47 protein-coding genes, 6 tRNA genes and 1 pseudogene (2 of these 54 cut by a window edge) are annotated in these 57,671 nt (G+C 62.7%); 32 read left to right on the top strand and 22 right to left on the bottom strand.

Translation table 11 applies throughout. The annotated features are described in order from the left end of the window. From mutS to GNZ12_RS29225, 3 genes are all read right to left on the bottom strand, one after another. A protein-coding gene (gene mutS / locus GNZ12_RS29235) for a DNA mismatch repair protein MutS (RefSeq protein WP_172315629.1) crosses the window boundary here: on the bottom strand, positions 1–2,533 show its 5' portion. The gene continues 155 nt to the left of window position 1, outside the view; the window shows 2,533 of its 2,688 coding nt (coding positions 1–2,533); its start codon is at positions 2,531–2,533; the stop codon falls past the left edge of the window. 146 nt (positions 2,534–2,679) lie between these two features. Beyond that, positions 2,680–3,978 (bottom strand): lysophospholipid transporter LplT, encoded by a 1,299-nt coding sequence (lplT, locus tag GNZ12_RS29230; RefSeq protein WP_172315628.1) that lies wholly within the window; start codon positions 3,976–3,978, stop codon positions 2,680–2,682. A 235-nt stretch (positions 3,979–4,213) separates the two neighbouring features. After that, positions 4,214–5,017 carry an inositol monophosphatase family protein gene (locus GNZ12_RS29225; protein WP_172315627.1) on the bottom strand — a complete coding sequence of 268 codons (804 nt, stop codon included), beginning with the start codon at positions 5,015–5,017 and terminating at the stop codon, positions 4,214–4,216. A 364-nt stretch (positions 5,018–5,381) separates the two neighbouring features. On the opposite strand from GNZ12_RS29225, the gene GNZ12_RS29220 reads away from it, so the two are divergent. Next, the gene (locus tag GNZ12_RS29220; RefSeq protein WP_172315626.1) at positions 5,382–6,218 is read left to right on the top strand and encodes an RNA methyltransferase; all 837 of its coding nucleotides are present in this window, start codon (positions 5,382–5,384) and stop codon (positions 6,216–6,218) included. 178 nt (positions 6,219–6,396) lie between these two features. Beyond that, positions 6,397–7,239 (top strand): serine O-acetyltransferase, encoded by an 843-nt coding sequence (cysE, locus tag GNZ12_RS29215; RefSeq protein WP_172315625.1) that lies wholly within the window; start codon positions 6,397–6,399, stop codon positions 7,237–7,239. Positions 7,240–7,243: 4 nt separating this feature from the next. On the opposite strand, the gene GNZ12_RS29210 is transcribed toward cysE, so the two are convergent. The 4 genes from GNZ12_RS29210 to GNZ12_RS29195 form a co-directional block, all read right to left on the bottom strand. Continuing rightward, positions 7,244–8,041, bottom strand: coding sequence for a UDP-2,3-diacylglucosamine diphosphatase (locus tag GNZ12_RS29210; RefSeq protein ID WP_172315624.1), 798 nt, complete (start codon positions 8,039–8,041; stop codon positions 7,244–7,246). A gap of 47 nt (positions 8,042–8,088) precedes the next feature. Next, positions 8,089–8,583, bottom strand: a complete 495-nt coding sequence (locus tag GNZ12_RS29205; RefSeq protein WP_054041841.1) for a peptidylprolyl isomerase — start codon at positions 8,581–8,583, stop codon at positions 8,089–8,091. A 159-nt stretch (positions 8,584–8,742) separates the two neighbouring features. Continuing rightward, positions 8,743–9,324, bottom strand: coding sequence for a peptidylprolyl isomerase (locus tag GNZ12_RS29200; protein ID WP_172315623.1), 582 nt, complete (start codon positions 9,322–9,324; stop codon positions 8,743–8,745). 49 nt (positions 9,325–9,373) lie between these two features. After that, positions 9,374–10,105, bottom strand: a complete 732-nt coding sequence (locus GNZ12_RS29195) for a tetratricopeptide repeat protein (RefSeq protein WP_172315622.1) — start codon at positions 10,103–10,105, stop codon at positions 9,374–9,376. 268 nt (positions 10,106–10,373) lie between these two features. On the opposite strand from GNZ12_RS29195, the gene cysS reads away from it, so the two are divergent. The 6 genes from cysS to GNZ12_RS29165 all read left to right on the top strand — a co-directional run bounded on the left by cysS (position 10,374) and on the right by GNZ12_RS29165 (position 17,591). Continuing rightward, positions 10,374–11,771 carry a cysteine--tRNA ligase gene (cysS, locus tag GNZ12_RS29190; protein ID WP_172315621.1) on the top strand — a complete coding sequence of 466 codons (1,398 nt, stop codon included), beginning with the start codon at positions 10,374–10,376 and terminating at the stop codon, positions 11,769–11,771. A 47-nt stretch (positions 11,772–11,818) separates the two neighbouring features. Next, on the top strand, positions 11,819–12,880 hold the full coding sequence (locus GNZ12_RS29185; protein ID WP_172315620.1) for an endonuclease III domain-containing protein: 1,062 nt from the start codon (positions 11,819–11,821) through the stop codon (positions 12,878–12,880). 234 nt (positions 12,881–13,114) lie between these two features. Beyond that, entirely contained in the window at positions 13,115–14,086 is a 972-nt protein-coding gene (locus tag GNZ12_RS29180; protein ID WP_172315619.1) for an acetyl-CoA carboxylase carboxyltransferase subunit alpha, read from the top strand. A 48-nt stretch (positions 14,087–14,134) separates the two neighbouring features. Next, on the top strand, positions 14,135–15,637 hold the full coding sequence (tilS, locus tag GNZ12_RS29175) for a tRNA lysidine(34) synthetase TilS (protein WP_172315618.1): 1,503 nt from the start codon (positions 14,135–14,137) through the stop codon (positions 15,635–15,637). Between the two features lie 389 nt (positions 15,638–16,026). Continuing rightward, entirely contained in the window at positions 16,027–17,277 is a 1,251-nt protein-coding gene (locus tag GNZ12_RS29170; RefSeq protein ID WP_172315617.1) for an aspartate kinase, read from the top strand. Positions 17,278–17,497: 220 nt separating this feature from the next. Beyond that, positions 17,498–17,591: transfer RNA gene (locus tag GNZ12_RS29165), tRNA-Ser, on the top strand. 106 nt (positions 17,592–17,697) lie between these two features. Here the strand turns inward: GNZ12_RS29165 and GNZ12_RS29160 are convergent. From GNZ12_RS29160 to GNZ12_RS29150, 3 genes are all read right to left on the bottom strand, one after another. Then, the gene (locus GNZ12_RS29160) at positions 17,698–18,885 is read right to left on the bottom strand and encodes a porin (protein WP_172315616.1); all 1,188 of its coding nucleotides are present in this window, start codon (positions 18,883–18,885) and stop codon (positions 17,698–17,700) included. 63 nt (positions 18,886–18,948) lie between these two features. Continuing rightward, positions 18,949–21,372 carry a glycoside hydrolase family 31 protein gene (locus GNZ12_RS29155; RefSeq protein WP_172315615.1) on the bottom strand — a complete coding sequence of 808 codons (2,424 nt, stop codon included), beginning with the start codon at positions 21,370–21,372 and terminating at the stop codon, positions 18,949–18,951. Positions 21,373–21,391: 19 nt separating this feature from the next. Then, positions 21,392–22,678: an MFS transporter gene (locus tag GNZ12_RS29150; RefSeq protein ID WP_172315614.1), complete on the bottom strand. Its 1,287-nt coding sequence runs from the start codon at positions 22,676–22,678 to the stop codon at positions 21,392–21,394. 835 nt (positions 22,679–23,513) lie between these two features. Between GNZ12_RS29150 and GNZ12_RS29145 the strand changes: the two genes are divergently transcribed. Continuing rightward, a complete protein-coding gene (locus GNZ12_RS29145; RefSeq protein ID WP_172315613.1) occupies positions 23,514–23,861 on the top strand; it encodes a hypothetical protein in 348 nt (115 codons plus the stop codon). Between the two features lie 129 nt (positions 23,862–23,990). Here GNZ12_RS29145 and GNZ12_RS29140 read toward each other — a convergent pair. Then, positions 23,991–24,164, bottom strand: a pseudogene (locus tag GNZ12_RS29140) (SDR family oxidoreductase); the annotation flags it as partial. 83 nt (positions 24,165–24,247) lie between these two features. On the opposite strand from GNZ12_RS29140, the gene GNZ12_RS29135 reads away from it, so the two are divergent. The 5 genes from GNZ12_RS29135 (at position 24,248) to GNZ12_RS29115 (ending at position 30,829) form a co-directional block, all read left to right on the top strand. Further along, positions 24,248–26,209, top strand: a complete 1,962-nt coding sequence (locus GNZ12_RS29135) for an extracellular solute-binding protein (protein WP_216673403.1) — start codon at positions 24,248–24,250, stop codon at positions 26,207–26,209. Between the two features lie 42 nt (positions 26,210–26,251). Further along, positions 26,252–27,289 (top strand): microcin C ABC transporter permease YejB, encoded by a 1,038-nt coding sequence (locus tag GNZ12_RS29130; protein ID WP_172315612.1) that lies wholly within the window; start codon positions 26,252–26,254, stop codon positions 27,287–27,289. Further along, positions 27,289–28,395 carry an ABC transporter permease gene (locus GNZ12_RS29125; protein ID WP_074283057.1) on the top strand — a complete coding sequence of 369 codons (1,107 nt, stop codon included), beginning with the start codon at positions 27,289–27,291 and terminating at the stop codon, positions 28,393–28,395. The genes GNZ12_RS29130 and GNZ12_RS29125 overlap by 1 nt, the downstream gene beginning before the upstream one ends. 32 nt (positions 28,396–28,427) lie before the next feature. Then, complete coding sequence (locus GNZ12_RS29120) at positions 28,428–30,026, top strand: ABC transporter ATP-binding protein (protein ID WP_172315662.1); 1,599 nt, start codon at positions 28,428–28,430, stop codon at positions 30,024–30,026. 137 nt (positions 30,027–30,163) lie between these two features. Further along, positions 30,164–30,829: a C40 family peptidase gene (locus tag GNZ12_RS29115; protein ID WP_172315611.1), complete on the top strand. Its 666-nt coding sequence runs from the start codon at positions 30,164–30,166 to the stop codon at positions 30,827–30,829. 197 nt (positions 30,830–31,026) lie between these two features. Here GNZ12_RS29115 and GNZ12_RS29110 read toward each other — a convergent pair whose 3' ends face one another. Further along, complete coding sequence (locus GNZ12_RS29110; protein WP_407947737.1) at positions 31,027–31,992, bottom strand: patatin-like phospholipase family protein; 966 nt, start codon at positions 31,990–31,992, stop codon at positions 31,027–31,029. Positions 31,993–32,394: 402 nt separating this feature from the next. Between GNZ12_RS29110 and gltX the strand changes: the two genes are divergently transcribed. The 7 genes from gltX (at position 32,395) to GNZ12_RS29075 (ending at position 35,319) form a co-directional block, all read left to right on the top strand. Beyond that, positions 32,395–33,804, top strand: a complete 1,410-nt coding sequence (gene gltX / locus GNZ12_RS29105) for a glutamate--tRNA ligase (protein ID WP_172315610.1) — start codon at positions 32,395–32,397, stop codon at positions 33,802–33,804. 122 nt (positions 33,805–33,926) lie between these two features. Beyond that, positions 33,927–34,002: transfer RNA gene (locus tag GNZ12_RS29100), tRNA-Ala, on the top strand. Between the two features lie 155 nt (positions 34,003–34,157). Continuing rightward, positions 34,158–34,233, top strand: a tRNA-Glu gene (locus tag GNZ12_RS29095). Between the two features lie 82 nt (positions 34,234–34,315). Further along, positions 34,316–34,392, top strand: a tRNA-Asp gene (locus GNZ12_RS29090). Between the two features lie 61 nt (positions 34,393–34,453). Beyond that, a tRNA-Glu gene (locus tag GNZ12_RS29085) sits at positions 34,454–34,529 on the top strand. A gap of 95 nt (positions 34,530–34,624) precedes the next feature. Next, positions 34,625–34,701: transfer RNA gene (locus tag GNZ12_RS29080), tRNA-Asp, on the top strand. 153 nt (positions 34,702–34,854) lie between these two features. Further along, entirely contained in the window at positions 34,855–35,319 is a 465-nt protein-coding gene (locus GNZ12_RS29075; protein ID WP_172315609.1) for a GNAT family N-acetyltransferase, read from the top strand. 39 nt (positions 35,320–35,358) lie between these two features. On the opposite strand, the gene GNZ12_RS29070 is transcribed toward GNZ12_RS29075, so the two are convergent. Continuing rightward, positions 35,359–36,228 (bottom strand): AraC family transcriptional regulator, encoded by an 870-nt coding sequence (locus GNZ12_RS29070; protein WP_172315608.1) that lies wholly within the window; start codon positions 36,226–36,228, stop codon positions 35,359–35,361. 275 nt (positions 36,229–36,503) lie between these two features. Here GNZ12_RS29070 and rraA point away from each other — a divergent pair, with 275 nt between their 5' ends. Beyond that, on the top strand, positions 36,504–36,998 hold the full coding sequence (rraA, locus tag GNZ12_RS29065; RefSeq protein ID WP_172315607.1) for a ribonuclease E activity regulator RraA: 495 nt from the start codon (positions 36,504–36,506) through the stop codon (positions 36,996–36,998). Between the two features lie 55 nt (positions 36,999–37,053). Beyond that, complete coding sequence (locus tag GNZ12_RS29060; RefSeq protein ID WP_172315606.1) at positions 37,054–37,455, top strand: gamma-glutamylcyclotransferase family protein; 402 nt, start codon at positions 37,054–37,056, stop codon at positions 37,453–37,455. A 257-nt stretch (positions 37,456–37,712) separates the two neighbouring features. On the opposite strand, the gene aceB is transcribed toward GNZ12_RS29060, so the two are convergent. Together aceB and GNZ12_RS29050 are read right to left on the bottom strand one after the other, a co-directional pair. Then, positions 37,713–39,323, bottom strand: a complete 1,611-nt coding sequence (gene aceB / locus GNZ12_RS29055; protein ID WP_172315605.1) for a malate synthase A — start codon at positions 39,321–39,323, stop codon at positions 37,713–37,715. A gap of 83 nt (positions 39,324–39,406) precedes the next feature. Next, positions 39,407–40,240 (bottom strand): haloacid dehalogenase type II, encoded by an 834-nt coding sequence (locus GNZ12_RS29050; protein WP_172315604.1) that lies wholly within the window; start codon positions 40,238–40,240, stop codon positions 39,407–39,409. Positions 40,241–40,418: 178 nt separating this feature from the next. Here GNZ12_RS29050 and GNZ12_RS29045 point away from each other — a divergent pair, with 178 nt between their 5' ends. Together GNZ12_RS29045 and GNZ12_RS29040 are read left to right on the top strand one after the other, a co-directional pair. After that, positions 40,419–41,321 (top strand): LysR family transcriptional regulator, encoded by a 903-nt coding sequence (locus GNZ12_RS29045; protein ID WP_172315603.1) that lies wholly within the window; start codon positions 40,419–40,421, stop codon positions 41,319–41,321. 233 nt (positions 41,322–41,554) lie between these two features. Next, a complete protein-coding gene (locus tag GNZ12_RS29040) occupies positions 41,555–41,989 on the top strand; it encodes a universal stress protein (RefSeq protein WP_063496563.1) in 435 nt (144 codons plus the stop codon). A 263-nt stretch (positions 41,990–42,252) separates the two neighbouring features. On the opposite strand, the gene aceA is transcribed toward GNZ12_RS29040, so the two are convergent. The 3 genes from aceA to GNZ12_RS29025 form a co-directional block, all read right to left on the bottom strand. Then, positions 42,253–43,557 carry an isocitrate lyase gene (aceA, locus tag GNZ12_RS29035; protein WP_172315602.1) on the bottom strand — a complete coding sequence of 435 codons (1,305 nt, stop codon included), beginning with the start codon at positions 43,555–43,557 and terminating at the stop codon, positions 42,253–42,255. A 432-nt stretch (positions 43,558–43,989) separates the two neighbouring features. Continuing rightward, positions 43,990–45,633 (bottom strand): DEAD/DEAH box helicase, encoded by a 1,644-nt coding sequence (locus GNZ12_RS29030; RefSeq protein ID WP_172315601.1) that lies wholly within the window; start codon positions 45,631–45,633, stop codon positions 43,990–43,992. A 578-nt stretch (positions 45,634–46,211) separates the two neighbouring features. Further along, the gene (locus GNZ12_RS29025) at positions 46,212–46,481 is read right to left on the bottom strand and encodes an acyl-CoA-binding protein (protein WP_172315660.1); all 270 of its coding nucleotides are present in this window, start codon (positions 46,479–46,481) and stop codon (positions 46,212–46,214) included. 163 nt (positions 46,482–46,644) lie between these two features. Between GNZ12_RS29025 and tsaB the strand changes: the two genes are divergently transcribed. From tsaB to GNZ12_RS29005, 4 genes are read left to right on the top strand one after another with little or no spacing between them, the layout of a single operon-like run. Next, complete coding sequence (tsaB, locus tag GNZ12_RS29020) at positions 46,645–47,469, top strand: tRNA (adenosine(37)-N6)-threonylcarbamoyltransferase complex dimerization subunit type 1 TsaB (RefSeq protein WP_172315600.1); 825 nt, start codon at positions 46,645–46,647, stop codon at positions 47,467–47,469. Beyond that, positions 47,466–47,960 (top strand): ribosomal protein S18-alanine N-acetyltransferase, encoded by a 495-nt coding sequence (gene rimI / locus GNZ12_RS29015; RefSeq protein ID WP_172315599.1) that lies wholly within the window; start codon positions 47,466–47,468, stop codon positions 47,958–47,960. Before tsaB ends, rimI begins: the two co-directional genes overlap by 4 nt. Further along, on the top strand, positions 47,947–49,119 hold the full coding sequence (locus GNZ12_RS29010; RefSeq protein WP_172315598.1) for a uracil-DNA glycosylase: 1,173 nt from the start codon (positions 47,947–47,949) through the stop codon (positions 49,117–49,119). The genes rimI and GNZ12_RS29010 overlap by 14 nt, the downstream gene beginning before the upstream one ends. After that, positions 49,116–50,171 (top strand): DUF1853 family protein, encoded by a 1,056-nt coding sequence (locus tag GNZ12_RS29005; RefSeq protein ID WP_172315597.1) that lies wholly within the window; start codon positions 49,116–49,118, stop codon positions 50,169–50,171. The genes GNZ12_RS29010 and GNZ12_RS29005 overlap by 4 nt, the downstream gene beginning before the upstream one ends. Here GNZ12_RS29005 and thiD read toward each other — a convergent pair. Together thiD and lplT (GNZ12_RS28995) are read right to left on the bottom strand one after the other, a co-directional pair. Beyond that, positions 50,156–50,962 (bottom strand): bifunctional hydroxymethylpyrimidine kinase/phosphomethylpyrimidine kinase, encoded by an 807-nt coding sequence (gene thiD / locus GNZ12_RS29000; RefSeq protein ID WP_172315596.1) that lies wholly within the window; start codon positions 50,960–50,962, stop codon positions 50,156–50,158. The genes GNZ12_RS29005 and thiD overlap by 16 nt on opposite strands. A 55-nt stretch (positions 50,963–51,017) precedes the next feature. Next, entirely contained in the window at positions 51,018–52,325 is a 1,308-nt protein-coding gene (gene lplT / locus GNZ12_RS28995; RefSeq protein ID WP_172315595.1) for a lysophospholipid transporter LplT, read from the bottom strand. A 219-nt stretch (positions 52,326–52,544) separates the two neighbouring features. Between lplT (GNZ12_RS28995) and alr the strand changes: the two genes are divergently transcribed. The 3 genes from alr to GNZ12_RS28980 all read left to right on the top strand — a co-directional run bounded on the left by alr (position 52,545) and on the right by GNZ12_RS28980 (position 55,563). Next, positions 52,545–53,615 (top strand): alanine racemase, encoded by a 1,071-nt coding sequence (gene alr, locus GNZ12_RS28990; RefSeq protein ID WP_172315594.1) that lies wholly within the window; start codon positions 52,545–52,547, stop codon positions 53,613–53,615. Between the two features lie 149 nt (positions 53,616–53,764). Further along, positions 53,765–55,141 (top strand): DNA repair protein RadA, encoded by a 1,377-nt coding sequence (gene radA / locus GNZ12_RS28985; RefSeq protein WP_074283079.1) that lies wholly within the window; start codon positions 53,765–53,767, stop codon positions 55,139–55,141. A 143-nt stretch (positions 55,142–55,284) separates the two neighbouring features. Further along, positions 55,285–55,563, top strand: a complete 279-nt coding sequence (locus tag GNZ12_RS28980; RefSeq protein ID WP_172315593.1) for a DUF2866 domain-containing protein — start codon at positions 55,285–55,287, stop codon at positions 55,561–55,563. 63 nt (positions 55,564–55,626) lie between these two features. On the opposite strand, the gene GNZ12_RS28975 is transcribed toward GNZ12_RS28980, so the two are convergent. Beyond that, on the bottom strand, positions 55,627–56,697 hold the full coding sequence (locus GNZ12_RS28975; RefSeq protein ID WP_216673410.1) for a CaiB/BaiF CoA transferase family protein: 1,071 nt from the start codon (positions 56,695–56,697) through the stop codon (positions 55,627–55,629). 145 nt (positions 56,698–56,842) lie between these two features. After that, positions 56,843–57,671, bottom strand: partial view of an ATP-binding cassette domain-containing protein gene (locus GNZ12_RS28970; RefSeq protein WP_172315592.1) — the 3' end only. It continues 1,106 nt past the right edge of the window; only the last 829 of its 1,935 coding nucleotides appear in the window; its start codon lies beyond the right edge, outside the window; its stop codon occupies positions 56,843–56,845.

The raw sequence follows: 57,671 nt of genomic DNA, 5'->3' as shown, positions 1-57,671 counted from the left end.
CGCGGTCGTCGTCGGCGTCTTCGACCAGCATGGGCATGGGGGCCGCGAACAGATCGAGCTGCGGTGCGGGTTGCGCCGCCGATTGCTGTTCGAGATGCGCGAGATGCTTGCGGGCTGCGCGAATCACTGCGTTCGGCACACCGGCCAGTTGCGCGACCTGCAAACCGTAGCTCTGATTCGCCGGGCCTTCACTGACCGCATGCAGGAACACGATGCCGTGCCCATGCTCGACCGCCGAGAGGTGCACATTGGCCGCATGGGGAAACTCGGCGGGCAACTGCGTCAATTCGAAGTAGTGCGTGGCGAACAGCGTATGACAACCGTTATGGGAGAGCAGATGCCGCGCGATGGCCCAGGCCAGCGCGAGGCCGTCGAAGGTCGACGTGCCGCGCCCGATCTCGTCCATCAGCACGAGACTTTGCGGTGTCGCGTCGTTCAGGATCGCCGCCGCTTCCGTCATCTCCACCATGAAGGTCGAACGGCCGCCGGCCAGATCGTCCGCTGCGCCAATTCGCGTGAAGATGCGGTCGATCGGACCGAATGCCGCGCGCCGTGCCGGCACATAGCTGCCGACATACGCCAGCAACGCGATCAGCGCGGTCTGCCGCATGAAGGTCGACTTACCGCCCATGTTCGGGCCAGTAATCAGCAGCAGTTTGCGCTCGGGCGTGAGCGTGCAATCGTTAGCGATGAATTGCTCGACCTGCGCCTCGACGACCGGATGCCGGCCCTGTTCGATTTCGATGCCGGTATCGGGCGAAAACGTCGGCGCGACCCAATCGAGTGCGCGGGCGCGTTCGGCGAAGGCCGCCAGCAGATCGAGTTCGGCGAGCGCCGCGGCGACCCGCTGGCAGTCCGGGATAAAAGGCAGCAGCGCTTGCAGCAGCGCGTCGTAAAGCGAGCGCTCGCGGGCCAGCGCGCGTTCCTGTGCGGACAGCGCCTTGTCTTCGAACGTTTTCAGTTCCGGCGTGATGTAACGCTCGGCGTTTTTCAGCGTCTGACGGCGGCGGTAATCGTCCGGTACCTTGTCAGTCTGGCCGCGCGTGACTTCGATATAGAAGCCGTGCACCTTGTTGTACTCGACGCGCAGATTGCCGATGCCGGTGCGTGCCCGTTCGCGCGTTTCGAGGTCGATCAGAAACTGCCCGCAGTTCTCCGAAATATCTCGCAACTCATCGAGTTCCGCGTCGTAGCCGCGCGCGATCACGCCGCCGTCGCGCACCATCGCGGATGGCTCCTGTGCGACCGCGCGCTTGAGCAGTTCGACGCACGCTTGCGGCGGTTCGAGCGACGCGTCGATACGCGCCAGCGAATCCGCATTGGACGAAACGGCTGCGAGTTGCGCGCGCAACTCGGGCAAGGCGATGAACGTATCGCGCAGGCTCGACAGATCGCGAGGCCGCGCCGACAGCAGCGCGAGACGCCCGGTAATCCGCTCGATGTCGGAGATCTGCCGCAACGCGCCGCGCAGCGTGTCAACGCTTGCTGCCGGCGGCGCGTCGAGCAATGCGCCGATGGCCTGCTGACGTGCTTGTGCCACAGCGGCTTCGCGCGGGGGATGATGCAGCCAGTGACGTAACAGACGGCTGCCCATCGTCGTGCAACAGGTGTCGAGCAGCGAGCACAGCGTGGGCGATTCGGTGCCGCGCAGCGTTTCCGTGAGTTCAAGATTGCGGCGCGTAGCGGGGTCGAGCCCGATATATTCGGACTCGTACTCGACCTTCAGGCTGCGCACGTGACGCAATTGCTGGCCTTGCGTGGCCGCCGCATACAGCAGCAGTGCACCCGCCGCGCCGCATGCCGCCGTCAGCGAATGCGCGCCGAAGCCGTCGAGGCCGGCCACTTCCAGTTGATCGCACAGACGCTGCGTGCCCGAGGCGATATCGAAGTGCCAGACCGGTACGCGGGTGAGGGCGCCCGCGTTGACGGGCGGCGTCCAGCTCGCGGACTCGGCGGAAGTATCGGCTACCAGAATTTCTGCGGGACGAATCCGTTCGAGCGCGGCGGCTACCTGGTCGGGCGCAACTTCGGCGAGGCGCAATGCGCCGCTCGCCAGATTCAGCCACGCGAGCCCGACGCCCGTTGCGACGCCGCGGCGGTTATGCGCGACGCACAGCGCCATCAGATAGACGTCGCTCTTGTCGGACAGAAGTGCCGCGTCCGTCAGCGTGCCCGGCGTGACCACGCGCACGACTTTGCGCTCGACGGGTCCTTTCGATGTAGCCGGATCGCCGATCTGTTCGCAAATCGCGACGGATTCGCCGAGCTTCACCAGCTTGGCCAGATACTGTTCCACCGCGTGATGCGGCACACCCGCCATCTTGATCGGATTGCCGGCCGATGCGCCGCGCTGCGTCAATGTTAAATCGAGCAGACGGGCGGCCTTTTCCGCATCTTCGAAAAAGAGCTCGTAAAAGTCGCCCATCCGGTAGAACACCAGCGTGCCCGGATGATCCGCCTTGATGCGAAGGTACTGCTGCATCATGGGCGTGTGTTGTGCGACGTCATTGGCCGCTGCGGTTTGAATACCCATCCTCGGTGTCTTCTTGCGTTAGCTGTTCAGGGCGTGAGTTTAACCTGCCGGCGCGGCGAGCGGACCCTGGCCGAACGGCCAATCCGCAAAGCATTTCAGAGCGCAATGCAAATTCTCGTGCCAGCCGGGCGACGCTCGCCATGCCGTCATTCTTCCACCAATGCCCGCATATCCACCGTGCGCTCATTCACAGCACTGCGCCGTTTGGCGAGCCACATCATGAATGTGATGAAACTGCCGAACACGACGATGATCCATTGCGCCGGCATCTTTGCGGTGAGCAGTATCGCGTAGGCGCCAAGCATCAGCAGAACGGCCAGATTCTGGTTGAAATTCTGCACGGCGATTGAATGCCCCGCGGAGAGGAGCGTCGCGCCGCGATGCTGGAGTATCGCGTTCATCGGCACGATAAAAAAGCCGGACAGCGCGCCGAGCAGGATCATCAGCGGATAGGCGAGCAGGATATAGATCGGCAGGACATACGAGCCGATACGAATGCCGGCGCCCGCTGGAAACAAGTCCTTGTTGTAGAACGCCACGGCGATCGCCACCGCGCCGGTGAGGATGCCGATCGGCAGTACGCGCAGCGACTTGCGCAACGGAATCAGCGCGGCCGCGGCAGCCGCGCCGACGGCGATGCCGAGACCCGTGACGCCTTGCATCACGGCGGCCTTCGACAGCGACAAGCCAAGGTTCACGTTCGCCCATTTGAGCACCAGCAATTGCAGCGTGACCGCACCGCCCCACATCAGCGTCGTGACCCACAGCGCGATCTGCGCGAGCTTGTCGGCCCACAGCACGTTGAAGCAGTGATAGAAGTCGCCGACCAGTTTTTTCGGCTCAGTCAAACGATTCGGATAACGCGCGCCGGTGTCGGGAATGAAGATGTTGATCCCCGCCGCGACGGCATAGGTGACCATCACCGCGAACATGGCCAGATCGGCGGAGGAGCGGATCAGCGGCAAATGCGCATGCGCGACGAATTTGTCGGCGAGGGTGCTGATCAGCGCGCCGCCGACCATCGTGCCGACAATGGTCGACAGGACGGTGGCCGATTCGAGCCAGGCGTTCGCCTTGACGAGTTTTTCCGCGGGCAGGAGTTCGGTGAGAATGCCGTACTTGGCCGGCGAATACGCGGCCGCGCCAAAGCCGACCACGCCGTACGCGATCATCGGATGAACACCGGCGATCATCATCAGGCAGCCGCTCGCCTTGAGCGCATTGGAGACGAACATGACGTGCCGCTTTTGCATCGCGTCGGCGAACGCGCCGACGAAGGGGGCGAGCAACACGTAGGAGAGGGTGAAGAACATCTGCAGCAGCGGCGTGACCCAGGCGGCCGAACGGATCACCGATAGCACGGCGATGGCGGCGATCAGCAGTGCATTGTCCGCGAGCGACGAAATGAACTGCGCCGCGATGATTGTGTAGAAGCCTTTTTTCATGAAGCGGATCGGAAGCTGCGCGCAACTCTGGCGCGAAGCAGGGCGCTGCGAAGAACGCGCGAAACGCAACCGACGATCGAGCGTGCCGGCGCGGCCTCCCGCTTTGTAGCACGAACGCCTGCGGGTTGCAGGCGCGCCAACGAAAAAGCGGCCGAAGCCGCTTTACGTGATGCTGATGCCGGCGCAGAGCCGGCCGGATAACGGGCTCAGGCTCCAGGCCGGGGATCTGAGATCCTTAAGCCGATTGCTGGCGCGTGCGGCTATAGCGCGACAGGATCGGGATCATCTGCGCATAGACCTTCGGATTGCCCGCGACGATTTCGCCGACGTGCAGGAAGTCCGAGTCGCCCGTGTAATTGCCGACCAGACCACCGGCTTCCGTGATCAGCAGGCTGCCAGCGGCGACGTCCCACGGATTCAGACCTTGCTCGAAGAAGCCGTCCATGCGGCCGGCAGCGACGTTGGCCAGATCGAGCGCGGCGGCGCCCGGACGGCGCAGGCCGGCGCAGGCTTCAGTCATTTCAGCGAACTGGCGGCCGTACGCTTCGAGGCCGTCCTTTTCGCGGAACGGGAAGCCCGTGCCGATCAGGCCGTCGGCCAGGCGGTCGCGCTTGGCGACGCGGATGCGGCGGTCGTTCAGGAACGCGCCGCGGCCGCGCGAGGCGGTGAACAGGTCATTGCGGGTCGGATCATAGACCACCGACTGCGTCACGATACCCTTGTGGGCGAGCGCGATCGACACGCAGTAATACGGGAAGCCGTGGATGAAATTGGTGGTGCCGTCGAGCGGATCGATGATCCATTGGAATTCGGACTCGTTGTCCGACTTGCCCGATTCTTCGGCGAGGATGGCGTGATCGGGGTAGGCGGTCTTGAGCGTATCGATGATCGCCGCTTCAGACGCTTTATCGACCTCCGTGACGAAATCGTTGTGCTGTTTCTTGCTGACCTGGAGGAGATCGAGGTCGAGCGACGCGCGATTGATGAGCTGAGCTGCACGGCGCGCGGCCTTGACAGCGATATTGAGCATGGGATGCATGAGACTGGATCCTTGTGCCGGGGCAGCACGGCTGCTGACCGGTAAATGAGCGCGGGATGAGCGCTGATTGAGCACCATCAAGGGGCGCGGAAACAACACGGAACGCACGTCCGATAAGCGACCGGGTGCGCATTCCGCCGACGGAGACGAATTGAATAAGAACGAGGCGCTGGACTTTTCGTAGGCGAAAACCGGGCGCGAATATCGGTATTTTACCTGAGTCCCGGCGCCACGGCAGCGATTGCTGCCCGCCACGCGGCAAGACGGCCGATTGGCGGGCATTTTGTGCGGCCGTTACGCGCAATTCGGAGCCGACGCGGGGTTGGCGCTACCATACGCATTCTTTACCTTGCAGAATTCCATCGTGGACCACACGCACCATTCTTCCGATCCCGCCGTGGCGGACCTGCGCGGCGGTTTTACGTCGACGCGCTTCGTGCTCGTCGAGCCCAGCCATCCCGGCAACGTCGGTGCCGCGGCGCGCGCGCTGAAAACTATGGGTTTCTCGCGCCTCGTGCTGGTGTCGCCACGCGTGCCGCACGTGCAAAGCGATCCGGAAGCCATCGCCATGGCGAGCGGCGCTGACGACGTGCTGGCATCCGCACACGTCGTGTCGACGCTTGCCGATGCGTTGAGCGGCGTGCATTGGTCGATCGCGCTGACCGCGCGGCTGCGTGAATACGGGCCGCCGCAATGGACGCCGCGTGCCGCGGCCGGTGCCGCGCGTGAGCAGGCGGTGCGTGGCGAGATCGCGTTGGTGTTCGGCAACGAGCGCACAGGTTTGTCGAATGAGGACGTCGAGCGTTGTAGCGCGCTCGCGCATATTCCGGCCAATCCGGCCTACAGTTCGCTTAATCTTGCGCAGGCCGTGCAGGTGTTGGCGTATGAATTGCGCACGGCCTATTTGTCTGATGGCGAGGCAACGCCCGCGATGCCTGCCGCGGCTCAGGTGTCCGCGGGGCAGGGCGAGCCGGTCGGCGCGCGGGCGGCGAGCGACGAGATCGAAAGCATGTACACGCATCTGGAAAGTGCGCTGGTCGCGCTCGAGTTTCTCGATCCGGCCAATCCCAAGAAGCTGATGTCGCGCTTGCGGCGCCTGTTCGCGCGTTCCGGTCTGGAGCGCGAAGAAGTGAATATCGTGCGCGGCATCGCCAAGCATATTCTGCTGAAGACCAAAGCGCCGGGCGACGACGCTTCTTAAGGGCAGCGCCCCCATCGACGACCTTGCCGGCAGCGTGGGCTTCCGGCAGGTTTCGCGCAATCGCCCTACAATTGCTCGAAACGTTCTAAGCAAAGCTGCCGATCTGCTATGCGGCAAGCATTCGCCATGCGTGGTGTTTCGCGCATGCGGTCTTTTCCCCCACGACACAGTTCCTGCCATGTTCACGAGACTTCGCGAAGACATTGCCACGATCCGCGAGCGCGATCCCGCCGCCCGCAGCGCCTGGGAAGTCCTCACGTGTTACCCGGGTCTGCACGCACTCGTGCTGCACCGGCTCGCGCACGCATGCTGGCAGGCTAAACGCCGCTGGCTCGCGCGTTTCATCTCGCAGATGGCGCGTTTCATGACCGGCATCGAAATTCATCCAGGCGCGACGCTGGGCCGCCGCGTGTTCATCGATCACGGCATGGGCGTCGTGATTGGCGAGACGGCGCAAATCGGCGACGACTGCACGATCTACCAGGGCGTGACGCTCGGCGGCACGTCGCTCACGCGGGGGGCGAAACGGCATCCCACGCTTGAACGCGGCGTGATCGTCGGGGCGGGGGCGAAGGTGCTGGGCGGCTTTACCATCGGTGCGGATGCGAAGATCGGCTCGAATGCAGTCGTCACGAAGCCGGTGCCGGCACGCGGCACGGCGGTGGGCAATCCGGCGCGCATCATCGTCCCGGCGGCGGCTGCCGTGGCTGCTGCGGCGGCGGGTTCGGCGAGCGTCTCGGCAAATGGCGCGTCGCGTGAGTCGAAGACTGTGCAGGAAAGGAGCGCATTCTGCGCCTACGGCATCACGCCGAATGCGGACGATCCGGTGTCGCTGGCAATTCACGGCCTGATCGATCACGCCGCCTCGCAGTCGAAGCGCATCGATGAGATCGTCGACGCGCTGGAGCGGCTGGGAACCAGTCTGGAAGGGCTGCAAGGCGCCGACGCGGCATTGCTCGATTTGCGGCGCCTATCGGCTGCGATCGCCGGCAAGGTGGATGGGGCGGCGGTGGAGCGCTAAGCGATCAATCCAGCGGCAACGCCCGAATCCCTTCCGCATCGATCCGCAGATAACCGCCACGGCGCTCGCCGTGGTCGAGATCCCAATCCGGCAAAACCCAGCGCGTGCCGGCCAGCTCACGATGCCGCGCCGGCCGATGCGTGTGCCCATGGATCATCGTGGCCGTTTTCGACGACTTGAATAACGCCGCGACGGCCTTCGGCGTCACGTCATACTTCGCCAAAATCGGACGCGAGCGGCCTAGCTCGCTTTTCGACCGCATGTTTTCCGCCAGTGCCTGACGCCAGCGAAACGGCCACGCGAGAAACAGCATCTGCGCGAAACGGCTGCGCGCAAAGCGCCGGAATAATTGATAGCCGCGATCCGAGGTGCAGAGGCCATCACCGTGCGCGAGCGCGATACGCGTTCCGAATGCGGTGATCACAAACGGATCGGGTAGCCAGATCGCGCCGGCCGCTTTCATGAAACGCTTGCCGAGTAGAAAGTCGCGATTGCCGTGCATGATGTAGAGCGCGATGCCGCGTTCCGACAGCGTATGCAGCAACGCCGCCATGCGCGCGACGAACGGCTCGGCGAGCATGTCGTCGCCGATCCAGTACTCGAACAGGTCGCCGAGAATGAAAACCGAATCCGCCTGCTCAGCCGTGACGCGAATGAAGTGCTCGAACGCGGCGACCGTGTGCGGAATCGCCTCGCTCAGATGAATATCGGAGAGGAGAAAAAACGGGCGTGCGGCGTGCGGGCGTTTGCCCTCGCCAGGCACGCCCGCGGCGACGCTTCGCAGCGGCGTTTCTTGCAGCATTGAAGGTGCCTGATTTCAGTTCAAACGGGTTGGCACTTATCGGACGCTTAGTCGACGATCACTGCTTTTTCGATCACGACGTCGTCGGCCGGCACGTCCTGATGGAAGCCCTTCGAACCCGTCTTGACCTTCTTGATCTTCTCGACAATGTCCATGCCGTCGACCACCTTGCCGAACACGGCGTAGCCCCAGCCCTGCGGCGTCGGCGACGAGTGGTTCAGGAAGTCGTTGTCGTTCACGTTGATGAAGAATTGCGCGGTCGCCGAATGCGGGTCGTTCGTGCGAGCCATCGCGATCGAGCCGTTGACGTTCTTCAGGCCGTTGTTCGCTTCGTTGGTGATCGGCTCAGCCGTCGGCTTCTGCTTCATGCCGGGTTCGAAACCGCCGCCCTGGATCATGAAGCCGTCGATCACGCGGTGGAACACCGTGTTGTCGTAGTGACCGGCCTTCACGTAGTTGAGGAAGTTCTCAACCGACTTCGGCGCCTTTTCAGCGTCCAGTTCGAGTTTGATGACGCCGTGGTTTGTATGCAGTTCAACCATGATGGAATCCTTTGATGAACAGGGTGGGTAAAAGACACGGCCGGCCGTCATGTGAGGTGCGATGACGGCGGGCCGCGCCGGGTGCATGGATTGAGCGCTGACTTCCTGTGCAGGGTGCCAAGTGCTGTTCGTGCTGTTTCAGTGCTGCTTTGTCTTCTGTTACTTGCCGACGACCGTAGCCGACTCAATCACGATCGGCTTTTGCGGCACGTCGCTCATCGGGCCACGCGTGGTGGTAGGCGTGCCCTCGATCTTCTTCACGACGTCCATGCCGCTCGTGACCTTGCCGAACACCGCGTAGCCGTTGCCGTCCGGATTCGGATAGTCGAGGCCGGCGTTGTCCACCGTGTTGATGAAGAACTGCGCGGTGGCCGAATCCGGATCGCTGGTGCGCGCCATGGCGAGCGTGCCGGCGGTGTTCTTCAGACCGCTACGGCTTTCGAGCGGAATCGGCGCGCGTGTGGGCTTCTCAGCGAAGCTTTGCGTATAACCGCCACCCTGAATCATGAAGCCGCGAATCACGCGATGGAAAATCGTGCCGCTGTACTGGCCTGACTTCACGTAGTCGAGGAAATTGGCGACGGTTTTCGGCGCCTTCTCAGGATACAACTCGACGCGGATGTCGCCTTCCGTGGTCTTGAAGAGGACGGACGGATGCGCGGCCTGCGAACCGGACTGGGCAAAGGCGGGGGCGTTTGCGATCAGGGCGGCGCTGCCGAGCGCCAACATCAACCATTTCATGAAGATCCTCAGGGTTGGAAAAAACGTGTTGCCGAAAACGGTGACGGTGTTATTTCGACGGCGCCATGTACGGCGGCATGGCGAGCGAGCCATTTGGGCCGCCGAACTGGAAGCTCGGTGTCTGTGTCATGTCTGAGCTCTCTCGCGCGGCACTGGCCTCGGCAGGCGCGGCGGCGACCTTCTTCACCGGCGCGGTGCTCTTGGGCGGCGAGATGACCTTCTGGATGTCGGCGAGGCGCTGCGCGGTGGCGGCGCTCGCTTTGCCGAGGCTTTGCGCGCGACGGTAAGCCGCGTCGGCCATGCGCAGGTACAGATCGCCGAGATTCTCGTACGCGAGACCGTAGCCCGGATTCACCTTGATCGCGGTTTCGAGCGCGGCGCGTGCTTCGTCATAACGGCCGTGCTTCGCATAGAGCGCCGCCAGGTTGTTATAAGGCTCGGGCAGCTCCGGATACAGTTGCGTGAGTTCGGTGAACGCGGTGATCGCATCGTCGTCGCGATCCAGATGGGCCAGCACCGTGCCGCGCTTGAATTTTGCTTGCGCGTCATGCGGATTCGAGGCGATGCGCGCGTCGAGCTGGGTCAGCGCGGCTTGCCAGTTCTTCTGCGCAATCGAGGCGTCGATCTCCGGCGTATTGTCACGCACGGCGGGGCCCTGCGGTAGCGTGGGGGCTTTCTGCGCATACGCGGCAGAACCCGGCAAGACCGTGAGGACGACGGCGCAGAATGCCGTCGCGGCGAGGGTCGCAGCGCTGCGCGCGCGGCCGCTGGAAGGTTTCATAGGCTCGGGTCTGGATGTTATACTCCGACCCATTCTAACAAAAGGTCTGCGCGTTCCGTCGAACCGCAAACTGTCTTTTCGCCACTCGTGGTCGTCTCCGCCTTGATCGCAGCCTGACCGCCGCACCAGGTGCACCGGTTTGCTGCTGTGCGTGCTTGTAGTACAGAGCGGCAGTACAGGAAGCACCCGCCGTCTTCCCGCGGGGGCCTCATGCACGAAACAGCACGAAACACATTGCGGATTTCTTTCGGCCCACGCACCGTTCTCTATGGAATCACTGCGCATCTACAACACGCTCGCGCGTGACAAGCAAACTTTCGTGCCGCTGCAAGATGGCGTCGTGCGGATGTACGTCTGCGGGATGACCGTATACGACTATTGTCACGTCGGTCATGCGCGGGTGATGGTCGTGTTCGACATCGTGCAGCGGTGGTTGCGCACACTCGGTTACGACGTGACCTACGTGCGCAACATCACGGACATTGATGACAAGATCATCCGGCGCGCAGTGGAGAACGGCGAAACGATCAAATCGCTGACCGATCGCTTCATCAAGGCGTTGCATGAAGACGCGGATGCGCTCGGCATCGAGCGGCCCGATCTGGAGCCGCGCGCGACTGATTTCATCCCGCAGATGCTCGGCATGATCGAGCAGCTCGAGGCAAACGGCTACGCGTATCAGGCGAGCGACGGCGACGTGAACTACGCGGTGCGCAAGTTCGCGGGCTACGGCAAGCTGTCGGGCAAGTCGCTTGAAGATCTGCGCGCGGGCGAACGGGTTGCTGCGAATGACGCGAAGCAGGACCCGCTCGACTTCGTGTTGTGGAAGCCGGCCAAGGCGGACGAGCCGGCCGACACCGGCTGGGATTCGAAATATGGGCGTGGCCGCCCGGGCTGGCATATCGAATGCTCGGCCATGGGCTGCACGTTGCTGGGCGAACATTTCGACATTCACGGCGGTGGTCAGGATCTGCAGTTTCCGCACCACGAGAACGAGATTGCACAAAGCGAAGCTGCGACCGGACAAACCTTCGTCAATTACTGGATGCACAACGGCTACGTCCAGATCGACAATGAGAAGATGTCGAAGTCGTTGAACAACTTCTTTACGATCCGCGAAGTATTGGCGCAGTACGATGCCGAGGTCGTGCGCTTTTTTATCGCGCGCGCGCATTACCGTTCGCCGTTGAATTACAGCGACGTGCATATCGACGACGCCCGCAATGCCCTCGCACGTTTGTACACCGCGCTGAAAGACGTCATACCCGACAGCGCGGAGCTTGACTGGAACGAAGCGCATGCGCAGCGTTTCCGGGCAGCCATGAACGACGACTTCAACACGCCGGTTGCAGTGTCGGTGTTGTTCGAGTTGGCAACTGAAGTAAACCGCACGCGCGACCCCGCGCTGGCCCGTCAATTGCGCTCGCTTGGCGCTGTGATCGGGTTGCTCGGCCGAGAGCCGCGTGCATACCTGCAGCAGGCTGCGGGCGCCGCCGCGGAAGGCGCGCTCGACGCCGCGGCGATCGAAGCGAAGATCGCCGCGCGCGTGGCGGCCAAGCAGGCGAAAGACTATACGGCAGCAGACCGGATCCGGGCCGAATTGCTCGAGGCCGGCGTTGCACTTGAAGACAAACCCGGCGGGTTGACCGAGTGGCGGCGCGTGTGAGCGCACCTCGAGCTTCCCTTTGATCGACTCGCCAGGCAGGAGGCAGGATGGCAACGGCCACGAAGACGCCGGCTAAACGAGCCACGTCTCAAACAAACGCGGCAGCCGCGGCAAAGTCGACACGTACGTCGGCTCGCGCGGGCAGCAGCGCGGTAAAAAAAGCATCGTCGAAAACCGCCGGGGTGGCGGCGAAGACGGGAGTGGGTGCAGCGACGGGTGTAGCGAAGAAGGCCACGGCCAAGCGCGCGCTGAACGGCGCGTCGGTGCACGCGCCTGTCTCGACGCGCGCCAAAGCACCGCGTGCAAAAAGTAATGGCGGGTTGCCCGCTGAACTTGCCGGCGACGTGCAGGAACTCGCGCGCATTACGCACGAAGGGCACGAAGGTGAAGTCGTCCGTAAGACGCGCGCGTCATCGAGTGCCGGCGGCGAAGCGGCGGGTGCTACTGAACTCGCGGTGCCGGTGCAGATCGGCGACCTCACGCCTGAAGTTACCCGTCCGGCATATTGGGACAAGGCGTGCGCGGACCTCGTCAAGCGCGACCGCATTCTGAAGAAGCTGATTCCGAAGTTTGGCCCGGTGCATCTGCTGAGCCGTGGCGATCCGTTCGTCACGCTCGCGCGTTCGGTGGTCGGGCAGCAGATTTCGGTGGCATCCGCGCAAGCAGTCTGGGCGAAAGTCGAGGCAGCGTGCCCGAAGCTCGTGCCGCAGCAGTTCATCAAGCTCGGTCAGGACAAGCTGACCGCGTGCGGGTTGTCGAAGCGCAAGGCCGAATACGTGCTCGATCTTGCAGAGCACTTCGTGTCGGGCGCGTTGCACGTCGGCAAGTGGACCTCGATGGACGACGAGGCGGTGATCGCCGAACTCACGCAGATCCGCGGCATCGGCCGCTGGACGGCGGAAATGTTCCTGATCTTCAATCTGTCGCGCCCGGACGTGTTGCCGCTCGACGACCTCGGCTTGATCCGCGCGATCAGCATCAATTACTTTAGCGGCGAGCCGGTTACGCGCAGTGAAGCGCGTGAGGTTGCGGCAAACTGGGAGCCGTGGCGTACTGTCGCGACCTGGTATATGTGGCGTAGTCTCGATCCGTTGTCGGTCGATTACTAAGTGCCCCCAAACCTGGCGCTTCGCACCAGGCCCCCCGAGGGGGCGGGCAATCCCCCAAGGGGACTTCCTGCGGGGCGGAAAACTTGGGGCGGCCCGGCGTTTTCTTGAAAAGAATAAGAAGCAATGTTATTTCGAAAGCTATCGATTGTTAAAAATTGATAGTTGCGAGATGGTTTTGACATCGGCGAGCGCGGTTAGAATACGCGCTGCCGGTAAGTCCAAGGATTACAACCAATGAAGACCACCTTTCTGGATTTCGAACAGCCGATCGCTGAACTCGAAGCGAAGATCGAAGAATTGCGCTTCGTGCAGGACGATTCGGCCGTCGATATTTCGGAAGAAATCGAGCGGCTGTCCAAGAAGAGTCAACAGCTCACTAAAGATCTGTACGCGAACCTCACGCCGTGGCAGGTTTCGCAGATCGCCCGACACCCCCAACGCCCGTACACGTTCGATTACGTGAGCGAGCTGTTCACCGATTTCCACGAGCTTCACGGCGACCGCAATTATGCGGACGACCTGTCGATCGTCGGCGGCCTCGCGCGCTTTAACGGCCAGGCTTGCATGGTGATCGGCCATCAGAAGGGCCGCGACACCAAGGAGCGCGCGCTGCGCAACTTCGGCATGCCGCGTCCGGAAGGCTATCGCAAGGCCGAACGCCTGATGCGTCTCGCCGAGAAGTTCGGCTTGCCGATCTTCACGTTCATCGATACGCCGGGTGCCTATCCGGGTATCGGCGCAGAAGAGCGCGGCCAGTCGGAAGCGATCGGCCGCAATCTGTACGTGATGGCTGAACTCAAGACGCCGCTGATCGCCACGATCATCGGTGAAGGCGGCTCGGGCGGCGCGCTGGCGATTGCCGTCGGCGACAGCGTGTTGATGCTGCAATTCTCGACCTATTCGGTGATTTCGCCGGAAGGTTGCGCGTCGATCCTGTGGAAGAGCGCAGCGAAAGCGCCGGAAGCCGCGGAAGCGCTCGGCCTGACCGCGCATCGTCTCAAGGCGCTCGGCCTGATCGACAAGATCGTCAACGAGCCGCTGGGCGGCGCGCATCGCGATCCGAAGGGCATGGCCGCGATGCTGCGCCGTGCGCTCGCCGACTCGCTGCGCCAGTTCCAGGGCATGAGCATCAACGACCTGCGTCAACGCCGTTTCGAACGGTTGATGTCGTACGGCAAGTTCAAGGAAACGACGCCGGGTGTTTAAGCCCGCGCGCGTTCTCTTTCGTCCTTCAGCGCTTGACGCGCTAGCGACGTGACTCCCACCGCCGATTCGCCCGCCGACCGCCTCGTTCTCGAGGCGGTCGGCGTGGCGCTGTCCGTGCTTCCTGCGAGCGCGCGCATTGCGATTGCGTTCAGTGGTGGTGTCGATTCGACTGTGCTGCTCGATGCGGCGGTGCGTGTCGCGGGTGCGTCGCGTTGTGTTGCGGTGCATGTGCATCACGGTCTGAGCACTCATGCAGACGAATGGCTCGCGCACTGCAAAGTGTTTGCGCAGGCACGTGGCGTCGAGTTCGCGGCGCAGCGTGTCGAGGTGCCACGCGACGTGGGCATAAGTGTCGAGGCCGCGGCGCGCGATGCGCGTTATCGCGCGCTGGACGCAATGTGCGCGGCACACGGCGTTCACACGCTATGGCTCGCTCAACACGCTGACGACCAGGCGGAGACGGTCCTGTTGCAACTGCTGCGCGGCGCGGGCCTTGCGGGTCTTGCGGCGATGGCGCCTGAGTATTTGCCCGCGGGTGCCGCGGCGGTGCGCGTGAGACCTCTACTGCATCTGTTGCGTGCGCAACTCGAGCAGTATGCGAGCACCCGCGATCTGCGCTGGATCGACGACGAATCGAACGCGGATCTACGCTACGCGCGCAACGCATTGCGCCACGAGGTGACACCGGCGCTGGCTGTCCACTTTCCTGGTTTTCGCGACGCACTCGCGCGCACAGCGGCGCATGCGGCATCGGCGCAGCGTCTCCTCGACGATCTCGCGCGTATCGATCTGGACGGAGCAGGACGCGATGAAGGCCGCGCGCTTTCGCATGACGCGCTGCTCAGCCTCGACGACGATCGCGCGCTCAATCTGCTGCGCTACTGGATGCGGACGCTGGGTCTCGTTGCCGCATCGACCGCGCGTCTTGTCGACGCTTTGCGCCAGTTGCGCGAAGTCGGCGAGGCAGGCGAGGGCCATAGCCTGCGGGTCGATCATGCAGGGCAGGCGTTGCGCAGTTATCGCGGTCTCGTCTACTGGGAAGCGGGCGATAGCAGCGAACCCGCCGACGAAACCGCGCTCACTGAGCGCGCAGCCAGCGAACTCGCATGGCAGGGTGAAGCGATCTGGCGTTTGCCGCAATGGCGGGGCACCTTTGTGTTTGTCGCGGTCGATGCGGATCGGGATGGAGAGGCCGGCGAGGATTCCGATGTCGATGGCAATGCCTTTGGCGGTGCCGATGCAACACCGGACGATCCCGATACGGTTCCCCTCAGCGTTCTACGCCGGGGGTTGTTGAGCGCGCGTTCGCGCAGCGGCGGCGAACGGATGCGCACCAGCGCCGCACCAGGCAGCCCGAGCCGCACGCTGAAAAATCTGTTCCAGGAGCGCGGTATTCCCGCATGGAAACGCGACGTGCCGCTGCTTTATGTGGGTGACGACCTGCTGTTCGTGCCCTTGCTCGGCGTGAACCGCGCGGCGATGCCCGGGCAAGTGGATGCGGCCGAACCGTGCATCAGGATCATCTGGCGCGACGATCTGCTGATCGCCTGACCGACCGGTCAGACGGGCGGGTTATCTATCCCGTGAATCCCCGAAATAGGGCGCAAAACCGCACCGGACAAGCCTTTTCGGCCCGTAATACGGACCATTCGACGGGCATTTTGGCTTGTCTTTTTGCGCTCGATCGGGTAATTTAACTTGTTTGCCCGACCCGATTTCGACATCGCTGTCGTCGCCGTTGCCGGTTTGTGAGCGTGATCCGTCGTTTCCGGTAAGCAAGCCACTAGCGATCATTCCCGGGCAAATCCGCGCGTGCTGCACGCGCGCTGCATCTACGCCGCCACACACTTTGCCGCCGTTCACAAGACGTTGCGCCCCTGTGCTTTTGTGCGGTCGTCTCCAGCGCGCCAGCGCGGTTTATCCTCCAGTTCAGAACGACAATGGCACTCATCGTACATAAATACGGCGGCACCTCGATGGGCTCGGTCGAGCGCATCAAGAACGTCGCCAAGCGCGTCGCGAAATGGCACAAGGCCGGCCACAAGATGGTCGTCGTGCCGTCGGCAATGTCCGGCGAAACCAACCGCTTGCTCGGTCTCGCGAAAGAAATCACGAGTCAGCCGAGCCCGCGCGAACTCGACATGATCGCCGCTACGGGCGAGCAGGTCAGTTCGGGGCTGCTCGCTATCGCGCTGCAGGAAGCCGGCGTCGACGCGGTCAGCTATGCCGGCTGGCAAGTGCCGGTCAAAACGGATAGCGCGTTCACGAAAGCACGCATCAGCGAAATCGACGGCGAGCGCGTGCTGCGCGATCTCGACGCGGGCAAAGTGGTGGTGATCACAGGCTTCCAGGGTATCGACCCTGAAGGCCACATCACCACGCTCGGCCGTGGCGGTTCGGATACGTCCGCTGTCGCCGTCGCTGCCGCATTGAAAGCCGACGAGTGCCTGATTTACACGGACGTCGACGGCGTCTACACGACCGACCCGCGCGTGGTGGAAGAAGCGCGCCGCCTCGATCGCGTGACGTTCGAAGAAATGCTGGAAATGGCAAGCCTGGGTTCCAAGGTGCTGCAGATCCGCTCGGTGGAATTCGCCGGCAAATATCAGGTGAAGACGCGCGTGCTGTCGAGCCTGACCGATCCGCTCATCCCGCTCGACACTGAAATGAAGTCGGGCACCCTGATTACTTTTGAAGAAGACGAGACCATGGAAAAAGCAGTCATCTCGGGCATCGCGTTCCAGCGTGACGAAGCTCGTATCGCCGTGATGGGTGTGCCCGACAAGCCGGGCATCGCGTATCAGATTCTCGGCCCGGTGGCGGACGCGAATATCGACGTCGACATGATCATCCAGAACCAGAGCGTCGAGGGCAAGACGGCCTTCACGTTCACGGTCGGCCGCGGTGACTATCAGCGCGCCATGGACATCCTCACGAGCCAGGTGAAGGGCCACGTGCAGGCTGAGCAGGTGCTGGGCGATCCGAAGGTGTCGAAGGTGTCGGTGGTCGGCGTCGGCATGCGTTCGCACGTGGGTATCGCGAGCACGATGTTCCGCACGCTGTCGGAAGAGGGCATCAACATCCAGATGATCTCGACCTCCGAAATCAAGATTTCGGTGCTGATCGACGAGAAGTATATGGAACTCGCCGTGCGCGCGCTGCATAAGGCGTTCGAACTGGATCAGGCGTAATTTGCTGGTCAGGGTGGGGCGTACAAGAGCGCCTCATCGCTTGATGCGTGATTGCATTCGCGAGCAATGTGACGGGGTAATGTGCCGGGGTGAAGTGCATGAATTGCGTCGTCGATGACAAAACTGGCACAAAAAATGTGCGGTAGACATTGACCTTCACGGTTCGGCCCGCTATTATCTTGGCTTCGTTGCGCTGACTCCCTGCGCAACCGAAAGTTTGGGAGACGTGGCCGAGAGGTCGAAGGCACTCCCCTGCTAAGGGAGCATCTGGGCCAAAACCTGGATCGAGGGTTCGAATCCCTCCGTCTCCGCCAGCAATGGCGGCAAACCCCGCAGAGTCTAGGCTCTGCGGGGTTTTGTTTTTTCAGCTCCAGAACTCCTGCCATTCTGAAACGGCACTCAACCCAACCTGCATCAACATCAAAACGCGTGCCGCAGCCCCACCATGCCGACGAATTGCGACGGCCCTGACGACGGCGTCGTATTCTGCGAGTCGCCAACCACCGCCACCGCGTCAGTAATACTCGTCCCAGTGCTGCCCGCCGCAACCAGTGTCTTGCCCCGCGCATGCTGATACGCCTGCAATGCGTACAACGTCGTGCGAGTGGAGAGGTTGTACGTCTGCTCGAGCGAAATCTGCTGATAACGCGCAGCATCGCTGATGCCATTCGCTTTGCTGGCCTGCGTGTAGCTGTAGCCGGCGCCGACCGTTATGGCTGACGAAATCCGGTACGTGGAAATCACGCCGTAGGTATTGAATATGCCCTCGTCGGTGAAGAACGAGCCGTTGCCCGGCGCGTACTGCACGTTCGAATAGTTCACGCCGACCATCAGGTCCTGGTGTGTGTAGCGAGCCGCCGCGGCGAACAACTGCGCGCTGCGTGCCGTCGCATAGCCGCTGTTCACCGGCGAGTTGACAGCATAGGTGCCGAGCGCCTGGCTCGTCGCGATGTCTTTCAGTTTCACGTAACCCACCGCGATCGCGAACGGCTGGTAGTCGTAGCGAGCCGCCGCGCTGAATTGGCTGCCGCTGGCTACGCTGCCCGGCACACCGCCCAGGCCGTACTGCGCGCCGAATTGCAAACCGGCGAGGTTCGGCGAAAGATAGGTAACCGAATTGTTGAGGCGCAACGTGGTGTCGAGCGCGTCGAGGTCGCCCGGATGCGCACCGGTCGCGCCCGTTAGTACGCCGGTGGGTCCAAGTGCGCCGACCATCTGGAAGTAGGGCGTGTACTGGCGGCCGAGTGTCACCGTCCCATATCGGTCGTTGGTGAGTCCTACGTACGCTTGCCGATTGAAGATATAACCCGCGCTGCTCTGCGCGCCAGTTAGCGAGTTGAAGCCGCTTTCAAGCCGGAAAATCGCCTTCGTGCCGCCACCAATGTCTTCCGCGCCGAGCAGGCCGAACTTGCTCGCCTGCAGGTTGCCCTGGCTCATGTAGAAGTTGGCGTGTCCTTTCTGATTGCTGGAATAGGCGAACGCGTTATCGACGATGCCGTACAGCGTAACGCTGCTTTGCGCCAACGCACCGGTTGATAGTACGGCGCCCGCAAACGGCAGGCACGAGAGGACGAGTGCGCGTGTACGCGCGCGCTTCAGTGAGTTCATGGTTTGCGGGTCTCCGGATTAGATGTGTGATGGTTGCGCTTCAGGTTGGTGATGCATGCTTTGTCAGTGGGCGATGGAGATCGTCAAGCATCGCCAGCCGTCGGCCGTATGGTCGGCCACCAGCGCGCCGTCAATGCAGACCGCAGCGCGCACTTCGCTTGTCGGCACGAACAGTCGAATCTGTTGCTGCGGCTGCTGAATCCAGCCTTCGCGCACGATCGAAACGCGCAGCTCGCTTGCATCGCTCGTGATCGTGATGTTCCAGTGGCCTTGCGCGCCTGTGCGCCAGGCTTCGCTTTCGCCGTCGTCTTCCACGCAGCGGCCGCGAGCGATGCCTGTACCGGCGTGCGGCACGGCGATGAACGCACGTTCGTCGGCGGGACGGCCGAAGTGTTGTTCAGCCATGTTCAACGGAATCACGCTGCCCTCACGCAGCAAGGCAACCGGCTGCTCGAATGGGGCAGGCAGGTTCACCGTCTGGCCGCCTTCGAACACCGCGCCGCTCCAGTACGACACCCAGCGCGCGCCGGTCGGCAGGTAAACGTTGCGCGTCGACTGGCCCGCCTCGACCACCGGTGCGACCAGCATCGACGAACCCAGCATCATGTCGTCGCCATCGACGAGGCAGCGCGGATCGTGCGGAAACTCCGCGAACATCGGACGCAATACCGGTTCGTACGCGCTGTGCGATTGCCATAGCAACTCGTACAAGTAGGGAATCAGCCGGTAGCGCAGTTTGATGAGCGCAGCCACCTGCTGCGTCACTTCGGGATGCATCCAGGGCTCGTTGACCGTGCCGTCGTCGTTCCAGGAATGAATGCTGAAACGCGGCAGGAAGACGCCGAAGGCGACCCAGCGGGCGAACAACTCCGGACCTGGCGCCGGACCCGAGAATCCGCCGATATCGTGACCGCTGTTCGACACGCCGGACATGGCGAGCCCGAGGCCCATCTTCAGATTGAAGCGCAGCGTTTCCCACGAGGTGTAGTTGTCACCAGACCATGTCTGCACATAGCGCTGCATGCCGACGCCGCCCGAGCGGGATACGAGAAACGGCCGGCGATCGGAGGCGTACTCACGCTGCGCGTCGTGCGACGCGCGCATCATCAACTGCGTTTGCAGCACCTTCGCCTCGCGCGCCGGATACGGTTGGCCGAAGCCCTGAGCCATCGCGTCGGGCGACCAGATCTCGAACTCATTGTTGTCGTTCCACGTTGCGGCGACACCGTGTTTCAACAGGCTGTCTTTCACACGCGCTTTCCACCAGTCGATGGTGTCGGGATTCGTGAAGTCGAGATACGCGCCGACTTCGTCCCAGAACTGCACCCACGCCGGATCGCCATCGCGCGACTTGATCAGCAGGCCGGCGCGCGCCACTTCGTCGAACGCCGGATGATCCTGCAACAGACACGGCTTGATGTTTGCGCATAGACGCACGCCATGCTCGAGATAGCTCTGCACGAAGCCGTCGATATCCGGAAACTTCTCGTGGTTCCAGTTGAACACGTAACGCTTCGCACCGATCGACGTGTAGCCCGACGACAGATGGAACGAATCGCACAGCATGTCGTGCTCGCGGCATTGCTCGATGAATTCGCCCATCCGGTGCTGCGCATCGGGCGCGTCGGTGTAGCTCATCGTCGAGCCGGAGTAGCCCAGTCCCCACTTCGGCATCCAGGCCGGACGCCCGGTCAGCCACGTAAAGCGGCGCACCGCATGCAAGGGCGTGCCCGCCGACGCGATGAAGTAATAGTCGAGGTCGCCATGCTCGGCGACAAAGTGCCGGTAGTGGCCGTGATAGTTATCGAGCTCGCGGCCCATGTCGAAGCGGCAGTCGGCAAGCGTGTCGTAGAACAGGCCGAATCCTGTCGACGTTTGCGGCTGCCACGTCACGTAGAAGGGGATGTGCTTGTAGAGCGGGTCCGTCGTGCGTGCGCTATAGCCCATTGCGTCGATGTTGCGCATTTCGTAGGACTGGTCCGCTCGGTTGAGCGAACCGGCGCGCTCGCCCAAGCCGACATATATTTCGTCCGTGCGACGCTCGATGTAGTGATATACGCGCTCGTCCCACCAGCCGAAGTTATACGCCTGCGTCGTCCGATCGCTCATCACGCGCTGCCACGTCGAGTCGTGCAGGATGTCCCATGCGCAGAACCCACCGTTCAGCGTGACCGTCAAACGGATGCACGCCGTTTCAACGACAACCTGCTCAGCGTTGGCCGATACGTCAAACCGGGGTGGCGTGAAATCGCCCATATCACGGCGATCGCGGCCTTCGAGCGGAACGTCGTCCGCGCCCGGCGCGATGGACCAGGTCCGCGGACCGTGCGTATCGCCGTCCGGCAGCACGAGCACCCGGATGATGTCTTCGGCAAGAACGAACAGTTCAATCCGGCAGTTTTCCTGCGCGGTGAGAACGATGTGGTTGCCGATCTGGGAAGACAGTGAAAAACACGGCGGGTGTTTCAGATTCGTTAGTGAACGCATGATGTGTCTTCGAGTGAGGTCACGCAGCAGTGCTGGCGTTGTTGTCGACGTGATGCGGACGCACGTCGCGTTTGACGCCGCGCATCAGAATGATCAGCAGCGTGGCGCCGATCAGGTCGAAAGCACCGAGGGCGCCGAAGAGCGGCGTGTAGCCGATCGAATCAGCGAGCGCGCCGACCAGCAGCGAAAAGCCCAAGCCGCCGATCCACGCCGACATTCCTGCAAATCCGGCGACGGTGCCGACTTCGCTGGGGTCGAACACGTCGGCTGCCAGTGTGTTGACGAGCGCCGAGATCATCTGATGCGCGAAGCCGCCCACGCAGAAGAGTGCGATTGCCTGATACGGCGAGGCGACGAGGCCGATACATGCCGGTCCGAGCATCATGAAGGCGCCGAGCACGACGCCCGCGATACGCGACCCGATCAGCGGTATGCGCAAATGCTTCATCAGGAACGGCGACAGGTAGCCGCCGAAGAGGCCACCGAGGTCGGCGGCGAGAAATGGCAGCCACGCGAACATTGCGATCTGCTTCAGATCCATGTGGCGTTGCGTCGCGAGGTAAAGGGGAATCCAGAAGCTGAAGGTTTGCCACGCAGGTTCCGCGAAGAAACGCGCTTGTGCGATCGCCCAGAACCTGCGCGTGCGGAGGACTTCGCGGATGCTGCGCCGCTGCGGCGCGGCCGGGGTTTGTCCGCTGACGATCGTTTCGCGCTCTGCCTCGCTGATACGCGCGTGATCGGCCGGCGAGCGGTACAGCACATACCAGGCGGCGGCCCAGACGAAGCCGAGCGCACCGGTCACCGCAAATGCGCTTTGCCAGCCATATCTCAGCGACAGGAAGACGACGAGCGGCGGGGCGAGCAGCGAACCGAGCGACGTGCCCGCATTGAAATAGCCCACCGCCACGGATTTCTCGCGATTAGGAAACCACTCGGCGACCACCTTCATGCCGGCCGGAATGGCGACGGCCTCTGTCAAGCCCATGAGTCCGCGCAAAGCCGCCAGGGAGAGCCAGCCGCTCGCGAAACCGTGCAGTACGCCCGTCAGCGACCAAAGGCAGGCGAACAGTGCAAAGCCGAGGCGCAAACCGATCAGATCGATGATCAGGCCGCACACCGGCTGCATGATCGTGTAGCCGACCTGGAACGCACCGACTACGTACGAATACTGCTTTGTGCTCATGTGCAGCAGCTGCGTCAACTGAGGCGCCATCACGCCGAGGGCGTTGCGCGACAGATAGTTGACGATCGTCCCGGCACACACGAGCGCAATGATCCACCAGCGCAAACCAATGATTGTTTTCAAAATCTGTCTCCGTACCCAATGTGTCCGCTGACTGTCCGCTGGACGGCAGGCATGCGCGAATTCGAACATTTATCGGCGTTTAGTGTCAGTCATCGTATCACTGGTTGCGCCACGATGCACCAGGGAAAACCATGGGCTAAGTGGTTGAGTCTCTTGGAATATCAAACGAATAAGGCTTTTCAGGAGATGCTTCGATAACAATGAGGTCGGACGACCGGCGACCGCTAAACATCGCGGAAATGTTCTTTCGAACATCAAATGTTCGTTTTGGTGGTCCGTGCGAATGGGCGCGGCGGGTGTCACGGCAATCGCGGCGGCGGAGTGGAGGCGATACACGACGCTTTGCAACGCCATGCCACCTTGCGATCTGATTTGAATCGCCCAAAGGGCGGAGCGGCGCGAACGCGCGGCAAGGCAGGGACGACTGATGCGGATGGAGCGGGCGGGTTTCGGATGTCGGCCAGGTCCGTTACGTGCCGCAATAATGATTCGATATCCTATGCATATCAATGCGCCGGCAATGCCGCGGCCTCAAGGTTGGTCGTGGCGCCGACAACCGGATGACCTGGCGCGTGCGAGCGCTGCGGCAGGAATTGCCCCGCAGCGGCGGGGGCGGCAAAAGATGGGCAACTTGCCGACAGATGGGAGCCTAACGGCGAGGCAACGCAATTACACCGCCACGACTTTTTCACCAAACCTTTGTCCAATGTAACGAGACGTAACCAGGCGGCCAGCAGCGCGATGTTATGCATCAGTTATTACAAAGTTGAAATACGCGGATGGCGGCCTTGCGCTATATTTCGCCCAACAACACATTCTTCAAAAGGGTGAATCAATGAAGTCCGCACGTCTTGTTCCACTTCTGATCGGGGTTCTCGGGTTGGCTGCGTCGGGTGCTGCAATGGCCGGTGGGCTCAGCGTTGGTGTCAACATCGGTATCCCCGCGCCGATCTACGTGGCCCCGGCTCCGGTCTATGCACCGCCGCCGCCGCCTCCGCCGCCTGTCGTCTATCAACCGGCTCCCGTGTATTACGGCGGCCCGGCGATCGTGATTGGCTGGCATGGCGACCGTTACTGGGACGGCCGCCGCTACTGGGCGCGTGATGACTGGTATCGCCATCATCCCCCGGGCCGCTACGATTACGGCCGTGATCACTACGACAATCATCGTGGCTGGCACTAAGCCGTTAAGAAGCCGCGGCTGATGCAGTCGCCGTGTTGAAAAGAACCGCCCTGAAAAGGGCGGTTTTTTATTGCGTTCGCGAAACCGGCAGACTGAGCCGAAGGCGCCGAGTCAACGCAGCAAGCATAGTTACTCGGCGACAGCCGCCATGCCGCCGACCACGGCATTCAAGCCGCTATCCACGTGCACGATTTCCGCCGTCACGCCGGCTGCCAGATCAGACAGCAGAAACGCAGCGGTATTGCCGACCTGTTCGGTCGTCACACTGCGCTTGAGAGGCGCGTAGTTTTCGACGAATTCGAGATTCCGGCGTGAGCATGGATTGCGCGGGTTTATTGGGTAGAATTCCCTCACATTGAAATCGCCCACTGACCAACAAGGCCCCCATGACAACTGGCTCGCGATGGGTTCAAACGCCTCGTGCACTTTGGTGTAGCGTGATTCACAGGCTATCGCGTGTCGGTCTACCGGTTGTGCCGCGCTCCTCGCGCTCAGCGTGCGCCGTCGCGCTGTGCGGTGTATCCGCCCTGGCCGGTTTGCTCGCGGCGCCCGAGGCTCAGGCGGTCTATGCGATCGCCCAATACGGCGAGCCGAAATATCCCCCGGATTTCAAGCACTTCGACTACGTCAACCCGGATGCGCCAAAAGGCGGCACGCTAGTGCTGGCCAATCCCAGCCGGCTCACCAGTTTCGATAAATTCAATCCGTTCACACTGCGCGGCAACCCCGCACCGGGCATCGACCTGATGTTCGAAAGCCTGACCATCGGCAGCAGCGACGAAGTGGCGTCCGCCTATGGCCTGCTCGCCGACGACATCAATATCGCGCCGGACGGGCTGTCGACTACCTTCCACATCAATCCGCGCGCACGCTTTTCGAACGGCGATCCGGTCACCGCGGACGACGTCAAGTTTTCGCTCGACACGCTAAAGAGTCCGCAGGCCGCACCGCAATTCGCGTCGATCTTCGGCGAGATCACGCGCGCGGTGGTGGTCGATCCGCATACGATCCGCTTCGAGTTTCATCAACGCAATCGCGAGTTGCCGCTGCTCGTGGGCAGCATGCCGGTTTTCTCGCGCAAGTGGGGGGTGAAGCCGGACGGCAGCCGGATTCCGTTCGACCAGTTGGCGTTCGAAAAGCCGATCGCCAGCGGGCCTTATCTGATCGATCAGTACGACAACGGCCGCACGATCACCTTTCGGCGCGACCCGAATTACTGGGGCGCGGCGCTGCCGGTGCGCGTCGGTACGAATAACTTCGATCGCATTGTCTACAAGCTGTATTCGGATAACGTCGCGCGGCTGGAGGCGTTCAAGGCCGGCGAATACGATGCGATGGTCGAATACGTCGCGCGCAATTGGGTGCGGCGTGACGTCGGCAAGAAGTTCGATAGTGGCGAGTTGATCAAGCACGAATTTCCGCAGCATAACGGCACGGGCATGCAGGGCTTCATGCTCAACCTGCGCCGGCCGTTGTTCCAGGACGTGCGGGTGCGCAAGGCGCTCGATCTCGCGCTCGATTTTCAGTGGCTGAACCGCCAGTTGTTCTTCAATCAGTACACACGCATCGACAGCTTCTTCGCCAATACGGATTTGCAGGCGAAGGGCCTGCCAACGCCGGGCGAACTCGCGCTGCTCAATCCATGGCGCGCAAAACTCGATCCGGCCGTATTCGGTCCGCCGCCGAAGCAGCCGGACACGGATCCGCCGGGTTCGCTGCGCACCAATCTGCTGCAGGCGCGTGCCTTGTTGCAGCAGGCGGGGTGGACCTATCGCGACAACGCGTTGCGTAACGCCAAGGGCGAGCCGTTCGAATTCGAAATTCTCGACGACTCCAGTTCCGAAGCGGCGATGTCGCCGATCGTCGCGACGTACATCCGCAATCTGCAAAAGCTCGGCATCAAGGCGACGTTTCGTGTGTCCGATTTCGCGGTGTATCAAAAGCGCCTCGATAATTTCGATTTCGACACGACCACGATTCGCATGCCCGATGTGCAGGTGCCGGGCACCGAACAGATCGACCGCTTCGGCAGTAAAGCCGCCGATACGCAGGGCTCCGACAATGTGATCGGGCTGAAGTCGCCGGTGGTCGACGCGGTGCTGCGCGCGTTGGTGCAAGCGCAGACGCGCGAGCAACTGGTGGATGCGACTCACGCGCTCGACCGTTTGCTGATGCATGGCTACTATGTAGTGCCGCACTGGTACAGCGCGACGCACCGGGTGGCGTTCAAGCGCGGCCTTGCGTGGCCCAGGACCTTGCCTCTGTACTATGGAGCGGAAGGCTGGATCACGTCGATGTGGTGGTATGCACAGCCGCAACCGCCGCAGCCGCCAGCTCAGTCGAACTAAAAGCGTCCATTCACTCACCGCCTTCGCACCGGAAACGACGCCATGTGGAGCTACATCCTCAAACGCCTGCTGTTGATGATCCCGACCTTGCTTGGCGTGCTGACGCTGACCTTCGTCGTGATCCAGTTCGTCCCGGGTGGCCCGGTCGAGCAGATGCAGCATGAGCTGCGCAAAGGCGCGGAGAACGGCGCGCCGTTCGGTCTGCGCGCGCATAACGGCGTCGACGCGCAGCAGATCGCGCAACTGAAAGCGCTGTATGGTTTCGACAAGCCGCCGCTCGAACGCTACGTCCTGATGCTAAAACGCTTCTCGACGTTCGACCTTGGGCAGAGCTATTTCCGCCACCAAAGCGTGTGGTCGCTGATTGTTTCGAAGTTGCCGGTGTCGATCAGCATCGGCTTATGGACGTTCTTTCTGACGTACCTGATATCGGTGCCGCTCGGCATAGCCAAAGCGGTGCGCAACGGTTCGCGCTTCGATATCGCGACGAGCCTCGTGGTGTTGATCGGTTACGCGATTCCGGGCTTCGTGCTGGGTGTGCTGTTGCTGGTCCTGTTCGGCGGCGGCAGTTTCCTGCAGCTCTTCCCGCTGCGTAATCTCACCTCGGATAACTGGGCGCAGTTGAGCCTCGGCGGCAAGATCGTCGACTACCTGTGGCATATCACGTTGCCGATCACGGCCTCGGTGGTGGGCAGTTTCGCCGTCGTCACGATGCTGACGAAGAACGCCTTCCTCGACGAAATCCGCAAGCAATACGTGCTGACCGCGCGCGCCAAAGGTTTGTCGGAAAGGCGTGTGCTGTGGAAGCACGTGTTTCGCAACGCGCTGCTGCCGTTGATCGTCGGTTTTCCGGCTGCGTTTATTGGTGCGTTTTTCACCGGCAGTCTGCTGATCGAGACGCTGTTCTCGCTCGACGGACTCGGACTGCTGTCGTATGAATCGGTGGTGCGGCGCGACTACCCGGTCGTGCTCGGCACGCTGTACCTGTTCACGCTGATCGGTCTTGCGACCAAGCTGATTTCCGATCTTTGCTATGTGTGGGTCGATCCCCGCATCCAATTCGAACAACTGGAGCGCTGATGAATCGAGCCCGCCTTTCAGCCGATGCGGCGGCGCGCACCGAACCGGTTCGCGCGTTCGTCTCGCCAACGCCTGCGCGTCGCGTCTGGCAGCGTTTCCGCCAGCAGCGCCTAGGCTACTGGAGTCTGATCATATTCGTCGTCGCATTTGCGGCGAGCCTCGCCGGCCCGCTGTGGTCGAACGACAAGCCACTCGTGGTGCGCTACGAAGGGCAGTTGTATTTTCCGATGTTCAAGACCTACGCGGAGACCACTTTCGGCGGCGACTTCCCGACGCCCGCCGATTATCTCGACCCGTATATCAAGCACCGTTTCGACACGCCGGGTAACTTCGCGGTGTATCCGCCGAACCGGTACTACTACGACACGCTGAATTATTTCTCGAAGGAGCCGAACCCGGCCCCGCCGTCGCGCGATAACTGGCTCGGCACCGACGACCGTGGCCGCGATCTCTTCGCACGTCTTCTGTACGGGTTTCGCGTGTCGGTGGAATTCGGGCTGGTGCTGACCTTGATTGGCACCGTGCTCGGGATCGCCGCGGGCGCCGTGCAGGGTTACTTCGGAGGGCGTATGGATATCATCGGGCAGCGCCTGATCGAAATCTGGAGTGCCATGCCGGAGCTTTACCTCCTGATCATTTTCTCGTCGATCTTCGAGCCGGGGTTCATTCTGCTGATCGTACTGTTGTCGCTGTTCGGCTGGATCGGCTTGTCCGACTACGTGCGCGCGGAGTTTCTGCGCAACCGTCATCAGGACTATGTGCGTGCGGCGCGGGCGATGGGGCTTTCGAGCTGGCAGATTATGTGGCGGCACGTATTGCCCAACAGTCTGACACCCGTGATCACGTTTCTGCCGTTCCGCATGAGCGGTGCGATTCTCGCGCTCACCAGCCTCGACTTTCTCGGCCTCGGCGTGCCATCGCCAACACCGAGCCTGGGCGAGCTGCTTGCGCAAGGCAAAGCCAATCTCGACGCATGGTGGATCTCGTTGTCCACTTTCGGCGTACTCGTCGCGATGCTGTTACTGCTGACCTTCATGGGCGATGCCCTGCGCAACGCGCTGGACACCCGCATCTCGGACGCCATGCGCGCGGGAGGCAACCAGTGAGTGCCATCGTGGAGAACAACGCAAAACAGGGTATGACGCCGCCGTTGCTGGAACTCGATCATCTGCACGTGAGCTTCGGCGATACGGTCGCGGTGAGCGACGTGACGCTCGCGATCCAACGCGGCGAGCGGGTCGCGCTGGTCGGCGAATCGGGTTCGGGCAAGAGCGTGACCGCTCTGTCGATCCTGCGTCTGTTGAGCGACGCGCAGGTCAGTGGCTCGATCCGTTTCGACGGTCGGGATCTGCTCGCCAAAAGCGAGCGTGAGATGCGCGGCATGCGCGGCTCCGACATCGCGATGATCTTCCAGGAGCCGATGACGGCCCTCAATCCGCTCTATACGGTCGGTGACCAGATTGCGGAGACGATCGTCGTGCATGACGGCGTAACGGCGAACGAGGCGCGTAAGCGCGCCGTGGCGTTGCTGGGGCGCACGGGCATTGCCGAGCCCGGCAAGCGCGTGAACAGCTATCCACATCAACTCTCGGGCGGTCAGCGGCAGCGCGCGATGATCGCGATGGCGCTCGCGTGCCGCCCACGCCTGTTGCTGGCCGATGAGCCGACCACGGCGCTCGACGTGACGATTCGCGCGCAGATCGTCGACCTGCTGCTGGAACTGCAACGCGACGAAGCCGAGAAACGCGGCATGGCCGTGCTGCTGATCACGCACGACCTGAATCTGGTGCGGCACTTTGCGCAACGCATCGCGGTGATGGAGAAGGGCGTGCTGGTGGAGAGCGGCCCGGTCGAGCAGGTGTTCGAGTCGCCGCAGCATCCGTACACGCAGCGTCTGCTGGCGAGCCGTCCGCAGCGCACGGTGGTCCCGGTACTGCCGATTTCACCGGTGCTGCTCGAGGCGCGCGATGTCTCGGTCGATTTCAAAACAAAACTGCCGGGCTTGAGCGGCTGGTTTCGCTCGGGGCGCTTCCACGCGGTCGCGGATGCGAGCGTGTCGGTGCGTCAGGGGGAGACGCTGGGGATCGTCGGCGAATCGGGGTCGGGCAAATCGACGCTCGCGATGGCCTTGCTCGGTCTGCAACGCACCGCGCACGGTGAGATCGAGTTTCAGGGCAGGGCGCTCAGGAGCTATCGCGGCGCCGAACAGACCGCCTTGCGCTCGAATATGCAAGTCGTCTTTCAGGACCCGTTCAGTTCGCTTTCTCCGCGCCAGACCATCGAGCGGATCGTCGGCGAAGGGCTCGCGCTGCATCGGCCGCAAATGAGCCAGGAGGCGCGGCGCGACAAGGTGGTGTCGGTGCTGCGTGAAGTGGGTCTCGACCGCACGGTGCTGTACCGCTATCCACACGAGTTTTCCGGCGGCCAGCGTCAGCGGATTGCAATTGCGCGTGCTCTGGTGCTGGAGCCACGCATCCTGATCCTCGACGAACCGACCAGCGCGCTCGACGTGTCGATCCAGCAGCAGGTGCTGAAACTGCTCGCCGGGTTGCAACAGAAGTACAACCTCGGCTTTGTTTTCATCAGCCACGATCTGGCCGTGATCGGGGCGATGGCGCATCGTGTCGCAGTCATGCAAAACGGATCAATCGTCGAAAGCGGCGACGTTGAGCAGATTTTTGCGACACCGGCGCACCCTTACACTCGAAAGCTGCTGAAAGCGGCGCTTGACCACTGATTTTGCACTCTTTCACCAATTGGGTGCCTGTCTCGATTGTATTTTTCTATTTGTTTTGACACGTGAATACTTACTGGCTAGTATCGACCAAACTTTTTTCCGTAGCCCACTGATTTTTAGGCAAAAAATACCGACCAATGCAGCACAGAAACCTAACCCAGGCTTGCACGCGCGTCGTCGCCGGGATGTTCATTGGCGTCTTGATGGCAGCAACTCCCGGCGCGTTCGCCGACGAAGTAAGCAGTTTTAATCAGAATGCCTCATATTCGACCCCCAGCGGGTCGAATTCTTTGTCCCCCCTCAATTCGCAATCGGCCGCTCCCGACAGCGACGGCGGCGCCAAATCGTTCCTTTCCGGCATGGCCGGAAAAGCGGGCGACGTGGTGGTCGGCGCGCTGAACATGATCGGCGTTCGCTACCGTTGGGGTGGTAATACGCCCGATTCGGGGCTCGATTGCAGCGGCTTCGTGCGCTACGTGTTCCAGGACACGCTCGGTATGGCGCTGCCGCGCCGCGCTGAGGAAATGAGCCGTGTCGGCGAGAAGGTTCGCGTCAGCGACCTGAAGCCGGGCGATCTGGTGTTCTTCAACACCATGCGCCGTACGTTCTCGCACGTCGGCATCTACATCGGCGACAACAAGTTCGTGCATTCGCCTTCCACGGGCAGCACGATTCGCGTCGACGATCTGGATAGCGGCTATTGGGAAAAGCGTTTCACGGGTGCACGCCGGATCGAGACGTCCTATCAGGACGGTGAAGATCTGCGCAAGCGCGTGAATGCTTCGATCGGCGGTAATCAGTAACTGATTTAGCGCACACCGGCGGTCTGGGTGTGAAAAAAGCCTGCTTCGTTCGAAGCGGGCTTTTTGCGTTGGGGTGCTTGCGGGTGTGCCGGTGAGTCTTCCGCGCTGTACCCCGGGCTGTGTCGGCGCTGCGTGTGTGCAGCGTACGGCAACAGCCGAAGTGCGCCGGTCGGTGCAACCGGCGCGATCCAGGCGGGTTAAACCGCGGCGCGGCTTGCGGCCAGCTTGCGTTGCAACTCCGGCATCATCTTCGCCACCGCTTCCTCTCCGGCCAGGATCGCAGCGTTGCGCTGCGAGAAATCGCTGCCGCTCATGGCGGCCAGATTCGGCCGGATCACAATGTCGGCGTACTTTTCGAGTTCATAGGTCTTGATCGTCTGGCCCATGATCGTGAAAGTCTGCATCAGCACGTCGAACGAGCTGGCGGTGAGGCCGCTTTCCGGGCGCTGCGAGATGTCCACGGCGATCACGAAATCCGCGCCCATCTTGCGTGCGAACGAGGCGGGCACCGGACTCACCAGGCCGCCGTCCACATATTCGTGCCCGCCCATCTTCACCGGCTCGAAAATCGACGGCACGCTGCATGACGCGCGCACCGCAATGCCGGTGTTGCCTCGCTGGAACAGGATCGGCTGGCCGGTCCGCAGATCGGTGGCGACCACGCCGAGCGGCTTGACCATCTTCTCGATCGGACGGTTGTTGAGCGTCGTATTCAGGTAGTTCTGCAGCGCGACGCCTTGCAGAAAGCCGCGCGTGCGAAACGGCATGGCCCAGTCGCTGATCGACGCTTCGTCCATGTTCAGCGCGAGCTTGTTCAGTGCAAAGCCGTTCATCCCCGAGGCGTACAGCGCGCCGACGACCGAACCGGCGCTCGTGCCGGCCACCAGATCGACCTGGATATTGCGCGCCTCGAGCGCCTTGATCACGCCGATGTGCGCGAAGCCGCGAGCGGCGCCGCCGCCTAACGCGAGCCCGACGCGGATCGATCGCTGCGGTTTGTCGAGCGGTGGCGTGGTGGGCGTGGCGGCAACCGGTGTGCTATCGGTCTTGCTGCCGCCCGTTGTGGTGCAGGCGGCCAGCACCGCGGAGGCGGCCGCCAATGAGAAGTTGCGACGGGCGAGGCGAGGGGATGACGGTTTCAACGGGTTCTCCAGCAACGGCAGGGGCGGCGCGATCGGTGCAAGCGGCGCAATCTGTGCCGCGATCAGGCGGATAGTCAAACGGGCAGAACCGCCGGTGGCGATTCCACGCGCTGTGGTTCTATCCCGACCCGCAGCGCGCGCACATCATAAATCAAAGCGCCGGACGCACGCCGGCCCGGTAATGAAACGTTGCAGACGAAACCCTCGGGCGCCTTGCAACACGCTTCGCGAGCGTCTTGCGTGCTGCCGTTGGCCATTCGGACGAGGGCAGGCAACACGGGTTCGGAAGGTATAATTCGGCTCTCGCATTTATTTCCTTCGTGTCCGTGCAAGGCGTTTTTTGCCACGCGGGCGCGGTCCGCTGCCGCGCTTCACTGGCGATGTCTGCCACGGCGCCGGCGCCTGTCTTCCGAGTAATCGCTAATGACCACCTCTGTCCGTACCCGTTTCGCACCGAGTCCCACCGGCTTCATCCACCTCGGCAACATTCGCTCTGCGCTTTATCCGTGGGCGTTCGCGCGCAAGATGAAAGGGACCTTCGTGCTGCGGATCGAGGACACCGACGTCGAGCGTTCGAGTACCGAAGCCGTGGACGCCATTCTCGAAGGCATGGAATGGCTCGGCCTCGATATCGACGAAGGTCCGTTCTACCAGATGCAGCGCATGGACCGTTATCGCGAAGTGCTCAAGCAGATGCAGGACGCGGGGCTCGTGTACCCGTGCTACATGTCGACGGAAGAGCTGGACGCACTGCGCGAACGCCAACGCGAGGCCGGCGAAAAGCCGCGCTATGACGGCACGTGGCGTCCGGAACCCGGCAAGGTGCTGCCGGAGCCGCCGGCCGGCGTGCAGCCCGTGCTGCGCTTTAGCAATCCGCTTTCCGGTGTGGTCGCATGGGACGACGCCGTGAAAGGCCGCATCGAGATCTCGAACGAAGAACTCGACGACCTCGTGATCGCGCGCCCGGATGGCACGCCGACTTACAACTTCTGCGTGGTGGTGGACGATCTGGACATGCGCATCACGCACGTGATTCGCGGCGACGATCACGTGAACAACACGCCGCGTCAGATCAACATTCTGCGTGCGCTCGGCGCCGAGCCGCCGGTGTATGCCCACTTGCCGACCGTGCTGAACGAGCAGGGCGAGAAGATGAGCAAGCGTCACGGCGCGATGAGCGTGATGGGTTATCGCGACGCCGGCTTTCTGCCGGAAGCGGTGGTCAACTATCTGGCGCGTCTGGGCTGGTCGCATGGCGACGCGGAAATCTTCACGCGGGAGCAGTTCGTCGAATGGTTCGATCTGGAGCATCTGGGCAAGTCGCCGGCTCAGTACGATCACGACAAGCTGAACTGGCTCAACGCGCACTACATCAAGGAAGCGGACAACGCGCGCCTCGCTGAGCTTGCAAAGCCGTTCTTCGCTGAACTGGGTATCGACGAAGCCGCCATTGCGCAAGGCGCCGATCTGGCGTCGGTGGTTGGCTTGCTGAAGGACCGTGCGTCGACGGTGAAGGAAATCGCCGAAAACGCGGCGATGTTCTATCGCGCGCCGGCGCCTGAGGCCGATGCGCTCGCGCAGCACGTCACGGATGTCGTGCGTCCGGCGCTTGCCGATCTGGCGGCAGCGCTCAAGACAGCGGAGTGGACCAAGGAAGCAATCGCTGCAGCATTGAAGGCAACGCTCGGCGCGCACAAGCTGAAGATGCCGCAACTGGCCATGCCGGTTCGTCTGCTGGTGGCGGGCACCACGCATACGCCCTCGATTGACAGCGTGCTGATGCTGTTCGGGCGCGATGTCGTGGTGAGCCGTATCGAAAAAGCGTTGGCCTGAGCGCGTTCGCGCGCGCCTTGAGCGGGTTTGCATGCGACTTGCGAAAAAAGTCGCATGCAATTGCTCAAAGGGTATTTACAAAGCGCAAATTGGCCTCTAGAATCTCGTTTCTGTTCTGCAAGGGGGGTATAGCTCAGCTGGGAGAGCGCTTGCATGGCATGCAAGAGGTCAGCGGTTCGATCCCGCTTACCTCCACCATCAGAGCAGAGTGAAGTGGTTCCGAAGTCTGGAGCTTGTAGCAAAAAAGACTTCACAAACGGTTGTAACGTAGTTAGAATATCCGTCTTTGCTGCTGACGAAACAGAAGTTAGCGTGAGTTAGCGGCAAGATAAAGACAGATCTGAAAAGATTATGTCCCCTTCGTCTAGAGGCCTAGGACATCACCCTTTCACGGTGAGTACAGGGGTTCGAATCCCCTAGGGGACGCCAAACATCAGCGTCGCTTGGAAGTAGTAAAGCAACGCAGCTTGCAGAGAAAAAACCAACGCTCGCAAGTCATGATGGGCAAACTGGAGTGGTAGTTCAGTTGGTTAGAATACCGGCCTGTCACGCCGGGGGTCGCGGGTTCGAGTCCCGTCCACTCCGCCAGACAAAGCCCGTTCATACAAACTTGAACGGGCTTTTTCATTAAAGGTGTAAGCAGTACGTTGTCCCCTTCGTCTAGAGGCCTAGGACATCACCCTTTCACGGTGAGTACAGGGGTTCGAATCCCCTAGGGGACGCCAGGACATCGGCGTCGCTCATTAAGCAGAATGAGTAAGCAGTATGAGCGGTGTAGTAGGTGAGTGAGCAAAGCTCATAAACCATGGTGCAAAAATCTGGAGCGGTAGTTCAGTTGGTTAGAATACCGGCCTGTCACGCCGGGGGTCGCGGGTTCGAGTCCCGTCCGCTCCGCCAGATTTTAAAAAGCCCACTTCGAAAGAAGTGGGCTTTTTTTATTTCCGCAGCCGGGTCTGCCTGGGTATCGTCCGGGTATGCTCGGGACAAACAGCCATTGCCAGCGCGCGCGGCCTGTTTTACCGTTGACCCGACTCATCTTCGTCGCTTGCCATGTTCGACCCCACCGAAGCTCCGTCACCGTTTTATCTGCGCCAGGCCAGCATGGACGATTTCGAGTTCGCTGAGGCGCTGACTCGCAATAACATGGGTGGCTACTATCGCCGGCACCACCTGCTCTGGCGTGGCGATCTGTTTCTCGGCAGTTGGCGCGAGTCGGAGAATTTCATTCTCGAAGTGGACGGCGAGCCGATCGGCGTGCTGCGCATCACGCAAGAAGGCGATTCGCTGCATATCCGCGACGTGCAGATTGCCGAAGGGCATCGGCGGCTCGGCGCCGGCACGTATCTGCTCGATATGTCGCATCAGTGGGCGCGCGAGCGCGGGCTGCGCGAGTTGCAGTTGCGCGTGTTCGTCGACAATCCCGCCGCGCGGCTGTATCAGCGCAAGGGGTACAAGCTGACCGGGCCGCGTCTGGCGCAACTCGGGGCGATCCGTCATCTGGCGCGGCGCGTCTGACGCGTAGCGGCTAACGGCTAACGGTTGCGCGTAACGCCTTCACTTTTGCGCAGTCTCTTCGTCCGCCTCTGCATGGCCACGATCCCCGTTCGCCACACGATGCTCGGAGCCACGCTCGATGAACGCGCGGGGACTTTCGCCGAATGCCCGCCGGAACATCGCCGAGAACGCACTCTGGCTCTGATAGCCCAGCTCCTGTGCGACATGTGAAAGCGGCCGCCCCTGGCTTAGCAGCGGAATCGCGCGCGCGAGAATGGCCTGCTGACGCCATTGCGAAAAACTCACGCCCAACTCCTGACGAAACAGCCGCGCAATCGTACGCGTACTCGCACCCACGCTCGATGCCCATTGTTCGAGCGAATCGCCGTGCGTCGGGTCCGCGATCACGGCCTCGCACAGCGCCCGTAAGCGCTTCTCGTTGGGCATCGGCACGGACAGAGGCAGTGGCTCCGAACGCGTCAGTTCATCTAGCGCGAGGGCGCCCAGCAGTTGTTCGCGTGTCGCTGAAATGCCTGGCGTATCGAGCGCGGCGATGACTTCGCGCAGCAGATCCGATACTTCGACCACACGCGGCGTATCCAGTCCGGCCGGGACGGTGCTTTCGGTAATGTAGAGCGTGCGCAGAAATGCATCTTCGACTGCGACGACTTCGTGTGTCACATGCGGCGGTACCCAGATCGCCCGGGATGGCGGCACCATCCAGGTCGTACCGGTCGTCGCCACCCGCAGCACGCCGCGCGACGCATAGGCTACCTGTGCCCACGCGTGCGTGTGTCGCGCGATACGCCACCCCGAAGGCATCGGCCGCGAGCGCACGCGGATCGGGTGCGTTTGCGTCGGCTGGAATTCGGGCGGAATGTCGGCGAAGTGGACATGGCTCGCCAGGACTGAGTCAGTGGACGAATTCATGTTGAAGGTCGATCCAATGGATGGAGCTCAAGAACGCGGAGCCTGTGAACACGGAACTCACGAGCACGGGGCGCTCAAGCGCGGGCCCCGAGAGCGTGGATCCGAAGGCACGGACTCGAAACCACGGACTCGGAGGCGCAGACCCGAAGGCGCGGACCCGTAGGTGCAGACCCGCAGGCGCGGACCCAAACCCACCGCGAGCCTCTCATTGTAGGTGTTACGTCGGAGTCAACGTTGCATAATGTCCAGATTGCACGGATCCCGAGGAGACCCCCATGAGCTTTGCAACCGCTGACTTGTGCGATGCACACGAGGACCAACTGGCGCTCGGCACGCTGCGTGTGCTCGAGCCGGTGTTTCATCTCTTTAGTCGCGCCGAGTGTTTCAGCGGCGAGGCGGTCACGCTAAAGGTGTTCGAAGACAACGCACTCGTGCGCGCCACGCTCGAAGAGAAGGGCGCGGGCCGGGTGCTGGTGGTCGATGGCGGTGGCAGCCTGCGTTGCGCGCTGGTAGGCGGCAACCTCGCGCAAATCGCCGAACAGAACGGCTGGGCGGGCATCGTGCTGAACGGCTGCGTGCGCGATACGCTGGAGCTCAATGAAGTCAATGTCGGCGTGGCGGCGCTGGCGACCTGCCCACGGCGTGGCCAGAAGCTCGGCACGGGCGAGCGCGACGTGCCGGTGCAATTGCCGGGCGCGCTGGTACGTCCGGGCGAATGGATCTATGCGGATATCGACGGCGTGCTGGTGGCGAGCGCGTCGCTGAACTGAAGCCCCGGCAACAGCCGAGGCAAGCCAAGCCCATACTCAAGGAGAGCGAACAACGATGCAGACCGTCTTTGTCTACGGCACGTTGCGTGCCGGTGAAGTGAACGACCTCAGAAATGCTGCGGCGCGCAACGAGATCGCCGCGCCGAATCTGCTTGGCACGGCTACGGTGCGCGGCCATCTATTCGACTTCGGCTTGTACCCGGGCCTGGTGGTCGACGAAGCAGGTGTGGACGTGACGGGCGACGTCTACGAAATCGACGATGAACTGGTTGCGGTGCTCGACGAGATCGAAGCGGTGTATCCCGGTGTCGAAGATCGATTCCTCGCGCGAGAAGTGATGGTGAAAGTAGACGGCAACGTCGTGAACTGCCGCTTCTATCCAGTCGCGCCCAATGCGGTGAAGGGCCACCCGGAAATCCGGTCGGGCGATTGGGTCGAGTATCGCAGCACGCGCTGAGGGGCGGCATAGCTGGCTCACGGCGAGCGCATCGTCAGCACCCGAGGCAAGCATGACGAACGCGCCACGAGCACACCGCAGACACACCGCGAGCACATAAAAAAACGGCCCGGCAGGCATGCGCCTGTCGGGCCGTCCGGTCGGTCAGCTTGGCGACCCGGGCCGCTCTTTCATCTTGCGTGGCTGGTGAAAGCGGGCCTGGTACGACGTCGTTATTGCTGCACCATGAGGCTGATGCCTGAGGTCGTTCAGATGCCTCAGATTTCCTCGTACAGCGGCAGCGTCAGGAAGTCGGTGAACTGCTCCGACGTCGACATGTCCTCGAAGATTTGTGCGGCGCGATCGTACGGCTTCGTATCGCCGCCGACTGCCTGCTTCACCTTGTCGAGCTCTTGCGCCGACAACTCGCGCACCAGCTCGGGCGTGACTTTGCGGCCGTCTTCGAGCTTACCCTTCGGCGAGCGCAGCCATTGCCACACTTGCGAGCGCGAGATCTCCGCAGTGGCGGCGTCTTCCATCAGGTTGTGAATCGGCACGCAGCCATTGCCCTCGAGCCACGAACCCAGGTAGTGAATGCCGACGTTGATGTTGTTGCGCAAACCCGCTTCGGTGATCGACGCTTCCGGGCGGAAGTCCATCAGGTCGGCCGCGGTGACGAGCACGTCGTCGCGCTGCTTGGCGATCTGGTTCGGCTTGTCGCCGAGCACCTTGACGAATTCTTCCATCGCGATCGGCACGAGGCCCGGATGCGCGACCCAGCCACCGTCGTAACCATCGCCCGCATCGCGCGCCTTGTCGGAGCGCACACCGCCCATTGCCTTGTCGTTCGCCGCCGAATCGTTCTTGATCGGGATCAGCGCGCTCATGCCGCCGATTGCCGGTGCGTTGCGGCGATGGCAGGTTTTCAGCAACAGCAGCGCGTAGGCACGCATGAACGGCGAGGTCATCGTGATCTGCGAGCGGTCGGCGAGGCAGAAGTCGCGGTCACTCTTGAACTTCTTGATTGCCGAAAAGATGTAGTCCCAACGGCCGGCGTTCAGGCCTGAACTGTGTTCGCGCAGTTCGTACAGGATCTCGTCCATTTCGAACGCGGCGACGATCGTTTCGATCAGCACGGTCGCGCGAATCGTGCCGCGCGGCGCGCCGACGGCTTCCTGTGCCGCGAGGAAGATGTCGTTCCACAGGCGCGCTTCCAGATGGCTCTCCATCTTCGGCAGATAGAAGTAGGGCGCCGTGCCGCGCGCGACCTGTTCTTTCGCGTTGTGAACCATGAAGAGCGCGAAATCGAAGATGCCGCCGGAGACGCGCTTGCCGTCCACCGTCACATGCTTTTCGTCCAGATGCCAGCCGCGCGGACGCACGATCAGCGTGGCGATCTTGTCGTTCAGTGTGTACGACTTGCCGTTCTGTTCTAGCGAAATCGTGCGGCGCACCGCGTCCTTGAGATTGATGTGGCCGGTAATCTGGTTGTCCCAGCTCGGCGCATTCGAATCTTCGAAGTCGGTCATGTACGAATCCGCGCCCGAATTCAGCGCGTTGATGATCATCTTGCGCTCGACCGGGCCGGTGATTTCCACGCGGCGGCATTGCAGGTCCTGCGGCAGCGGCGCGATCTTCCAGTCGCCTTCGCGCACGTTTTTCGTTTCAGCGAGGAAGTCGGGACGCTCGCCGGCGTCGAGCCGTTTTGTGCGTTCCACACGAGCCTGCAACAGTTGCTGACGGCGCGGTTCGAACGTTCGGTGCAGCGCGGCGACGAGCTCAAGCGCTTCGCGGGTGAGGATCGCTTCATAGCCCGGCTTGATCTCAGCCGTGATTTCCATGCCTTGCGGCAGCGGCAACAATGATTGCGATGACAGCGGATTGGCCATGGTTTCTCCTTGGTCGGTCAGATTGCAAAGGTGCAAATGTTGAAATGAAGTTGAATTGCGTCGTGGGATCCCGGTGGTAGCGGTCATGCGCCAGGGCTGTGGCGCGTGCGGCTGCCGCCGGGGTTCCCGGTGCTGCCCGTGCCGCTGGTGCGGTCGGGCGACGCGCGGAACTTCAGAAAAGCGAGCAGATCGTTCATGCCTCCGCCCGTGCCATGCGGCGTGACGCCCAGTTCTTCGGCTGGTGCGTTTTGCCGGTTAAGCCAGAAAGTGGTGAAGCCGAACCAGCTCGCGCCTGCCACGTCCCAGCCGTTCGACGACACGAACACGATCTCGCGCGGCTCGGCGTTGAAGGCGTGCGTGCCCAGCGCGTAGGCCGCGGGCGCGGGTTTGTAGGCGCGTACTGTGTCGACGGATAGAACATGGTCGAACAGGCCGGTCATGCTGGCGCTCTTCACGGCAACGTCGAGCATTTGCGGATTGCCGTTCGAAAGGATCGCGAGACCGGGCCGTGAGCCGGGTTTGCCACTCGCAGACGCAGACGATGCCGAAGGCGCGTCGCGCAACTGGCGCAGCACGGGCACGGCATCGGGAAAAGCGGACAGGCAGGCATATTCGTCCATCAAACGCTTCTCTGCGGCACGGTCCAGCGTGAGGTGCAGTTTCCTCGCGGCGAAACGCAAGGCGTCGAGGGTAATGTCCCAGAACGGCCGGTACTGCGCGCCGGGCGCGCTGGCCGGCGCCGCGAGCGTACGCAGCTGCGTGTATTCGATCTGTTTTTGACGCCACAACTGCGAGAGCGCGTCGCCGTGGCCTGGGAACATCTGCTCTGCGGCAGCGATCACCGAATGCACGTCGAAAAGCGTGCCGTATGCATCGAAAATCACTGCTTTAGGGAAGGGTGTCGTTGTGGCCGACATTGCCGTGCACTCCTATCAGAGGTCAGGACGAATTGTATTACTGATGCCATACGGTAAAAAAGATGCTAAAGATCACTTGATCTTTTACTTTCATACACCTAATCTGACGCGCACCGACCACTTTCCCGCGCAACCCTCCAAGGGGACTTCCTTCGGGGTGCCGCGGCTCCGCCCGCTCATGGACCGTTTCAAACAGATCGAGACTTTCGTTACCGTCGCGGCCAAGGGCAGCCTGTCCGCCGCGGCGCTCGCCGAAGGCGTCGCGCCCGCCATCATCGGCCGCCGAATCGATGCGCTCGAAGAGCGCCTCGGCGTCAAATTGCTGGTGCGCACCACGCGCAAGATCACGCTGACCTTCGAAGGCTCGGCGTTTCTCGAAGATTGCCAGCGCGTCATCCACGACATGCAGAACGCCGAAGCCAGCGTATCGGCGGGCGGTGTGAAGGCGAGTGGCCATTTGCGGCTGTCGGCACCGGCCGGGTTTGGGCGCCGGCATGTTGCGCCGCTGGTGCCGGCCTTTACCGTCGCGCATCCGGATGTTTCGATTACGCTCGACCTGTCTGACCGGCTGGTCGACCTCGTCAACGAGGGGTTCGACTGCGCCGTGCGCCTGGGCGAGCTGCCGGATTCGTCGCTGGTGTCGCTCAAGCTCGGTGAGAACCGCCGCGTGTGCGTGGCTTCGCCGTCGTATCTGAGCCGGCGAGGTTCGCCGCGCTCGCTGGCCGATCTCGCGCACCACAACTGCCTCGCACTCGGCGCGAGCGCCAATCAGCAGCGCGGCTGGGTGTTTCAGCAGGGCGACAAGGTCGTGTCGATCAAGGTGTCCGGCACGATGGAATGCTCGGACGGCGCCGTGCTGCACGAGTGGTGCCTCGAAGGCTATGGGCTCGCATGGCGCTCGTGGTGGGAAGTCGGCACGGATATCGCGGCTGGCCGGCTGGTCAGCGTGCTCGACGAGTTCGCCGCGCCTCCGATCGGTATCCATGCGGTTTTTCCGCAGCGGCGGCATTTGCCGCTGCGGGTTCGGTTGTTTCTGGACTTTCTCAAACATACGTACGGCCATCCTGATTACTGGGGCTGAGCGTCGATGAGGTGCGGCCGAGGTGCGGCTGATGTCCGGCGACCCGGCGCGATGACCCTTGTGCCGCCTTGTGCAACCGTTGCGACGATCCACGCAGCGGGTTTCCGATATGCGGACAGACCCGCACGACGGCCTTGAGCGCACTTCTGCGAACTACAATCGATTGAAGCGGCTTCTAGGCCGATCGTGGGACGCTGACGCCGCGCTGCACGCAGCCGGCGACGGAGGGCATCATGTTCAGGCACATCCTGGTTCCGACCGATGGTTCAGACCTGTCACGCAAAGCGATAGACGGCGCCATCGATCTCGCGCAGGCCGTCGGCGCTCGCGTCACCGCTTACGCGTGTTTGCCGCAATATCCGTACTCGCCGTTCTCCGACGTGGTGATCGAGCCGCCGGTCGAGTTTCTGCAGCGCAGCGAGCGTGAAGCGCACGTGCACCTGAGAGAAGTGGAACTGGCCGCGCGCCGTGTCGGTGTCGCGTTCGACAGTCGCACCAGCGTGCATCCGGCGCCGTACCTCGGCATCATCGAAGCGGCCGAGCAGGGTGGCTGCGACGTGATTTTCATGGCGTCGCATGGGCGGCGCGGTCTCGGCAGTTTGCTGATCGGCAGTGAGACGCAGCGGGTCCTAACGCATACGAAGATTCCGGTGATCGTGTACCGCTGAGGCGCACGCCCACGATTCCCATCAAGGGCAGGTACGGCATAGCAAAAAAAAAACGCGCCGACGATGAAGCCGGCGCGTCCTATTCTCGCCGCACAATACGTTGTGCTGGCTTTGTCTGCACTGCTGCCATCTCTCCCAGATTCCAGCCATCAGGGCAGACCGGCGTACTTCAGCCCTGATGGCTGCTCCTCCCTGACAGCGGCCCTCTAACGGAGCCGCTTTTTTGTCTGCCTTGCCGTTCTCGCGATCAGACCACGGCGTACTTAAGCGACCTTCTTGTCGAAGAACTGTTCGTCTTCCGTCGAACCGTGCAGCGCGGTCGTCGATGCGTCGCGCTCGACCGTTTGCGTCACGGCGTCGAAGTAGCCGGTGCCGACTTCGCGCTGGTGCTTGACCGCGGTGAAGCCCTTTTCGGCCGCAGCAAATTCAGCCTGCTGCATTTCGACGAAGGCGGTCATCTGGTTGCGGGCATAGCCGTACGCCAGGTTGAACATCGAGTAGTTCAGCGCGTGGAAGCCAGCCAGCGTGATGAACTGGAACTTGTAGCCCATTGCGCCGAGTTCGCGCTGGAACTTGGCGATGGTTGCGTCGTCCAGGTTCTTCTTCCAGTTGAACGACGGCGAGCAGTTGTACGACAGCAGCTGGTCCGGGAATTCCCTATGGATCGCGTCGGCGAATTTCTTCGCGAACTCGAGGTCCGGCTTGCCGGTTTCGCACCAGATCATGTCGGCGTACGGCGCGTAGGCGAGGCCACGCGAGATCGCTTGCTCCAGACCCGGCTTCGTACGGTAGAAACCTTCCACCGTGCGTTCGCCCGTCAGGAACGGCTTGTCGTTGTCATCCACGTCCGAGGTGATCAGGTCGGCGGCTTCAGCGTCGGTGCGAGCCAGCAGCACGGTCGGCGCGCCGGAGACGTCGGCAGCCAGACGCGCGGCGGTCAGCTTGGCGATGTTTTCGCGGGTCGGAACGAGCACCTTGCCGCCCATGTGGCCGCACTTCTTCACCGAAGCGAGCTGGTCTTCGAAGTGCACGCCTGCAGCGCCCGCTTCGATCATCGCCTTCATCAGTTCGAACGCGTTCAGCACGCCGCCGAAACCGGCTTCCGCGTCGGCCACGATCGGTGCGAAGTAGTCGATATAACCTTCGTCGCCCGGATTCTTGCCTTCCGACCACTGGATCTGGTCAGCGCGCGTCAGCGTGTTGTTGATGCGCTTCACCACCAGCGGCACCGAGTTCGCCGGGTACAGCGACTGGTCCGGATACATTTCGCCGGCCACGTTCGCATCGCCCGCCACTTGCCAGCCCGACAGGTAGATCGCCTTCAGGCCGGCCTTCACCTGTTGCATCGCCTGGTTGCCGGTCAGCGCGCCGAGCGAGTTGACGAACGGCTCGTTGTTCACGCTTTCCCACAGCTTTTCCGCGCCGCGCTTGGCAAGCGTGTGCTCCACTTGCAGCGAGCCGCGCAGACGGATCACGTCTTCAGCGGTGTACGTACGCTTCACGCCCTTCCAACGCGGATCGGTTTCCCATTGTTGCTGGAGTTGCTTGGCTTGTTGTTCGCGCGACATGGTGTGCTCCTTGGTTGCCTGTAATCTTCGTCGAAGCGGCTGGCCCTTTTAGGCGTTTCGTGTCGTGAAGTCTTGTATAAGAGTCTAGGCAAGTGGACGGCGGCACAATAGTCACGACGAAGCGTTTTTGGAATATTAATTTATGTTTAAAATCAATTGTTTATGCTGATAGTTCCGCATTAAGAAACGTCTTTTTCCATCTTGCAATAGGGTATCTTGTGCCGTGCAGCACGATTTTTTACGAGGCAAAAAAATTTTTCACATCGTGAAATTCGGGCGACGACCGAAGTACGGACGAAAAAAAACCGGTGCCTGAGCACCGGTTTCTTTCGACTGACGAACGGCGCAGGGCCGTCTGGGTCTTTTCAGGCTGCCTTACGTACTGAACGAGCCACGTAAATAGCGTTTGCCTGATGACTGCTGAGTCGCTGCTTAGCTGCCGCGACGCGCCGTACGCGGGCCGTCGCTGCGGCGTGCGCCGTAGCCGCCGTCACGCGAACCGCCGCCAAAGCCGCCTTCACGCGAACCACCGCCGAAGCCACCTTCACGCGAACCGCCGCCAGCCGACTTGCCGGCCCAGCCGCCGCCATTGCCGCTGCGAGCGCCGCCGCCGTTACCGGCCGGCTTGCCAGCACCGCTGCCGCTACCGAAGCGACGGCCACCGCCGCCATTGCCACCGCCCGGACGGCCGCGGCCGCCAAAGCCAGGACGGCCACCGCCCGACGGAGCCGACTTGCGCGGCTCGAAGCCTGCGACGACGTTGACCGGCAGGGGGGTGCGCACGAAGCGCTCGATACGCTTCAGCGCACCTTGTTCAGCGTGGTGCACGAGGCTCACTGCGATACCCGAGCGGCCAGCACGGCCGGTACGGCCGATACGGTGCACGTAGTCTTCAGCGAACTTCGGCAGATCGTAGTTGAACACGTGCGTGATGCCCGGGATGTCGATACCGCGAGCGGCGACGTCCGTGGCGACCAGCACGCGCACACGGCGCTCGCGCAGGGCCTTGATGGTGCGGTTACGTGCGCCTTGCGGCAGATCGCCGTGCAGAGCTGCCGATTCGAAACCGGCGTCGGCCAGACGGCCAGCCAGTTGGTCAGCGTCCATCTTGGTTGCCGTGAAGACGATAGCCTGGTCGAGGCCCTCGTCACGCAGCAGGTGGTCGAGCAGACGATCCTTGTGATCGCGGTCGTCAACATAGTGGACGGTTTGCGCGATGTTGGTACGTTGTTCGAGGCGTTGAACGATCTCGATCCGTTCCGGATCCTTCAGCAGACGGCCGGTCAGCGAACCGATCTTGCCGTCGAGCGTGGCCGAGAACAGCATCGTTTGACGCGTTGCCGGCGTAGCGGCGACGATCGTTTCGATGTCTTCGATGAAGCCCATGTCGAGCATGCGGTCAGCTTCGTCGAGCACGAGGATCTGCAGTTGCGACAGATCGATACGGCCGCGTTCCAGGTGGTCGATCAAACGGCCCGGCGTAGCAACCAGGATTTCCGGGTTCTTTGCCAGCAGCATCAATTGTTGACCATAAGCGACGCCGCCCAGAATGCTGACGGTGCGCAGACGCTTGAGGTGCTTGCCATACGTGGCAGCGGCGGTGGTGACCTGCATCGCGAGTTCGCGGGTCGGCGTCAGAACCAGCATGGTCGGACGGGCAACCGGTTGCGGACGGCGCGTGCGGGCACCGTCAGCCGGACGCGGCTCACGCGGCTGGCTGGCTTGTGCTTTTTGCAGTTGTGAGAAACGTTCGATAGCGGGCAGCATGAACGCGGCTGTCTTGCCCGAACCGGTCGGGCTCGACACCATCAGATCGCGGCCGGCGATGCCAGCCGGGATTGCGCGTTGCTGAACCGGAGTCGGGTTTTGATAACCAGCGGCGGTCAGGGCGGAGACGACATCCGCGGACAGACCGAGCGACGCGAACGACGGGCCGGTCGGCGCTGCTGCGGCTTCTGCGGCGACAGCTTCCGGAGCGGCAGCAACAGCTGCGGCTTGTGCGGGTGCGTCGGCGAGACCGAGGGCTTGATCGGCGATGGCGTTCAACGGGCTGCTGGGGGTATTGCTCGAAGTCATGAGAATCCTTGGTAAATCCTTGGTACACACGGAATTAAAACGTCGGCGCCAATCGGCATACCCAAGTCGTCGGATTCAGCGAGCAAAGAAGCAGCGAGCAAATCGAAAAACGGGGGCAGCTCGCGACAATAAAGGCGAGCTTTTCGTTAGAAGCTGTATCGGATGCGACATGCCAACACGGCGTGCCGCCAGCCTGGGACATGATCGCCCGTAGGGGGCTAGGCAGGAGGGGACAGGTTCTAAACTGGATTGGAGCTAAACGCTACGAGGCGCTGCGCCGCAAAGGCCGCTAGAGAAAAGCCGGGCAAAGCAGTGAAGCGCAGGCAGCATTGTATAGGGTTTTGTTGCACTGCGCCACCGTTAAGACGTTTCCTACTGGAAAACTTCCGTTTGGCTGCCCGAGTGGGCTTAAGGTGCCTGCCCGCTGGGTCTGCCCAAGGACCTGCCCACTGGGCTGCCTAAAGGGGCGTGCCCGCAGGCAGGCTTAGGGACCACCTAAGCGATCTGCGTTGCCGGTGGTCATTCCGGGGCGGCTGCGGCCTGCCGTTCCGACGACGAATGTCGCTACGGGGTCAGATTCAGGCAGCGGCGCCGCTCTTGAGGGCTTCGATCAGTTCAACGTATTGCAGCTTCGCGGCGTCTTGAGCGGTGCCTTTGAGTGCGGCCCACGCATCGTACTTGTATTTGCCGACGATATCGGTGAAGCCGGGTTTGTCGCCGTGGACGTCGCCGTCGATGGCCTGCTTGTAGAGGGCGTAGAGGCGCAGCAGGGTAAGGTTGCCCGGGCGCTCCGGCAGTTGCTTTGCATCTTCCTGGGCCTGGACGAATTGCGCGTTGATGTCTGTCATGGTGGTTTTTGCCCGGCTGGCGGGGTTGGTTCTGGCTGGGCTGATGATCATAACAACTGCATGCTGCCGCGAGTGCCGAGGGCTTATTCCAAACATTCATTCCCGCGCAGAGGGCAAACCCAAAACCGCATCCGCACGCGCCGTGCCGATTACAATACGGTCCATGACTCAAACTGTGCTCCTTGCCCTCGATACCTCGACCGAATTCTGCTCGGTAGCGCTCCTGTCCGCCGTCGGCGGCGCGGCGAGCCAGACAGCGAACCCAGGCCTCGCCGAACCCCGGATCTGGGTGCGCCACGAGCAAACCGGCGCAGTCTCCAGCACGCGCCTGTTGCCCGCCATTCGCGAACTGTTCGACGAAGCCGGCCTGACCCTGGCGGATTGCCACGCCATCGCCTTCGGCTCCGGTCCCGGTTCGTTTACAGGTCTTCGCACCGCGACGGGCGTCGCTCAAGGCCTCGCGTTCGGCCTGGACCTGCCGGTCGTGCCGGTCAGCACGCTGCTGGCCTGCGCGGAAAGCGCACGGCTGCGCGATCCGTCGGCGACCCGCGTGCTTGCCGCGCTTGACGCCCGGATGGACGAGATCTATTGGGCCGACTACGCATGGGACGCAGCCGTGGGCGAATGGCGCACGCTTCAGCCGGCTTCGCTCGACGCGCCGGAACGGCTCGTTTTGCCCGACGTCCCCTTCACCCTGGCCGGCAATGCGGCTGCCGCTTTCGGCGCGCGGCTGCCCGCCGTCGCGGCCGCGCGAACCGTCGACGGCGAAGCGCTGCCGCATGCGGTGCCGCTCGCGCACGCGGCGCTGCGCGCGTTTCGCGCCGGCCGCACCGTGCCCGCCGATCAGGCGGCGCCGGAATACATTCGCGACAAGGTTGCGCAGACCACGGCGGAGCGGGTCGCCGAGAAAGCCGAAAAAGCCGCCAAGGCCGAGCAAGCTGCCGCCAGGCTGGCGCACGACGTGGATCAAGGTGAGGGCCGGCAATGAGCGGGGTGTTGCTGGCGGACCGTTACATGTCGCCGATGACCGAAGCCGATCTGGACGAGGTCGCGGCCATCGAAAAGATCGCCTACGAATTCCCCTGGAGCCGCGGCAATTTCGGCGACTCGCTGCGCAACGGCTATTTCGGCATCTGCATGCGGCACGTCACCGGCACGTTGATTGGTTATTGCGTGCTGATGCCGGTGGTCGATGAAATGCATCTGCTCAATTTGTGCGTGACGCCCGCCGCGCAAGGCGCCGGTGCCGGGCTCGCGCTGCTGCGCGAAGCGGTGCGCATTACGCGCACCGAAAAACTCGAAGGCCTGCTGCTCGAAGTGCGGCCGTCGAATCATCGGGCTATCCGGCTTTACGAGCGTTTCGGCTTTGCGTCGATTGGCCGGCGCAAAAACTATTATCCGGCGCGGCATCGCAGCCGGGAGGACGCCATCGTGATGCGTTTCTCGTTTGCCACGGAGGGCGCAGATGGCGCTGCATGAATCGGTATTGGAAGAGTTCGGACTCGCGCCGCTCTGGGTGCGTCGTGGGATGGCCGCGCAGGAGCCGGCAGGCGAAGCCGCGGCCGGGCAGGGCGCTGGCGCGTTAGCGAATCAGGAGGCGCGTCCCGACGATCCGCGTGTGGCGGTGCGTGAGCCGTCGCCGTCCGCGCTGGCTCAGGACGCTCGCCGGCCTGCGATGCGCGCCAGCGAAGCTCAGCAAGCCGATTCCGCGCCAGCCCAAGGTGAGTCACGCGCGCCGGTTCGCGCGGATCAGGCGCCGCAGACTGAAGCGCGTGACCGGTTCGATCGCGAGTCCCCGGCGCGCGCGAGCGATTCGTCGCGGGCCATGCAGGAGCGTGAGCAGGGCGACCGGCGTGTGCCGCCAGCGGAACAGCAGGGGCAGCAAGGACGAATGCAAGTGCCGGTTGAAACGCGCACGGTTTCCCAGCAGTCGCGAACACCTGAGCCGCCGGCGGTTGAAATGCCGCCGGACGACGATTTCGCCTGGTTCGACGATCTGCCTTCGCACCCCGGCACCGAAGCGCGTGGCGAGGCACCCGAGCCGCCCTCGATCCAGACCCTCGACTGGGACGCGTTGAGCGAGCGAGTCGCCGCCTGCGAACGCTGCCGCCTGTGCGAAAAACGCACGAACACGGTATTCGGCGTCGGCGATCGCAACGCCGACTGGATGCTGATCGGCGAAGCACCGGGCGAGAACGAAGACCGCCTGGGCGAGCCATTCGTCGGCCAAGCCGGTAAGCTGCTCGACAATATGCTGCGCTCGCTGACGCTCGCGCGCGACACCAACGTCTATATCGCCAACGTGATCAAGTGCCGCCCGCCAGGCAACCGCAATCCTGAACCGGACGAAGTCGCGCGTTGCGAGCCTTATCTGCAACGGCAGGTCGCGCTGGTCAAGCCGAAGCTGATCGTCGCGCTGGGCCGCTTCGCCGCGCAAAGCCTGCTCGAGACCGACGCGAGCATTTCGTCGCTGCGCGGCCGCGTGCATGAATACGAAGGGGTACCGGTCATCGTCACCTATCACCCGGCGTATCTGCTGCGCAGCCTGTCGGACAAGGCGAAGGCCTGGGCGGACCTGTGTCTCGCACGCGATACGTGGCTCGCGGCGGGCGGCGTGCCGTCCAACGCCGCAAAGTGAGCGACGCAAGCGGGCCGGCGGCGCGCCTCGCCGCTGCGCCCGGCACATCCACCGCGGCCCTCGAGACGCTGCTCGACACATTGCGTGAACCGGCCGTGCGTGATCTCGCATGGGTGCTGCTGAGCGCCAATTTGTTGCGCGCGCAACCACCTGTGGGCGTGCTCGCCAGTCCTTTCGATTCGCAGCAGGAAGCCGATGCAACCGTCGACTGGTTACGCGCGCTGGACGCCGATCCGGCTGACTTGCACCGCGATCTCACTGCGACGCGTATCACGCGTCTTGGCCGCTACGCCGAACGGCTGCTCGGATGGTTCTTGCAACATGGACCGGCGGCGCGGCTGGTCGCGGCCGGCGTGCCCTTGCGGCGCGCGGGCGTGACGCTCGGTGAATGCGATTTTCTCGTGCAGACACAGCAGGGCGAGCGCCTGCATTGGGAACTGGCGGTGAAGTGCTATCTGCATGCGGGCGAAAGCGGCGCGCAGTCTGCCACGCAGCCGGTGGCGCGGTTAGCGGATTACGTCGGCCCGAATCTGAAAGACCGCTTCGATCTGAAGCTCGCGCATGTGCTGAATCATCAACTGCCGTTGAGCGCGCGCGAGGAGTTCGCATCGGTCGGCTATGCAGGGCCGTGGACGCCGCAGATGTTTATCAAAGGCTGGTTGTTCTATCGCGCTGGCGCGATGCCTGCGGATCCTGTCGAGCTCGATCCGTCGCATGGACGTGGCTGGTGGGTGACCCGCAGCGAGTGGCCGGACTTTGCCGCGGCGCATGCGCACATGTGGCGCGTGCTACCCCGGCTAGAATGGCTTGCGCCGAGGCGGCATAAGAAGGGTGAAGCCCAGGCCGCGGGGTTTGCTTTCGTCGATCAGCAGATGCTTGCTGAACAAACCGCACCTCAGCATGGACCAACGATGGTCGCGGCGTTCGCCAGTGACGGCGTGGGTAATTTTGCAGAACTTTCGCGCGGCTTCATCGTGCCGGACGATTGGCCGGAACAGGCGCAGATCTACGCGCGGCGCGCCCCTGTCTCAGCCCCTCACCACCACCGGTAAAAATGATGCACCGGCCCGACGCCGCTGCCAACGTCCAGCCGATCGCTCGCTTGCAACGCACCGGTCAGATACAGCTTGGCGTCGGCGACGGCGCTCGCCAGATCGTTGCGCTGCGGAATCAGCGCCGCAATCGCCGACGACAGCGTGCAGCCCGTCCCATGGGTATGCTTCACCGGTACGCGCGGGCCGCCCAGGCGCAGGGTGCCGCTGTCCTGTACCAGCCAGTCGGGGCTGTCCGCCGCGCTCAAATGGCCACCTTTCATCAGTACCGCCCGCGCGCCAAGCGCACGCAGCGCTTCGCCTTGTTCGACCATGCCGGCTTCATCGGTGGCAGCCTGCACGCCTAGCAAGGCCGCCGCTTCCGGCAGATTCGGCGTCAACAGATCGGCCAGCGACAGCAACTCGTCACGCACGGCAGCAACCGCATCCGGCAGCAGCAGGGCGTGATTGCTCTTCGAAATCATCACCGTGTCGAGCACGATGTGCTTCGGCTTGTACCGCCGCAGCGCATCGGCGACCGCGCGTGCGATCGACGCATTCGCCAGCATGCCGATCTTCACGGCGTCGATACGGATGTCGTCGAACACCGCATCGAGTTGCGCGGTTATGAAGGCGGGTTCCGGCGCATGAATCGCAGTGACGCCGCGCGTGTTCTGCGCGGTGAGCGCCGTGATCACGCTCGCGCCATAAGCGCCGAGCGCCGAGAAAGCCTTCAGATCGGCCTGAATGCCGGCGCCGCCGCCGGAATCGGAACCGGCGATCGTCAGCACATTGGGAATGGGTTGAGTCATGGCAAAGCGAGGAAAGGGGAAAGGCGTGGGCAGTCAGTGCACCGCCCGTCGCGGGTCAATGCTTGACCTCGCCGATCAGCGCGACCGAGTCGAACGCGCGCTGATTTGCCTGGTGGCGCCGCATCACCAACCACATCATCAGGCAGACGAAGGTGCCGAATAGCACGATCACCGCCGCGACCGGCACATCGAGCCACACCAGCACGGCATACAGGCACAGCATGATGAGCACTGAGAGATTTTCGTTGAAGTTCTGCACGGCGATCGAGTGACCCGCCGACAGGAGCACGTGACCGCGATGCTGGAGCAGCGCATTCATCGGTACGACGAAAAAACCCGACAGGCCGCCGACGATCATCAGGAAGATATACGCAACGATCAGATAGCCCGGCACATGCAGACGGCCGAAATAGATGCCCCAATGCGTGGGGAACAGGTCGCGTGTGTAGAAGGCCATCAGCATCACGGCGATGCCCATCATGATGCCGACCGGAAGTACCGACAGCGACTTCTTCAACGGCACGCGCGAGGCGGCGAAAATCGCGCCAGCCGCCACGCCCACTGCCACCACCGCTTGTAGAATCGCGGCTTCCGAAAGCGACATGTTCAGCGACACCTCGGCCCACTTCAGCACGATGAATTGCAGCGTCGCGCCGGCGCCCCAAAAAAGCGTGGTGACGGCGAGCGAGATCTGGCCGAGCTTGTCACGCCACAGCACGACAAAGCAGTCGGCGAAATCGGTGACCAGCTTGATCGGGCCGCGCTCCTGTTTCGGATAGCGTGCGCCGGTGTCGGGAATGCGCAGATTGAACAGCGCCGCGATCACGTAGATTGCCATGATCACCAGCATCGCCGCTTCAGCGGGCGTGTTGACCGTGGGGATGTGGTGCCTGAGGATCGGTGCGGCGATGTGCGGGCTGATGAGCGCGCCGCCGAGCACGGTACCGAGAATGATCGAACCGACCGTAGTGCCCTCGATCCAGCCGTTCGCGGCGACCAGCCGGTCAGGCGGCAGCAGTTCGGTGAGAATGCCGTACTTGGCCGGCGAGTAGGCCGCTGCGCCAAAGCCGACGATGCCATAGGCGAGTAACGGATGCGCGCCCACCAGCATCGTGATGCAACCGACTACTTTGATGGTATTGGTGACGAACATCACCTGTCCCTTTGGACGGGAGTCGGCGAATGCACCCACAAAGGCAGCCAGAACAACGTACGACAGCACAAAGAACAACTTGAGCAGCGGCGTCATCCAGTTCGGGGCGTGAAGATCTTTCAGCAGTGCAATAGCAGCGATCAGAAGCGCATTGTCGGCCAGCGACGAAAAAAACTGCGCGGCCATGATGGTGTAAAAACCTTTTTTCATCTGATGCGATGCTGTCCTCGCTGCGGTCTGTCCGCCCCGGGCCGTGTGCAAGGCGTCCGGGCTTATACCGTTCGAAATGGGTTGTGCGCACGGCTTTATATCATGAAAATAGCTGCATTCGGACTAGCAAAATCCTTGATCGCACCGCCCAGCGGGCTGCCGAGCGCTGAAAACGCCCTGTAAGCTGCTGATTCGCAAGCGTCTTTACGAAAATATCCCATGCCGCGCCCCCTTTCAGCCACGATTCATACCGCCGCACTCGCCAATAATCTCGCCGTCGCCCGGCGCCACGCGCCAAAATCCAAGATCTGGGCTGTCGTCAAGGCAAACGCCTACGGACACGGCCTCGCGCGCGCTTTTCCCGGCTTGCGTGCAACGGACGGCTTTGGTCTACTGGATCTCGAAGAAGCCGCGAAATTGCGCGAATTGGGCTGGGCCGGCCCGATTTTGTTGCTCGAAGGTTTCTTTCGTCCGACCGATATCGACGTGATCGACCGCTACAGCCTGACCACGGCGCTGCATTCGGACGAACAGCTGCGCATGCTTGAAATGGCGCGCCTGTCCAAGCCGGTCAATATCCAGTTGAAGATGAACACCGGCATGAACCGCCTTGGTTATACGGTGGAAAAATTCCGCTCCGCATGGGAGCGTGCGCGGGCCTGCCAGGGCGTCGGCCAGATCACGTTGATGACCCATTTCTCGGATGCCGACGGTGAACGCGGCATCGCCTATCAGATGGAAGCGTTCGAGCGCGGCGCGCAAGGCATTGCCGGCGCGCGCAGCCTCTCGAATTCCGCAGCGACGCTGTGGCATCCCGAAGCACACTTCGACTGGGTCCGCCCGGGCATCATGCTGTACGGTGCGTCGCCCTCGGGCGTGACGGCCGCGATCGCAGGCACCGGCCTGCAACCGGCCATGACGCTCGCTTCCGAACTGATCGCCGTGCAGACGCTCGCCGAAGGCCATACGGTCGGCTATGGGTCGGCGTTCAAGGCGCGCGCGCCGATGCGCATCGGCGTGGTGGCCTGCGGTTATGCGGACGGTTATCCGCGGGTCGCGCCGGAAGGTACGCCGGTGATCGTCGACGGTGTGCGTACGCGGATCGTCGGACGGGTGTCGATGGACATGCTGACCGTCGACCTGACGCCGGTCCCGACGGCCAACGTCGGCTCGCGTGTCGAGTTGTGGGGCACGTCGCTGCCGATCGACGACGTCGCGCAGGCGTGCGGCACGATTGGCTATGAGCTGATGTGCGCGGTGGCGCCGCGCGTGCCGGTGCGTGCCGAGTAAGGCGCGGCACTGACAGGCCAGGTGAGGGCCGCCGACGGCGGCCTCACTGGCGGTCGCAGAGACGATCCCAATGACGGTTGCAGTGGGTGCCTCAATGAGGCGCCCCGCGAGCGCATCAATCCAAAGAACAGCAACACAGGCAAGGGCGCGTGGCTAAACAGAAGACGTTGTACATCTGCAGTGAATGCGGCGGCCAATCGCCGAAGTGGGCCGGGCAGTGCCCATCATGCAATGCGTGGAACACGCTGGTCGAATCGGTGGCGGAGGCGCCGTCCACGCATCGTTTCCAGTCGCTCGCGAAGAGCGCGCCGGTGCGGCGTCTCGCCGATATCGACGCGTCCGACGTGCCGCGCTTTTCGACCGGCGTCAGCGAGTTTGACCGTGTGCTGGGCGGCGGCCTGGTGCCGGGCGGCGTGGTGCTGATCGGCGGAGATCCGGGCATCGGTAAATCGACGCTGCTGCTGCAGTCGCTTGCCGAAATCGCCGCGGACAAACGCGCGCTTTATATCAGCGGCGAAGAATCGGCCGCGCAGATTGCGTTGCGCGCACAACGACTTTCATTGCTGGAGCCCGGCTCGAAGGCCAGCGAGTTGCAACTGCTCGCGGAAATTCAGCTCGAGAAAATTCAGGCGACCATCGCCGAAGAGCGGCCGGATGTCGCGGTGATCGACTCGATTCAAACCGTTTATTCCGACGCGCTGACCTCAGCGCCTGGTTCGGTCGCGCAGGTGCGCGAGTGCGCGGCGCAATTGACGCGCATCGCCAAACAGTCGGGCACCACGATCATCATGGTCGGCCACGTCACCAAGGAAGGGGCGCTGGCGGGGCCGCGCGTGCTGGAGCACATCGTCGACACCGTGCTGTACTTCGAGGGCGACACCCACTCGTCCTATCGTTTGGTGCGCGCGATCAAGAACCGCTTCGGCGCGGTCAACGAACTTGGCGTGTTCGCGATGACCGAACGCGGTTTGCGCGGCGTTGCCAATCCGTCGGCGCTGTTTCTGTCGCAGCATGAGCAATCCGTTCCGGGGTCGTGCGTGCTGGTCACGCAGGAGGGCACGCGGCCGCTGCTGGTCGAAGTGCAGGCGCTGGTGGATTCGGCTAACGCGCCGAATCCACGGCGCCTTGCCGTGGGGTTGGAGCAGAACCGCCTCGCGATGCTGCTGGCGGTGCTGCATCGGCACGCCGGCATCGCCTGTTTCGACCAGGACGTGTTCCTGAACGCGGTGGGCGGCGTGAAGATCACCGAGCCCGCGGCCGACCTGGCCGTGCTGCTCGCGATCCACTCTTCGATGCGCAACAAGCCGCTGCCCAAGGGGCTTGTCGTATTCGGCGAAGTGGGCCTCGCCGGTGAAATCCGGCCGTCGCCGCGTGGTCAGGACCGTCTTAAGGAAGCGGCCAAGCTGGGCTTTTCTGTCGCGGTCATTCCGAAGGCCAATGCACCCAAACAGCCGATTGAAGGCTTACAAGTTGTTGCGGTCGAACGGATCGAACAGGCCATCGATCGGGTCCGCATGCTTGAATAGACGGGCTTCCGGCGTCTGCGGGCGCCCTTCGGTCCGTAACAGCCAGTAAATATCTCCATATTGGCTGTAACCTACCCGACATTCCTTTTTCCTAAGCTGGCAGGGTATTGCATCCCTTCTGATGCTCGAAAAAGGATCGCGCCTTGAAACAGTCATATGAAACCGTAGCCGAGCGGCCGATGCAGGTGCGCGGCTGCCGCGTCTCCGAGCCTATTCGCCAGCCTTGGGGCGGCGCGTGCAGGATTGTCGAGTGGATCGACACGACCGGGCAAATTTCGCGCCGGGTGGTGGCCGAAGATGTTACAGCCGCCGAGGTGCGCGCGACGATCAACCGTCACGTGGAAGGCCGCAAACATTTCCTGTACGACGACGAACAAACCCCGCGCCAGGTGTTGCCGCGGCAGACGGTGGTGCGGCGCTGAGGTTTTGGGGCGACTGGGGGGGCTTGCTTCGATGCCGGCTTAACCTGGCTGCCCGTTGGCGGTTTAGCCGATTCGACGCTCGTCATCCCCGGCATCGTTTCTGTCTTCGGCGTTGTTTGTCTCCGCGTGCACTTGCAGATTGAACAGCGGGTGTTGCGCGGCTTCCGCCGGGGTCAGAACCGGCGAGACGCAGCAGTCCAGCGATTCCAGCAGCAGGACCCATTCTTCCAGCGGGCGCTTGCCGATCAGGTCGGCCAACTCCTGCGTCAATGCGGCGGCGTCCGGGCCGCCGATCGCCTGGCCGAGGCTCCAGTGCCGCGTCGCCCATTCGGGCCGGTCCAGTGCCATGCACAGCGTTTCCCAGAACTTCAGTTCGAGCGCGCCGACCGCGAGCCAGCGATTGTCGAGCGTCCGATACAGGTTGTAGCAGGGCACGCCGCCGTTCAGCAGACTGGCGCCGGCCGCCGGCGCGGCGCTCTCATTGGCGAGCGCCACTTGCGCGACGACGTTGTGTGCATATGTGGAGTGCGTCATCGATACGTCGACGAAGCGGCCCTCGCCGCCGCGCGACACATGCCATAACGCGGCGAGAATCTGCGTCACCGCGCTCAACGCACCGCCGAGCAGGTCGGCAATCTGGAAATTCGGCAGAATCGGCACGCCGTCGCGGCTCGCCAGTTGATCGAGCACGCCCGCGTAGCCGATGTAGTTCAGATCATGACCGGCATGGTCGACAAACGGACCGCTCGCGCCGTAACCGCTGATCGCGCAGTAGACCAGCCTCGGATTGACCGCGCGCAGGGTTTCGTAGCCGATGCCGAGGCGCTCCATCACGCCGGGCCGGAAACTCTCGATCAGCACGTCCGCTTCGGCCGCGAGCGCGCGCAATACATTGCATCCCGCTGCCGATTTGAGGTCGAGGCGCGTTTCGCGCTTGCCGCGATTCACCAGACGGTAAAACGCGCCGGGGCGGCCTGCCACGCGGTCACCGGACGACTGCATCATCGTGCGGGTGGGGTCGCCCGCTCCGGGCGCTTCGATCTTCAGCACGTCGGCGCCGAGCTCTGCAAGCCGCAAGGCGGCCACCGGACCGGGCAGCAGGCGCGTCAGGTCCAGCACGCGCAGGCCTTGCAGCGGAGCCGGTGCTGCCACCGATGACGACGCAACCGACGGCGCGGTTGAAGACACGGATACAGACTCAGATGAAGACGCAGACGAGCTCAAGGGTGACAAGGGCTACCTCCGATCGATGCCGGCGCGGACGAGGAACAGCCTGCCGCTAGCCGATTTGTTCGAGTTCCTCGTGAGTCTCGAGCCATTCGGCTTCGAGCGTTTCGAGGCGCGCGTTCACATCTGCCTGACGGCGGATCGCCTCCGTCAGTTTGCTCTTCTGCTCGGGCTCATAACTGGCCGGATCGACGACGAACGCATCGAGCGTCGCCTTTTCCGCGTTGAGCGCGTCCATTTCCTTTTCGATCTTCGTGATGCGGCTTTGCAGCGGCTTTTTCAGATGCGCGAGCTTCTGGCGCGTTTCCGCTTCGAGGCGGCGTTGCTCCTTGCGATTGACGCCATTGTCCGTGTTATCCGAGCCGTTCGATCCCGTGCCCGCCTTGAGCGCCGCGCGTTGGTCCGCGGCATGTTGCAGCAGCCAGTCACGGTAGTCGTCGAGATCGCCGTCGAATTCCTGCAGACGGTGCTTGGCGACCAGCATGAACACGTCGGTGGTGGCGCGCAGCAGATGCCGGTCGTGCGACACCAGAATCAGCGTGCCTTCGAATTGCGCGAGCGCCATGGTCAGCGCGTGGCGCGTTTCGAGGTCCAGGTGGTTGGTCGGCTCGTCGAGCAGCAGCAGATTCGGCTTTTGCCAGATGATCAGTGCGAGTGCCAAACGGGCTTTTTCGCCGCCCGAGAAGGGCGCGATTTTCGCGGTCGCCATCTCGCCGGAAAAATTGAAGCTGCCGAGGAAGTCGCGCAATTCCTGTTCACGCGTATCCGGTGCAAGACGCGCCAGATGTTGCAGCGGCGTGTCGTCCGGGCGCAGCGTTTCGAGCTGATGCTGCGCGAAGTAGCCGATACGCAGCCCCTTGCCTTCGCGCACATGGCCGCCG

This window comes from Paraburkholderia solitsugae (assembly GCF_013177695.1).
Classification (GTDB): Bacteria; Pseudomonadota; Gammaproteobacteria; order Burkholderiales; family Burkholderiaceae; genus Paraburkholderia; species Paraburkholderia solitsugae.
This window is presented reverse-complemented; position numbering and strand designations above follow the sequence as displayed.

Excerpts from the sequence above, each read along its gene's own strand:
- GNZ12_RS29205 (WP_054041841.1), bottom strand. The coding sequence starts at position 8,583 with ATGGTTGAACTGCATACAAACCACGGCGTCATCAAACTCGAACTGGAC.
- GNZ12_RS29045 (WP_172315603.1), top strand. The coding sequence starts at position 40,419 with ATGGACCGTTTCAAACAGATCGAGACTTTCGTTACCGTCGCGGCCAAG.
- GNZ12_RS29200 (WP_172315623.1), bottom strand. The coding sequence starts at position 9,324 with ATGAAATGGTTGATGTTGGCGCTCGGCAGCGCCGCCCTGATCGCAAAC.
- GNZ12_RS29185 (WP_172315620.1), top strand. The coding sequence starts at position 11,819 with ATGGCAACGGCCACGAAGACGCCGGCTAAACGAGCCACGTCTCAAACA.
- GNZ12_RS29225 (WP_172315627.1), bottom strand. The coding sequence starts at position 5,017 with ATGCATCCCATGCTCAATATCGCTGTCAAGGCCGCGCGCCGTGCAGCT.
- GNZ12_RS29050 (WP_172315604.1), bottom strand. The coding sequence starts at position 40,240 with ATGTCGGCCACAACGACACCCTTCCCTAAAGCAGTGATTTTCGATGCA.
- GNZ12_RS29145 (WP_172315613.1), top strand. The coding sequence starts at position 23,514 with ATGAAGTCCGCACGTCTTGTTCCACTTCTGATCGGGGTTCTCGGGTTG.
- thiD (WP_172315596.1), bottom strand. The coding sequence starts at position 50,962 with ATGACTCAACCCATTCCCAATGTGCTGACGATCGCCGGTTCCGATTCC.
- gltX (WP_172315610.1), top strand. The coding sequence starts at position 32,395 with ATGACCACCTCTGTCCGTACCCGTTTCGCACCGAGTCCCACCGGCTTC.
- GNZ12_RS29075 (WP_172315609.1), top strand. The coding sequence starts at position 34,855 with ATGTTCGACCCCACCGAAGCTCCGTCACCGTTTTATCTGCGCCAGGCC.
- GNZ12_RS29180 (WP_172315619.1), top strand. The coding sequence starts at position 13,115 with ATGAAGACCACCTTTCTGGATTTCGAACAGCCGATCGCTGAACTCGAA.
- GNZ12_RS29160 (WP_172315616.1), bottom strand. The coding sequence starts at position 18,885 with ATGAACTCACTGAAGCGCGCGCGTACACGCGCACTCGTCCTCTCGTGC.
- tsaB (WP_172315600.1), top strand. The coding sequence starts at position 46,645 with ATGACTCAAACTGTGCTCCTTGCCCTCGATACCTCGACCGAATTCTGC.
- GNZ12_RS29010 (WP_172315598.1), top strand. The coding sequence starts at position 47,947 with ATGGCGCTGCATGAATCGGTATTGGAAGAGTTCGGACTCGCGCCGCTC.
- GNZ12_RS29135 (WP_216673403.1), top strand. The coding sequence starts at position 24,248 with ATGACAACTGGCTCGCGATGGGTTCAAACGCCTCGTGCACTTTGGTGT.
- GNZ12_RS29155 (WP_172315615.1), bottom strand. The coding sequence starts at position 21,372 with ATGCGTTCACTAACGAATCTGAAACACCCGCCGTGTTTTTCACTGTCT.
- GNZ12_RS29170 (WP_172315617.1), top strand. The coding sequence starts at position 16,027 with ATGGCACTCATCGTACATAAATACGGCGGCACCTCGATGGGCTCGGTC.
- aceB (WP_172315605.1), bottom strand. The coding sequence starts at position 39,323 with ATGGCCAATCCGCTGTCATCGCAATCATTGTTGCCGCTGCCGCAAGGC.
- lplT (WP_172315628.1), bottom strand. The coding sequence starts at position 3,978 with ATGAAAAAAGGCTTCTACACAATCATCGCGGCGCAGTTCATTTCGTCG.
- GNZ12_RS29040 (WP_063496563.1), top strand. The coding sequence starts at position 41,555 with ATGTTCAGGCACATCCTGGTTCCGACCGATGGTTCAGACCTGTCACGC.
- GNZ12_RS29025 (WP_172315660.1), bottom strand. The coding sequence starts at position 46,481 with ATGACAGACATCAACGCGCAATTCGTCCAGGCCCAGGAAGATGCAAAG.
- GNZ12_RS29125 (WP_074283057.1), top strand. The coding sequence starts at position 27,289 with ATGAATCGAGCCCGCCTTTCAGCCGATGCGGCGGCGCGCACCGAACCG.
- GNZ12_RS29195 (WP_172315622.1), bottom strand. The coding sequence starts at position 10,105 with ATGAAACCTTCCAGCGGCCGCGCGCGCAGCGCTGCGACCCTCGCCGCG.
- GNZ12_RS29210 (WP_172315624.1), bottom strand. The coding sequence starts at position 8,041 with ATGCTGCAAGAAACGCCGCTGCGAAGCGTCGCCGCGGGCGTGCCTGGC.
- GNZ12_RS29070 (WP_172315608.1), bottom strand. The coding sequence starts at position 36,228 with ATGAATTCGTCCACTGACTCAGTCCTGGCGAGCCATGTCCACTTCGCC.
- GNZ12_RS29060 (WP_172315606.1), top strand. The coding sequence starts at position 37,054 with ATGCAGACCGTCTTTGTCTACGGCACGTTGCGTGCCGGTGAAGTGAAC.
- aceA (WP_172315602.1), bottom strand. The coding sequence starts at position 43,557 with ATGTCGCGCGAACAACAAGCCAAGCAACTCCAGCAACAATGGGAAACC.
- GNZ12_RS29120 (WP_172315662.1), top strand. The coding sequence starts at position 28,428 with ATGACGCCGCCGTTGCTGGAACTCGATCATCTGCACGTGAGCTTCGGC.
- GNZ12_RS29130 (WP_172315612.1), top strand. The coding sequence starts at position 26,252 with ATGTGGAGCTACATCCTCAAACGCCTGCTGTTGATGATCCCGACCTTG.
- GNZ12_RS29115 (WP_172315611.1), top strand. The coding sequence starts at position 30,164 with ATGCAGCACAGAAACCTAACCCAGGCTTGCACGCGCGTCGTCGCCGGG.
- lplT (WP_172315595.1), bottom strand. The coding sequence starts at position 52,325 with ATGAAAAAAGGTTTTTACACCATCATGGCCGCGCAGTTTTTTTCGTCG.
- cysS (WP_172315621.1), top strand. The coding sequence starts at position 10,374 with ATGGAATCACTGCGCATCTACAACACGCTCGCGCGTGACAAGCAAACT.
- cysE (WP_172315625.1), top strand. The coding sequence starts at position 6,397 with ATGTTCACGAGACTTCGCGAAGACATTGCCACGATCCGCGAGCGCGAT.
- GNZ12_RS29030 (WP_172315601.1), bottom strand. The coding sequence starts at position 45,633 with ATGACTTCGAGCAATACCCCCAGCAGCCCGTTGAACGCCATCGCCGAT.
- alr (WP_172315594.1), top strand. The coding sequence starts at position 52,545 with ATGCCGCGCCCCCTTTCAGCCACGATTCATACCGCCGCACTCGCCAAT.
- rraA (WP_172315607.1), top strand. The coding sequence starts at position 36,504 with ATGAGCTTTGCAACCGCTGACTTGTGCGATGCACACGAGGACCAACTG.
- rimI (WP_172315599.1), top strand. The coding sequence starts at position 47,466 with ATGAGCGGGGTGTTGCTGGCGGACCGTTACATGTCGCCGATGACCGAA.